Below are 57,671 nucleotides of genomic sequence, written 5' to 3'. Positions count from 1 at the left end.
GATTACCAATTTGTAAACAAACACAATAATAAAAAAATGACTTTTCTAGATTTAGAAAAGTCATTTTTATTTAGGGTAAATCTGCAAAGTACATATGTTAGCTTTTCTAAACTAATAGTTTTTATGATTTAAGAATCTTCAACAAGGATCTTATTAATTTCATCTAACAATTCAAATTCATCTAAAGGAAACATTTTCAATACAGTTTCTAAAATGAGAGAAACATTTATAGGAGTTTTGTTTGTTTCTGAAATTTTATGTTCCTCTTGATCCAATGTCAAAACGCACATTTTTAGCAGATTGGTAATGACGCAACCAAGTTCATAATAATGAGTTTGCGCTTTTTGAACTTCTGATTGATCGTCATCCGATTTTGCAGTATTGAAATACGGAGCAATTAATTTTCTGAGATTCTCTAATTTTTTAGTGTTGATTGTTTCCATCCTAGTGTATTTTTAGTTTGGTTGTTTTACATTTTTAATTTTCAAATTGGTATCAGAATTAATTACAATACTATTTCTAATCCATGATCTGTTTTTCATTTGTCAAATCTATTAAACTATAAAAAAAGATACTACGACATATATGTCATGTCTTAGATAATAGTGTGTTTTTATTTTTAAGTTACTGTTGGTTAATGGTTTATTTTTGTGAAAATGTCAAGATCGAGAAAAATTTTATGATAATATATTCTTACTTAAAGACATGTTTTTTAATTCATGCAATTACTGTTTTTTATTTATTATTTCTCACATACTATAGTATGTTAATGAAAGTTTTTTGTAAAAATCCGGTCAATAATTTATTTTTTGAAATTAAAAGAAGTCCCAGCGGGACGACATATTTATAGAAAATAATTATTTGCGCAATTGAACCCCATCGGGGTGAAATATTTATCGATTAAGAAATTCTATTTCGCTCCGCTGGAGCTTTATGTTAGGTCGTACTAAATGGCTATAAATATATTGCTCCGCTGGAGCATTCTAAATGTTGAGGAAAAAAAATATTTTTCTACCAAATATTTAATTTCTGCGAAATATTCCGCTAGGAATTCAATATTGGTAGATATCAAAATTACCCTGATAAAATATCCCATCGGGATTATACCACACAAAAAGCATCAATATTATCATTCCATCAATTTGTTCAAAATCTTTGTTTTATTTAGAATAAATCTGTAGATGGCTAAATTTCTGCGTTTTTCGTAATATAACCGTAAAATCCATTCATTTGTTTGAACTAATATTTCGGAAATACAAAATATTAGTTATTATGTTTAAAATGAATTAATTAAGTTTTAAAAAATCGATTTCGTTGTGCTGTGTATTCATTTTTTTCTAACTTTATAGATCTAAATTTTTTCAGATATGACTGTAAATCAAATACTAAACGCAAAAGGAAAAAATGTTTATTCAGTTCTTTCAACAACAACGGTTTATGAAGCCTTAAAAGTGATGGGAGAGAAAAACATAGGAGCTATTCTTGTCATTGACAATAATGATCTTAAAGGAATATTATCTGAAAGGGATTATGCCAGAAAAATTGTTTTAAAAGACAAATCTTCAAAAGAAACCCTTGTTCATGAAATTATGGAAAGCAATGTTTTTTCAGTAAACCTTTCAAATAATATCGAGGATTGTATGGAACTCATGAGTACCAAAAGAATCAGACATCTGCCGGTTCTGGAAGACGGAATTGTAGTAGGAATAATATCTATAAGCGATGTAGTAAAAGCGATTATAGAAATTCAGAAAGACACAATAAATCATTTAAACTCTTATATTTCTCAATAAAAGAAAATAATAAAAATATGCCTGATAAAATAGTCCAAATAATAAAGGACTATTTTTTTTGGAGGTAATAAATGTTATTTTGATAAAAGAAAATAATAAAAATACCCCAATTTAAGCCAAGACTTATATCTTTGTAAGCTAGAATAAAAGCTAAAATAAATGAACAAAGAGAGTAAAAGAAGAGAAGCGTTACTGTATCACTCAGAACCAACTCCAGGAAAAATTCAGGTAGTTCCAACAAAAAAATATGCAACCCAAAGAGACTTGTCTTTGGCTTATTCGCCGGGAGTTGCAGAACCATGTTTAGAAATTGCAGCAAACGTAGATGACGTTTACAAATATACAGCAAAAGGAAATTTAGTTGCCGTTATATCAAACGGTACAGCTGTTTTAGGGCTTGGGGATATTGGCCCGGAAGCTTCTAAACCAGTAATGGAAGGAAAAGGTTTATTGTTTAAAATATTCTCTGATATTGATGTTTTTGATATCGAAATTGGAACTAAGGATATTGAAGAATTTATTCAGACCGTAAAAAATATTGCTCCAACTTTTGGAGGAATTAATCTTGAAGACATCAAAGCACCTGAATCTTTCGAAATCGAAAGAAGACTGGTAGAAGAATTAGATATTCCGGTAATGCACGACGATCAGCACGGTACGGCAATTATCTCTTCGGCAGCTTTGATCAATGCACTTGAATTAGCAGGAAAAAAAGCAGAAGATGTAAAAGTAGTAGTTTCCGGTGCAGGATCTGCAGCAATCGCTTGTACAGATTTATATGTTTTGTTAGGCGTTAAAGTAGAAAATATTTTAATGTTTAATAGTAAAGGACTTTTAACAAAAGACAATCCTTCATTATCAGAATTGCAGTTGAAATATGCTGTAAACGGTCCAAAAATTGAATTGGCTGAAGCCGTAAAAGGGGCAGATGTTTTCATAGGATTATCATCAGGAGATATTCTTTCTGCAGAAATGTTATTAACAATGAAAGAGAATCCGATTGTTTTTGCAATGGCAAATCCAAATCCGGAAATCGATTATAACTTAGCTACAGAAACCCGTAAAGATGTCATTATGGCTACAGGGCGTTCAGATTTTCCTAATCAGGTAAACAACGTTCTTGGTTTTCCTTATATTTTTAGAGGAGCATTAGACGTTAGAGCGACAAAAATTAACGAAGCAATGAAAATGGCTGCCGTAAAAGCTTTGGCTATTTTGGCAAAAGAGCCAGTGCCGGAGCAGGTAAACGTTGCTTATGGAGCTATGAAGTTAGGTTTTGGTCAGGAATATATCATTCCTAAACCATTTGATCCAAGATTGATTACAGTTGTAGCGCCTGCAGTTGCAAAAGCAGCTATGGAATCCGGTGTTGCAAAAAATCCTATTACAGACTGGGCAGCTTATGAAGATGCACTTCGCGAACGTATGGGTAACGATAATAAAATGGTACGTTTGATCACGAATCGTGCTAAAATGGATCCAAAAAGAATCGTTTTTGCTGAAGCAGATCAGATAAATGTATTAAAAGCAGCACAAATTGTTCATGAAGACGGAATTGGTGTGCCAATTTTATTAGGAAATAAAGAAGTAATTTTAGAATTAAAAGCGGAATTAGGTTTTGATGCTGAACTACAAATCATTGATCCTAAAACGAATGAAGAAGAAGCAAGACGTAATAAATTTGCTACTTCATACTGGGAAACAAGAGAACGCAGAGGCGTATCATTACTTGATGCTCAGAAATACATGCGCGAAAGAAACTATTTCGCAGCCATGATGGTCAACGAAGGCGAAGCAGATGCTTTAGTTACAGGACATACAAGAAGTTATCCAACAGTTGTAAAACCAATGTTGCAATTGATCGAAAAAGCTCCGGGAGCTTCACTTGTTGCAACAGCAAACATGATGATGACTTCTCGTGGACCAATGTTCTTGTCAGATACGGCAATTAATATCAATCCATCAGCAGAAGATCTTATCAATATTGCAATCATGACTGCAAAAACAGCAAAAATGTTTGGTGTTGAGCCGGTTATTGCAATGGTTTCATTCTCGAATTTTGGTTCATCTACAAGTCAGAGTGCTTCAAAAGTAAGAGAAGCAGTGGCTTATTTGCATAAAAATCACCCGGAATTAATTGTTGACGGAGAAATCCAGGCAGATTTTGCTTTAAACCAGGAGATGCTCGCAGAGAAATTTCCTTTCTCTAAATTAGCCGGTAAAAAGGTAAATACCCTGATATTCCCTAATTTAGAATCAGCTAATATTACTTATAAACTATTAAAAGAGTTGTATAAAGTAAATTCTATTGGTCCAATTATGATGGGAATGGGTAAACCGGTTCACATTTTTCAATTAGGAGCAAGTGTTGAAGAAATGGTAAATATGGCAGCAATTGCAGTAATTGACGCTCAGGCGAAAGAAAATAAAAAAAATAAACTAGCGAAATAGTATAAAAGATAAGAGGCAAAGAATAATGTCGTATTTTTATTGCATTTTTGTTATATTTGGCCTTTATAAAAAATACTATGATAGCACAATTGCAAGGGAAATTAGTCGAAAAAAATCCTACTGACGTCATAATTGACTGTGGAGGTGTTGGGTATCAGGTAAATATATCTTTACATACCTTTTCGTTAATTCCCAATGCCGAAAATATAAAACTGTATACGCATCTTCTGATCAAGGAAGATGCGCATACTTTATTTGGTTTTGCTGAGAAATCAGAACGCGAAATATTCAGAATGTTATTATCTGTTTCGGGAATTGGAGCCAATATTGCCAGAACAATGTTATCTTCAATAGAACCCAGACAAATTATCAATGCGATTGCATCCGGAGATGTTGGTGTTATACAGTCGATTAAGGGTATTGGAAACAAAACCGCCCAAAGAGTTATACTAGATTTGAAGGAAAAAGTGTTAAAGTTGTACGATTTAGACGAAGTTTCAGTAGTTCAAAACAATACAAATCGAGATGAAGCGTTATCTGCTTTGGAAGTTTTAGGTTTTGTTAGAAAAACTTCAGAAAAAGTAGTGGAAAAAATAGTAAAAGAAGATCCCGAAGCTACTGTAGAAACAATCATTAAAAAAGCGTTAAAAAGCCTATAAACTCAATTTTATATCAAGAATTGTATGCGTAAAATTTGTATTTTTTTACTGTTTTTGTTTTGCGGTAATGTTTTGCGTGCGCAAGTAAATCCGGTAGTTAAAGATACAACCAAGACCGAATTCTCAGTTGGTAAAGTAGAGATCGACAATCCGCCAAGTATACTTTCTGCTTATCGATACGATCCCATTACAGATCGCTATATTTATACCAGCTCCGTTGATGGCTTTTCAATCAATTATCCTATTATATTAACCCCCAAAGAATACGAAGATTTAGTCTTGAAAGAATCCAGAAGAGATTACTTCAGGAAAAAATCAGACGCTATCGATGGTAAAAAAATAGGAAGCGATGCTGCAAAAAAAGATTTATTACCACGATACTATATTAATTCAAGTCTGTTTGAAAGTATTTTTGGGAGCAATACAATTGATGTAAAACCCACAGGATCAGTAGAGATGGACTTGGGTGTTCGATACACCAAACAAGATAATCCTTCTTTTTCTCCAAGAAACAGATCAAGCACAACTTTCGATTTTGATCAGCGAATCAGCATGAGTCTGATGGGAAAAGTAGGAACCAGATTAGAGGTAAATGCTAATTATGATACCCAGTCAACGTTTGCTTTTCAGAACTTGTTTAAACTGGCGTATACACCTTCTGAAGACGATATTATTCAGAAAGTAGAAGTGGGTAACGTGAGTATGCCATTAAACAGTACCCTTATTCGAGGTGCTCAAAGTTTATTTGGAGTCAAAACACAACTGCAATTTGGTAAGACCACAGTTACCGGAGTTTTCTCAGAACAGAAGTCACAAACAAAGAGTATAGTTGCAGAAGGTGGAGGAACGGTTCAGAACTTTGATTTGTATGCACTGGACTATGATAATGACAGGCACTTTTTCTTATCCCAATACTTTAGAAATAAATACGATGCTTCGTTAATTAAGTATCCATTTATCGACAGCCGTGTTCAGATCACAAGAATAGAAGTTTGGGTAACCAATAAACAAAATAGAGTAAGTACAAACAATAACAATTTACGTAATATTATTGCACTTCAGGATTTAGGTGAGGGGCAAGTTACAGGTATTCCCGATAATCAGGTTGTGGTTATTAGTTCTACAGCAGGTTTTTTTAATAACCCTATTGATTCGCCAACAGATAACAAAAACAATAAATACGATCCCGCTACAATTGGCCAGGCAGGAGCGTTCTTAAATTCGAATATTAGAGAAATTGTAACGGCAAAATCAGGATTTAATAATGCCAATACAAGCGAAGCCACGGATTATTCTGTTCTTGAAAATGCCAGAAAATTAACAACGAACGAATTTACTTTTAATGCACAATTAGGATACATCTCGTTGCAGCAGCGTTTGGCAAACGATGAGATTTTGGCAGTAGCCTTTGAATATACTGTAGGAGGTAAAGTGTATCAGGTTGGGGAATTTGGTAGTGATGGTGTTGATGGCACCGTAGTGACAGGGAATAATAATGCAAATCAGGCCATTATCACACAGAGTTTGGTTTTGAAAATGCTGAAAAGTAATTTGACAAATGTTCAGAATCCGGTTTGGAATCTGATGATGAAAAACGTTTATCAAATTCCTCAGGCGTATCAAATTAAACAAGATGACTTTAGATTAAACATACTTTATACAGACCCTTCGCCAATCAATTATATTAGTCCGGTTCAGGGAACTACATTTCCCACGAACCCAACACCTGACAATAAAGTCGATCAGACACCATTATTAAACGTGTTTAACTTAGACCGACTCAACTATAATAATGATCCGCAAACAGGCGGTGATGGTTTCTTCGATTATATTCCGGGTATAACAGTAGATGTTCAGAACGGGCGAATTATTTTTACGACCAAAGAACCTTTTGGAGAGCTTTTATTTAAAAAATTACAAAATGCAGGTTCAGGCGAAAACTACGATGATGCCAATTCATACAATGCCAATCAGCAGAAATATGTTTTTAGAAACATGTATAGAAACACACAATCCGGAGCTTTACAGGATAGTGACAAAAATAAATTCTTATTAAGAGGTAAGTATAAATCATCAGGAAGCAACGGTATTCCAATTGGGGCCTTCAATGTACCGCAGGGTTCTGTTGTGGTTATGGCTGCCGGAAGAAGATTGGTAGAAGGAATTGATTATAGTGTCGATTATCAATTAGGACGTGTTCAGATTTTAGATCCTTCGCTTCAGGCTTCGAATACACCAATTGAAGTTTCGTTAGAAAACAACTCCATTTTTGGTCAGCAAACCCGTAGGTTCATAGGTTTCAATATCGAGCATAAAATTTCGGATAATTTTGTTATTGGAGGTACTTATCTAAAAATGACAGAAAAACCATTTACTCAAAAATCGAGTTACGGGCAGGAATCTGTAAACAATACCATCTTTGGTTTCAATGGAAATTACTCTACAGAAGTGCCATTCTTTACCAGATTAGTAAATAAATTACCCAATATAGATACAGATGTTCCGTCGAACCTTTCGATCCGCGGAGAGGTGGCGTTTTTGAGACCGGATGCACCAAAAGCAAGTGATTTTGAAGGAGAAGCAACCATATATGTAGATGATTTCGAAGGTTCACAATCTACAATCGATATGCGCTCTGCCTATGCGTGGAGTTTAGCTTCGACACCATTTGTGAATTCTATCAATGACAATACTTTTAATGCCAATTCAAACACGTTAGAATACGGATATAAAAGAGCAAAATTATCCTGGTACACGATCGATCCAATATTTTATTCTTCAAAACCTTCTGGTATCTCCAATGATGATTTGTCATTAAATACGACAAGAAGAATTTACAGCAGAGAATTGTATCCTAACACAGATATTGCTCAGGGGCAGATTCAGGTAATCAATACATTGGATTTAACGTATTATCCATCTGACAGAGGACCATATAATAATAATCCAAATTTTAGCACGAACCCTGCAAATTCTAATTTTGGTGGAATCATGCGTGCTTTAAATTCAACTAATTTCGAGCAGGGAAATGTCGAATACATTCAGTTTTGGGTTTTAGATCCATACGTTGGTAATTCGCAGGCACCAACCGCTAATACAGGAAAAATATATTTTAACCTGGGTGAAATTTCCGAAGATGTATTAAAAGACGGAAGGAAACAATACGAAAACGGACTGGGACCAGGACAGATAATGGTAAATCCGCAACCGCTTTGGGGAGATGTTCCTGCATCGCAATCACTAATTTATGCGTTTGATACGAACGCCGAAAATCGTAGAAACCAAGATGTTGGTTTAGATGGTTTGCCAAGTTCAAAAGAAGGTACGATTTATACCAATTATGCCGGAGACAAAGATCCTGCGGCAGATGATTATACGTATTATTTAAATACGACCGGAGGAGTTCTGGATCGCTATAAAAATTATAACGGTACAGAAAATAACTCTGCGGTAAGTGTAGATGATCCTAATCGTGGTTCGACAACTTTGCCGGATGTAGAGGATATTAACCGTGACAATACAATGAGCACGATAAATGCTTATTATGAATACAGTATCGATGTAAAACCGGGAATGCAGGTAGGGCAAAATTTTATTACAGATATTCGTGAGGTGACTAATGTCGAATTGCCTAACGGATCGACTACAACAGCAAGATGGATTCAGTTTAAAATTCCGGTTTCACAGCCTCAAAATACAATTGGTAATATTACAGATTTCAGGTCTATCCGATTCATGCGTATGTTTATGACTGGTTTTAATGATCAAATGACAGTTCGTTTTGGAGCTTTAGATTTAGTAAGAGGAGAATGGAGAAGATACACAGGTTCATTAGACGCAAGTGATGTCAATCCGGATGACGATGGTACTGAATTTGATGTTTCAGCGGTTAATATTCAGGAAAACAGTACAAAATGTCCCGTAAATTATGTAATGCCGCCCGGAGTTCAAAGAGAGCAATTGTATAATAACAATACTATCATCAATCAGAATGAGCAGGCATTGGCAGTGCGTATTGGCGGGGCAGGTTTACAGTTTCAGGATTCAAGAGCTGTTTTCAAAAATGTAAGCGTTGACATGCGTCAGTACAAAAAATTAAAAATGTACCTGCACGCAGAATCTTTGCCTAATGAAAATAATTTGCAGGATGATGAAATGATTGGTTTTATTCGTTTTGGAAATGACTTTACACAAAACTTTTATCAGGTCGAAATTCCGTTAAAAGTAACCAGAACAGGAGGGTCTTGTGCGATAAGTGCAGATCAGGTCTGGATGGAAGATAATAATATTGATTTGGTTCTGGAATTACTGACCAGAATGAAAATTAAGGCCATGAGTATTGATATTAACTCTAATAAGCGAGACATCAACGGAATTTATTATCCGGATGATGATTTGAGTATAGGCGGAGGCGATGGCGATAGTAAGTTAAGATTAGGGATAAAAGGAAACCCTAACTTTGGTTTGGTTCGAAATTTAATGGTCGGTGTAAAAAGCAGGGCAGATCATAAAAGCATAAAAGGAGAGGTTTGGTTTAATGAGCTTCGTCTGGCAGACTTGGAAAATAAAGGAGGAATGGCAGCAATATTGAATGTTGATACCAATATGGCCGATTTTGCTACAGTTTCTGCTACAGGTAGAAAAAGTACGATAGGTTTTGGATCTTTAGAGCAAGGAGCCAACGAAAGAGACCGTGAAGATATTCAGCAGTATAACATTGTGACCAACCTTAATTTAGGTAAATTATTGCCTCCAAAGTGGGGTATCAACCTGCCTTTTAATTATGCAATTGGCGAAGAAGTAATTACACCTGAATACGATCCTTTTAATCAGGATATAAAACTGGATCAGTTATTAAGAGAAACTACAGATCCGGCAGAAAAAGAAAACATCAGAACACGTGCCGTTGATTATACAAAACGAAGAAGTATCAACTTTATCGGAGTAAGAAAAGACAGGGCGCCTGAGCAAAAACCACATGTTTACGATGTCGAAAACTTAACATTCTCACAATCGTATAATCAGGTAGAGCGACATGATTATGAAGTAGAAAGTTATCTGGACGAACAATCGAATACCGCTGTAAACTATGCGTATACTTTTCAGCCAAAAGAAGTAGTTCCTTTCAAACAAACCAAATTCATGAAAAAAAGTGATTATTGGAAATTGTTGAGTGATTTTAATTTTAATTACCTGCCGTCTAATATCTCTTTTAATACGAATATTTTAAGACAAAGTAACCGTCAGCAGTTTAGAGAAGTTGAAGTGCAGGGAATTGGTCTGGATCCTTTATACAGAAGAAATTTTGCTTTTAATTATCAATATGGTTTTGGTTATAATTTGACAAAATCATTAAAATTGAATTACACGGCAGCGTCAAATAATATTGTTCGAAACTTTTTGAATGATGATAATTCACCAAAAGAAGATTTTAATATCTGGGATGATTATTTAGATATCGGAACACCAAATCAGCACTTGCAGCAATTGGTGGTGAATTATGATATTCCAATTAATAAAATTCCGGTTTTTGGTTTTGTGAAAGCGTCTTATTCGTATACGGCTGATTATAGCTGGCAGCGTTCTTCGACCGCGTTCTCTGAATATGTAGATCCTAGCGGAAATCAGTTTGATTTAGGAAATACCATTCAGAATGCAAATTCGAATACGCTAACGACAACTTTTAGCATGAATACGCTGTATAAATATTTAGGACTGACACCTGGTGCAAAATCGGGAGCTAAACCTAAAGCAACAGCGCCACCTAAACCCGGAGAGAAAATTGTAAATACAGCAAAACCCGTTACAAGCAGTAGTCCGTTTTATGATGGCATGATCGGTATTCTGACCAGTATAAAAAACATTCAGGTAAATTATACTAAAAATAGCGGAACTGTTTTACCAGGTTATACACCAAGCGTTGGTTTCTTTGGAACATCAAGGCCAACATTAGGATTTATTTTTGGAAGTCAGGACGATGTACGTTACGAAGCTGCTAAAAGAGGATGGCTGACAGACTATCAGGATTTTAATCAAAGCTTTACTCAGGTGACCAACAAGCTTTTGAAAGTGACGGCGAACATTGATTTATTGCCTGATCTAAAGGTTGATTTGGCGATGGATCGTGCTTATTCTGAAAATTCATCAGAGCAGTTTAGTGTTGTCAATGGAGAATATATGCCTTTGTCTCCCTATACTTACGGAATGTTCTCGATTTCGACAGTTTTAATTAAAACGGCATTTTCTACCAGCAGTGCAACTGAGTCAGCAGCGTTTGATGATTTTAGAAACAATCGTTTGATTATTGCAGATCGTCTGGCTGCAGAGCATTATGGAGGAGCCGAGATTCCGAGATACGGAGATGTAAATAACCCGATTCCGGCAGAAACAGATCCTAATTATAAAATATATGTTGCGAATCAGGGATATCCAATAGGATTTACAAAAAGTAATCAGGCTGTTTTATTGCCTGCATTTTTGGCCGCTTATTCAGGAGGAAATGCATCAAGCAGTTCGACAGATATTTTTAAAAGCTTTCCTATTCCAAACTGGAGTGTAAAGTATAATGGTTTAATGCGCTATAAGTTTTTCAAAGATAAATTCAAGCGTTTTTCATTACAGCATAATTACAGGGCATCCTATACGATAAATCAATTCAGGTCTAATTTTGATTTTACTGAAAAACCGAACGGACAAGATGTAAATACCAATTTCTTTAATAAAACCATCATGTCGAATGTCAACCTGGTAGAGCAGTTCAGTCCGCTTATCAGAGTAGATTTTGAATTGAAAGGTTCTTTGAGGATCCTTACAGAGATCAAAAAAGACAGGGCCTTATCAATGAGTTTTGATAATAACCTGTTGACAGAAGTAAAAGGAATGGAGTATATAGTAGGAATGGGATATCGTTTCAAAGATGTTATTTTCTCGTCCAGATTAGCGGATAGTCCAACCGGAATTATAAAAAGTGATATCAATATCAAGGCTGATTTTTCGCTTAGAAAGAATGAAACCCTGGTGCGTTATTTAGATTATGATAACAATCAATTGGCAGCAGGGCAGAATATATGGGCGTTAAAGCTAACTGCGGATTATTCGTTTAGTAAAAATCTTACCGCAATATTTTATTACGATCATTCGTTCTCAAAAGCAGTAATTTCGACATCATTTCCGTTAACGAACATCAGGTCAGGATTTACACTTCGATATAATTTCGGAAATTAATTTTTTTAGTTTCTAAACGGGATTTCATTAGAAGATTGTTACATTTGTGGCTTAATTATTAAATTATCAATTTACAAATATAGTATTATGAGCATACCAGCAAATTTAAAGTACACAAAAGATCACGAATGGGTTAGCATCGAAGGAGATGTTGCAACTGTAGGAATTACTCATTTTGCACAAAAAGAGTTAGGAGATATCGTGTATGTTGAAGTAGAAACTTTAGATCAGACACTTGATAAAGATGAAGTTTTTGGAACAGTTGAAGCTGTAAAAACAGTATCTGATTTATTTTTGCCTTTAACAGGGGAAATTATTGCTTTTAATGAAAGCTTGGAAAGTGCACCTGAAACAGTAAATTCTGATCCTTACGGAGCTGGATGGATGATCAAAATAAAAATTGCAGATGCATCAGAAGTAGATGGTTTATTGTCTGATGAAGCTTACAAACAACTTATCGGTGCCTAAACAATTGTTATTACTCTGGGCTCTGATTTGTTCAGGAGTTATTACTTATTTTTGTCTAACAGATTCGAGTAATATCCCTACTGTAAGTTTTCCGAGCATAGATAAAATTGTACATTTTTGTTTCCATTTTGGATTTACAATTTCCTGGATTGTATTCTTTAAAAAAGAACTTAAAGGCAAAGCACCTGATGATTATAAAGCTTATTTGATTTCGTTTATATTTTCTGTTTTTTTTGGAATCACAATCGAAATTTTGCAAAGCGTTTTTACAATTTCAAGAGCTGCTGAAGTGACGGATATTTTAGCAAATGCACTGGGAGCTTTAGTTGGTGTTTTTACAGCAATAGCTTTTAAGAAGCAAATCGATAAAATATAAAAAAATAATTACCCACTTCGGTGGGTTTTTTATTGCTCTAAAATCAGGTTTTTGAAAGCCTGTTTTTTTTCTGAATTTAAAACGTATTTTTGTTACAATACTTAAAATTATGAATGTTAAGCAATATTTAGATTCCACCTACTTAAAAACTGCCTCGCAAGCCGGACTTTCGGAAGGAGAGAATAATACTGTAGTCAAAAATGCCATTGAAGAAGCGATCCGTGAAGGTTTTAAGCTAATTATGATCCGGCCTGAGTATGTAGCTTTAGCCAAAGAAATGATTGCTAAGGCAAAATCAACTTTGCTTATTGGTACCGTAATAGATTTTCCGGAAGGTAAGTCAAGTTTAGAAAGTAAAATCAAAGAAGCAAATCAAGCAATAGAAGATGGTGCAGACGATCTGGATTTTGTGTGCAATTATGAAGCTTTTAGAAATGGAGATATTGCTGTAGTAAAAGAGGAAATTTTAATTGGAACCCAAATTGGTCTGGCAAATAATAAAACTGTAAAATGGATTATTGAAGTAGCTGCTTTAGGTGATAAAGAAATTATTCAGCTTTCGGCATTGATAAAAAATGTTGTGATATCCAATTTTAAAGAAGAAGATTATGCTTCTGTTTTTGTAAAGTCATCGACCGGTTTTTATAAAACTGAAAACAATTTACCTAACGGAGCTACTTTATCAACTATAATAATGATGTTAGAAAATGCATCGCCTTTGCCGGTAAAAGCGGCCGGAGGAGTTCGCTCTTATGAAGATGCGGTAGAGATGATTCGTTTAGGTGTTAAACGCATCGGCACTTCTGCTGCCAAAGCCATTGCAAAAGGAGAAAATACCGCAAATGAATATTAAATAAAAACCTGTGTTTAGGTGATTAGGATTGTTGTTATAGATTTTGAAATTAATTTCTCACTGGATTAACGTAATTAAAATTTGTGGAAATTCGTGCAATTCGTGTTTATAATTGATTTGTAATATTTGTGTTTACACGTTAGCTTCCGGAAATGTTTTTTGAATAGTTGTTTTAATAAGATTTTTCGAAATAATTGTGTTAAAGATTTGCAAGACCTCATTTTATAAAGGTTTTATTGAAAAAAATCTAATTTTATAGGTCCGTATTCTACAATCTAATTTGTACATTTGCACCACTTAAAAAAAACATACAAACAAATACCGTATTGAACGCTACTAAAAATACATTTTCAATAAAATCAATTTTCAACGATTTCAAAGAGATTACAAAGGCTGGTTTAGCGATCAGTGTGTTGTTTTCTTCAATTGCGGGTTATTTGTTAGGTGTAAATGCTGAAAATCCTTTTAAATGGAGTGTTTTAGTGATTTTAATGATTGGTGGTTATTGTATGGTTGGTGCTTCGAATGCTTTTAATCAGGTAATCGAAAAAGATATCGATTTATTGATGGATCGTACCAAAAACCGTCCAGTTCCTTCCGGGCGTATGTCTCCAAAAGTTGCTTTGTTTGTAGCCAGTTTGCTTACGATTATCGGTATTGCATTGTTGTATACCATCAATGCAAAATCAGCAATGTTTGCAGCGATTTCAATATTTTTATATACAAGTATTTATACGCCTTTAAAAACAGTAACTTCGTTATCGGTTTTTGTAGGTGCTTTTCCGGGAGCAATTCCGTTTATGTTGGGCTGGGTTGCGGCAACCGGAGAATTTGGTATCGAGGCAGGAACGCTTTTTCTGATTCAGTTTTTCTGGCAGTTCCCGCATTTTTGGGCAATAGGCTGGTTTTTGTATGATGATTATGCAAAAGCAGGAATCTTTATGCTGCCAACAGGAAAAAAAGACAGAAAGACAGCTTTGCAGATTATTTTATATACGGTTTGGCTTATCATAGCTTCATTATTGCCTTCTTTAGGATTTACAGGGCAGTTGTTTATTACGCCAATTGCAGCTATTATAGTGTTTTTGTTAGGATTGTGGATGTTGTTTTATGCAGTACGTTTGTATCAGTTAAGAACAGCAAAAGCAGCGAGAACATTAATGCTGGTAAGCGTTTCGTATATTTCGTTACTGCAAATAGTATTTATAGTGGATAAATTTTTAAGATAGTTATGGAAATGACAATGACAATGACACAAGGAGAAGAGCAATTAAGGAAAGCAAAATCAGCTAAATTGATTTTGTTGTTTGCAATGGTAAGCATGACAATGATGTTTGCCGGACTTACAAGCGCATTTGTAGTAAGTAAATCCAGAGCCGACTGGTTGAAGAATTTTGAATTACCAACTGCTTTTTATTATAGTACAGCAGTAATTATAGGTTGCAGTGTGACTTTTTATCTGGCAAAAAAAGCCATTCAAAAAGACAATAGAGCGGCAACAACAGCGTTCCTTTTAGGAACGTTAGCTTTAGGTGTTTTATTTATAGTTTTACAGTTTGCAGGTTTTGGGCAAATCGTAAAAAGCGGTTATTATTTTACAGGAGAAGGTAGTTCAATTACTACAACTTTTCTTTACGTAGTTACCGTAACTCACTTATTACACTTGGCCGGAGGGTTAATTTCACTTTTAATTATAATTTATAATCATTTTAAACAAAAATACGATTCGACTCAAACTCTTGGTATAGAACTAGGTGCGATGTATTGGCACTTTTTGGATTTATTATGGGTATATTTATTTTTATTTTTATATTTCTTTAAATAAGAAAAAAACGTAAATTTGGGAACTTTTTAACGAATATCTTTTATGGAAGCGACAGTTACTACTGCAAACAACGAAAAAACTTGGGGAGGCGGACATGATGTCCAGCCATTAGGAGCAAGTTATGGTAAAATGATGATGTGGTTTTTTATCGTATCGGATGCCTTGACATTCTCTGGATTTTTAGCGGCATATGGTTTTTCAAGATTTAAATTTATTGAAACCTGGCCTTTGGCTGATGAAGTGTTTACTCACTTCCCATTTATGCACGGTGTTTCGGCTCCGATGTACTATGTAGCCTTAATGACTTTTATTTTGATTTTTTCATCTGTAACAATGGTTTTAGCTGTTGATGCCGGTCATCAATTAAAGAAAACAAAGGTGGCAATCTATATGTTCTTGACTATTATTGGAGGTATTATTTTCGTTGGTTCTCAAGCATGGGAATGGAAAAACTTCATTAAAGGAGAATATGGAGCAGTTGAGACAGTAGGAGGAAGCTTATTGCAGTTTGTTGATAAAGATGGTAAAAGAGTAGCTCTTGCAGATTTTGCTGTAAGATTGCCAAACCAACCGGAAGAACTTACAAGAGCAAAAGCAAAATGGTTTATGGAAAGTGCTGAAACAGTACCAACATATTCAGTTGCTGATATTCAGGCTGGTTTTAAAGCACATCCTGAATTATTAATAAGAACTGAGCACCTTACAGCTGAAAAGAAAAAAACAGTTTTATCTAGAGAAGAATCTGAAGCGCGTTTAAATACTGCAAAATATGTGGTAGAAGGAGCGAACTTAACAAGAAACGAATACGGAAGTAAATTGTTTGCTGATTTCTTTTTCTTTATTACAGGATTCCACGGTTTTCACGTAATTTCAGGAATTATCATTAACATCATTATTTTCTTTAATGTGTTATTAGGTACTTATGAGAAAAGAAGAAGCTACGAAATGGTAGAGAAAGTTGGTTTATACTGGCACTTTGTCGATTTAGTTTGGGTATTTGTATTTACAGTTTTCTACTTAGTTTAATTTTAGATTTTAATTATTATGTCACACGAACACGTATCAAATACAAAAAGAATCTGGTTTGTTTTTGGATTGCTATCAGCAGTAACTACAGTAGAAGTTATCCTTGGTATTATAAAACCAGCATCATTAGAATTTACTCATTTTATAGGTTTGAATTTGTTGAACTGGATATTTTATATCCTGACAATATTCAAAGCTTATTATATAGTATGGGCATTTATGCACATGGAAGGTGAAAAAAGCAGTCTTAGATGGTCAGTTGTTTCACCAGTTATTTTCCTAGTTTTATATTTATTGTTTATTCTGTTGACAGAAGGACATTATATTTATGGGGTTTTTAAAGATTCTACTATTAAATGGAATTTTTAACATGATATTAATTCGAAAAGAGGCTCCGTTTAACGGAGCTTTTTTTATTTTTGTACCTCAATAATTTCCGTTAATACAATGAAAAAAAATATAGTTCTCTTTGTACTTTTTGTTTTGCCAATTGTAGCTTATTTGTTTTTTGCTTCAGGTGTAAATAGTTTTACTAAACTTCCAACAATCACTCCTAAAATTGCCGACCTTGGCGATTGGAAATCCCTTAAAGGAGAAAAAGTAACTTTAAATAATAAAATTACAATTCTTGGTTTTTCAGGAAGTGAGATTTTAAAAAACAGAGGAAATTTTTTCAATCTAAACGAGAAAATCTATCAGCGTTATAATGGTTTTACAGATTTGCAATTTGTAGTAGTGTGCCCTTTAGGAACTGAAAAAGATGCAGAGAAAATTGTAGAATCATTGGGTGCTTTTACAGATGTTTCAGGCTGGCATTTTGTTTTTGCCTCTCCTGAAGAAATTAAGGTATTTTACGATCAATTGCATTTAAAAGGCAAGTTAGACCAGAACCTTGGCACTTCGAATGTTTACATCGTAGATAAAGAGCGAAATTTAAGAGGGAGAAAAGATAAGGACGAATACAAGGAAGGATATAATACTTTTCATCCGTCTGAGTTGAGCAACGAAATGCTGGATGATTTTAAGATCATTCTATACGAATATCGTGCAGCCCTGAAAAAGAATCACAACGCAACAAAAGAACTTTAATCTTCATATATTATGTTTAAAAATAAATCATATATCGGAATTTCGTTTATTATTTTAATCTTCGGAATTTATGCAGTGCCTAAAATTGTAGACAGAATAAAAAATGGTGAAGTTGTTAAAGGAAATCGTCTGGATAATGTAGGATTGAAAGATTCGAAAGCAGATGCAAAACTAATAACAATTGGTCCGGCTCCTAAATTTGATTTGACAAATCAGGATAATATCAAAGTTTCGAATGATACGTATAAAGGTAAAGTGTATGTTTTGGAGTTCTTCTTTACAACATGCCCGTCAATTTGCCCCAAGATGAATTTGAGCATGCTGGAGATTGAGAAAACTTTTTTCGGTAATCCAAATTTCGGAATTGTATCAATTACGATCGATCCTAAACATGATACTCCCCAGGTTTTAAAAGATCACGCTAAATTATTAGGCGTAAAATCGTCTAACTGGAATTTTCTAACAGGTGATAAAGCGACTATTATGGATTTATCAAACAAAGGTTTTAATCTTTATGCCGGCGAAAATGAAAAAGTAAGCGGTGGTTTTGAGCATTCAGGTTTGTTTGCTCTGATTGATAAAGATGGAAATATTCGTTGTAGAAAAGATGAATTCGGAAATCCGAACATCTACTATGACGGACTGGACAAAAAAGGAGTTAGAGATATTCAGGAAGATATTAAAATATTATTAGCAGAATAGAAATGGAAGATCATTCATTAGAAAAAAAATACAGCAAACTTATTGTTGCAGTTTCAATTATAATTCCGGTGGTTGTAGCAATCTTATTCGGAATTAAATTAAAAGATTTTGGGATTAATGTAGAGCCGCTTTCGTTCTTGCCGCCAATTTATGCTACAACAAATGGTATTACCGCTATAGTTTTAGTTGGGGCTGTAATTGCTGTTAAAAACGGGAAACTAAAGCTTCACGAGCGTTTAATGACTTTTGCTATTGCATTGTCAGTTGCGTTCTTAGTAATGTATGTGGCGTATCATATGACTGCAGATTCTACTAAATTTGGTGGAGAAGGCGTAATACGATATGTTTATTTCTTCATTTTAGTAACTCATATTTTATTGTCTATTGCTATTATCCCATTGGTACTAATAACATATGTAAGAGCACTTGCAAAACGTTTTGACAGACATAAAAAAATTGCTAAAATAACTTTTCCGCTTTGGTTGTATGTCGCGGTTACAGGTGTTGTAGTGTACTTAATGATTTCTCCTTATTATGTTTAAAATGGAAAATAGAATAAAGAATAAAGAAAATAGAAATGCAAATGGAAGTGGACTTGTGAATTTTTTCTCAACGAAATGCTTCTATGTTGTTTTCTCTATTTTCTTTTCTCTGAGTGCAAACGCTCAGTGTGCCATGTGTCGTGCGGCGCTTGGAGGAGATTCGAATGTAAAAAAAGCAGAAGCAGTAAATAATGGAATCGTTTATTTGATGGTAATTCCTTATTTGCTTGTTGCCGTGATAGGATATTTGATTTATAGAATGTATCAGTCAAAAAAGAAAAAAGCAGAATAATTTTATTCTGCTTTTTTTTTTTTGTTCTATTTCAATCCGTCAACAGAAACATTCACAGTTCCGTTTATTTTTATAAAGGCGATAATCGCCTGATTGGTCAATTGAATTTTATCAAACTGAATGTCTTCCATTTTTCCATTAACAAAAACACCGGGCATTGGAGAATAGTTTTTAAGATAAGCAGCCATACTTTTTTTGCCTTCCTCTAAATTGGCTTGTATTGAGTAACGACAGCTTTCTTCCATTTTTCTTAAGATGTAACCTTGGCCAAGCCAGCTTGCAGTTCTCATTAATTTGCTTTTTGTATCTAGAACATAATCCAGTTTTTCAAAATAAATTTCTTTCGTCTGAGGATTGTATTGCGGAAAACCGTTCAGATAAAGTGTTCCGTTGATAGATCCCAAAACGTCAAGTGCAATTACCATTTTGCCGTTTTTATGCCAGATCGATACGTTTTTTACTGTTACTTTTTTACTTCCTGATCCAAATTCCTGTCCGGCAAAATTTTTGGTCATAATTTTCGAAGCCTCCATATAAGTTGAGATTGCTGCAATATTAGCTGAAATCTGATTTGGAATTTTCGTGACAGGTTTCAATACAATTTTGCTGGCATTAAATTTAGATTCCGGTTGTTTGCCTATGATCGTTTCCATATTGCATTTCATCCCCATATCCAATAAAAACAAATCGTTTTTAAGCTTCGCATTTGTAGAATAAATTTCAACAGGTACAATTCTTAACCAGCTTTCATATGTATCACTCATCTGGAAAGGCGTACAGATTTTTTCTAAAGCGGATAAAACATTCGGTTTAAAATCCATAGATTTCTCGATCGCTTCATCTATTTTTTTTTCAATTTTAGATTTAAAAATAGAAATCGCCGGATTTACAAGATAAGTTATTGGTAGATTTTTTCCAAGAACAAGCATAGTTGGGCTTTCACTCCAGTCTAATGACTTAAAAGCGGTTTTAGTGTTTAATTTCCAGTTTGTTAGTGCTATTTCACTTGATAGCGTAATTACACCGTTCAGGTTAAACTCTCTTACATTATAAAGTTCAACACCCAATTGTTTGGTACCAATTCGATATTTGATTGTTGCTTTTAATGGTAAAATTGTTTTTATTTTTTTATCCGGACTGGCTGGGTCATTTTGAATTTTTATAGGCGCCTGTTTCCAGATTTTCATTTCGATGTCATCATCCTCAATGTTATTATCCTCATAAATCAAACCATTCAATAAAGAATTAGTCTGGTATTCGATATCGCTAAGTTTTACCGTTATGGGTAAGTTGATAAATGAAGGATTTGCTTCGTAGACTAATGGACTTGCATCGTCCGGTTCCGGTTTTAAGGTTTCTAATTTTTGTGATGTAGAACAACTGGTTACTGCTGTAAGTACCGTAAATAAAGAGATAATTGAAAAAAACTTCATTGTTAAGATTGTTTTAGTGCTGTAAAATTAAGAAAACAATTATATTATCTTAAAAAAGTGTAACATTTGATAAGGAAACGAGTCTTATTGTAATAACTAAACGAAATTATTAACGTTTTCTTATCATAATTTACTTAATAAAAATGTTATTATTGTTTTAAAATTTAACAATACCATGATCGAAATCAAAGATTTACATAAGTCCTATAAAATGGGGAATTCACAGTTACATGTGTTAAAAGGAATTAATTTTAATATCGAAGAAGGTGAATTAGTTGCGATTATGGGATCGTCAGGATCAGGGAAGTCAACGCTTTTGAATATTTTAGGAATTCTCGATGAAGCAGATTCCGGTAGTTATATTTTAGATAAAACACCAATTAAAAATCTAAACGAAACGATAGCTTCAAGATATCGCAATAAATTTTTGGGATTTGTATTTCAGTCTTTCAACTTAATAAATTATAAAACCGCTCTTGATAATGTTGCCATGCCTTTGTATTATCAGGGCATAAAACGAAAAGAACGTTATGATATTGCCATGAAATACTTAGAGAAAGTAGGTCTTGGAACGCATTCTCATCATTTACCTAATGAACTTTCCGGAGGGCAAAAACAGCGTGTTGCAATTGCAAGGGCTTTAGCTTCGAACCCAAAAGTTTTATTGGCAGATGAGCCAACAGGAGCTTTGGATACCAAAACTTCGTATGAGGTTATGGAACTTATTCAGGGAATAAACGATGAGGGCAAAACTATTCTAATTGTGACGCACGAACCGGATATCGCAGCAATGTGCAAAAGAAATGTGGTCCTGAAAGACGGATTGATTATCGATGATAAAATGGTAGAACAAGTTAGAGCTTCATCTTATGTTTAATATTGAGCGTTGGCAGGAAATATTTGAGGCAATCTCGAAAAACAGGTTAAGAACATTTCTTACCGGAGTTTCTGTAGCTTCGGGTATTTTTATTTTGGTGATTTTGCTTGGTGCCGGTCAGGGACTTCAAAACGGAATTCAAAAACAATTCGAGCAGGATGCTGTCGGAATTATTATAGTTTGGTCCGGTACTACAACAAAAGCATACAAAGGATTAAATCCGGGTAGACAAGTTCAGTTCAGGGATGGTGATTATAAAGAATCTGTACAGAAATTTGAAGATAAATTAGACTTGAGAGCTGCGAGCTATAACTTTTGGGGAGGCGCTTTTTCTTATGGTAAAGAATCAGGAAGTTATCAGTTCAAAGGAGTTGACCCTGATTTTGCAGGTGTAGAAAATATTACTATTGTTCAGGGGCGATTTGTAAATAGTAGTGATATTGCTAATAATGAGAAAGTAGCTGCTATTGGAATGAAAGTGAAAACAGATTTGTTTAAAGACGCTGATCCTTTAGGCAAGGAAATTTTAATTAATAATGTCAATTTCAAAGTAGTAGGCGTTTTTACAGATCCGGGAGGAGAAAGAGAAGAAGCCAGAGCTTATCTGCCCAAGACCACTGTGCAAAGAGCCTTTGGGGTAGGAGATAAAATTAGTAATTTGTTTTTTACCTTAAAAAAGACAGAGAACTATGATGAAGCATTAGCACGATCCCAAAAATTTACTCAGGATTTAAAGGACTTGTTGAAGAGTAGAAACACAGTGGCTCCCACTGATGATAGTGGAGTTGGTGTTTATAATTCTGTAGAAGAAGGAAAAAAGTTTTATGATCTGAATCTTTATATCAGATTGTTTTTCTGGTGGGTTGGTATTTGTACGATCATTGCCGGAGTTGTGGGAGTAAGTAATATCATGCTTATTATAGTAAAGGAAAGAACCAAAGAAATCGGGATCAGAAAAGCTTTGGGAGCATCCCCGATTTCTATTATTTCGATGATACTTCACGAATCTATTTTTATTACTACTATTGCTGGTTTTGTGGGATTGTTGGCGAGTTTATTATTATTAGAATTTGTAGGTCCAATGATTCAAAGTGAATATTTCCGAAATCCTTCAGTGGATTTCGGTGTCGCATTAACCACATTGGCATTGCTTGTCTTTGCAGGTGCATTGGCTGGATTTTTTCCGGCATACAGAGCGGCCAAAATAAAACCTATTGTAGCACTTAGAGACGAATAATTATGTTTAAGAAAGATAATTGGGACGAGATTTTAGAGGCTTTAACAGCCAATGTTTTCAGAACGGTCCTAACTGCATTTGGAGTGTTTTGGGGAATTTTTATTCTGGTAATATTACTTGCAGTAGGAAAGGGACTTGAAAATGGAGTAAAAAAAGATTTTGACGGAATAGCAACTAATACGATGTTTATGTGGAGTCAAACGACTTCAAAAGCATATAAAGGATTGCCTAAAACACGCCGTTTTGATTTTAGAAATAGTGATGTCGCCGCCTTAAAAGCTGCTTTTCCGGATTTGTTATACGTTTCGCCAAGAAATCAATTGGGAAATTCTAACAACGGGACAAATAACGTGGTACGTGGTACTAAAACATCTGCTTTTGCGGTTTACGGAGATTATCCTGAACTCATCAAGCAACAGCCAATGGATATCATAAAAGGACGTTTTGTAAATCAACAGGATATTCTGGAAAGACGAAAAGTCGCGGTGATTGGAAAAGGAGTTATTAGTGAACTTTACGGAAAAGAAGAAGAAGCTGTTGGTACCTATGTAAAAATCAACGGAATCAATTTTATGGTTGTGGGAATTTATAATTCTAAGCAAACCGGTGGGAATGCAGAGGAAGAGCAAAAGAATATATTTGTACCCTTTACAACCTTTCAGCAAGCTTTTAATTATGGCGATAAAGTAGGCTGGATGGCTCTTACAGCCAGAGATGAAGTTTCGATTACCGATCTGAAACCAAAAATTTTAGATCAGATGAAGGTGCTTCATTACATACATCCAAAGGACGATCGTGCTATTGGAAATTTCGATATGTATGAACAATTTGGAAAAGTGCAAAGTTTGTTTGATATCTTAAATTTCATTGCTTATTTTGTAGGATCTTTAGTGCTGATCTCCGGAGTAATCGGAATCTCCAATATTATGCTCATTGTAGTTAAGGAACGTACTAAAGAAATCGGAATCCGTAGGGCTTTAGGTGCTACACCGGGCGCGATTCGGGGTCAGATTTTATCTGAATCTATATTTTTGACTATTATCTCAGGAATGTTTGGTGTTGCTGTGGCAACCGGAGTTGTTGCCGTCCTGAATATGTTCTTAGATTCAATGCCAGCAGGAAACAATACTATGTTTGCTAACCCAAGCGTAGATTTAAGAGTAGTATTTGTTGCATTATTAATATTAATAGGATCGGGTTTGCTGGCAGGATTTATTCCGGCACAGACCGCAATTAGTGTAAAGCCCGTAGACGCTTTACGAACAGAATAAATTATCAATCAAAATATAATCGATTAAACCAAAAACAAAATGAAAAAAGGAGTAACCGTTACCATTTTAATCTTAATTGCTATAGTTTTCTTTGGCGCACTATATTATCTGTATGCTAAAAATCAACAATCTCCAATTGTTTTTCAAACTGAAAAAGCAGAGGTTAAAACGATTGTGAAAACGGCAATTGCCACCGGTAACATTCAGCCTGATGAAGAAGTTCTCATCAAACCAAATATCTCAGGTATTATCGAAGAAGTGTATATCAAAGCGGGAGAGAAAATCAAAGCTGGTGATATGATTGCCAAAATTAGAGTTGTAGCGAATGTGTCTAATGTAAGCAGTACCCAAAATCAGGTACAAACGGCAAAAATTGCCTTAGACAATCAGGAAAAAATCTACAAAAGACAAAAAACCTTGTTTGAGAAAGATGTAATTTCAGCAAATGATTTTGATGCAGCGCAATTATCATATACACAAGCAAAACAAAACTATCTGGCAGCGAAACAAAGTTTAGATATCGTAAAAACAGGTACAACGACTTCACTTGGAAGTTATGCCAATACCTTAATTCGTTCAACAGTAACAGGAATGGTTTTAGCAGTTCCGGTAAAAGTAGGAAATCAGGTTATTGAAAGTAATAATTTTAATGAAGGAACTACAATTGCTAGTGTTGCAGATGTTGGAAGAATGATTTTTATTGGAAAAATTGATGAATCTGAAGTAGGTAAAATCAAAGAAAAAATGCCTATTGAAATTACAGTTGGAGCAATCGAAAACAAAAAATTCGAAGCTGTTTTGACTGATATTGCTCCCAAAGGAGTGGTAGAAAATGGTGCTATTCAGTTTGAAATAAAAGCGAGATTAGAAAACAGGGATGCAACTTTTATCAGAGCAGGCCTTAGTGCAAACGCTTCAATCATTTTAGAGAAAGCGGATAAAGTTTTGGCTATAAAAGAATCATTAGTTCAATTTGACAAAAAAACTCAAAAACCGTATGTTGAAATTGAAACTGCTTCGCAAAAATTTCAAAGAAGAGATTTAGTTTTAGGAGTTAGCGACGGAATTTATGTTCAGGTTAAAAGCGGACTTGCAGCTTCGGATAAAATTAAAATCTGGAATCAGGGATTGATCAATGAAGGAGAGAAAAAATAATTTGAAAGGATAAAAGAGTTTTTGGGGTTTAAAATGTTAAATTTGCGTAGCATCTTCTGCTATGCTTTCATTCAAAATATATGAAAATAAATAAATATAATAGTCTTGTTTTAGCCCTGTTGCTGGGGCTTGGTTTATCGGCTCAGACACAATCAAAAAAATGGACATTAGAAGAATGCGTGCGTTATGCACTGGATAATAATATCACAATAAAATTATCAGAGCTGGATGTAAAAAATGCTGCAATTGATAAAAAAGGAGCATTAGGAAGTTTTCTTCCATCAGTAAGCGGAAGTGCTTCTCATTCCTGGAATATTGGTTTGAACGTTAACCCGGTGACCAATATTGCTACCACTCAAACGACACAGTATTCTTCATTAGGAGCTAGTGCGGGTGTTGATATCTACAAAGGTTTACAAAATCAGAATAGTTACAGAAGAGCGAAACTTTCGATTATAGCATCACAATATCAATTATTGAAAATGCAGGAAGATATTTCTCTGAATGTAGCGAATGCATTTTTGGAAATCCTTTTTAATAAAGAAAATTTAAAAGTAAAAAAAGAACAATTACTAATCGATCAGAAGCGTTTAGCGCGTTCTCAGGAAATGGTCAATGCAGGAACAATTCCACGTGGCGATTTGTATGATTTAAAAGCTACTGAAGCAACTGATCAACAAGCTATAATTATTGCTGAAAATAGTTTATTAATTTCTAAATTGAGTTTAGCACAGCTTTTACAATTAAAAGAATTTACTGATTTTGATGTTGTAGATGATACAAGTGTAAAGGATGAAAATAATATTCTGGCACAAACTCCAACGGATATTTATAATAAGGCAAAAGAAATAAGAACAGAATTGAAGCTGGCGCAAACAAATCTTGAAATTGCAGAGAAAAGTGTTGCCATAGCAAGAGGTGCTTTTCAGCCTACGCTTAGAGGTTTTTATCAGTTCAGTACGAGTGCAAGTTACAGTGACAGACTTATTGGAACAGATGGTAGCGGAAACCCGGTTTATGCAGGACCACATTCTGTTTTAGATCAGTTTAGTGATAACAAAGGACACAATTTTGGTTTTCAGTTGAATGTTCCTATTTTTAATGGTTTTTCAGTTAGAAATAATGTAGAAAGAAGTAAGGTAAGTTTAGATAAATCTAAAATAGATTTAGAGCAAAAAAGTTTAGATTTGCAACGTAACGTTTACACTGCTTTTACAGATGCAAAAGGTGCTTTGAATACGTATGAATCATCAACGGTAACTTTAGAGGCAAGACAGCAGGCTTACAATTATGCTAAAGAAAAGTACGATGTAGGTTTGATGAATTCATTTGACTTTACTCAGGCGCAAACATTGTTAACCAATGCACAGTCAGATGTTATCAGAACAAAATACGATTACATGTTTAAAATAAAAATACTTGAATTCTACTTTGGAATTCCAATTGTCCCAATTATCACAAAATAATTTATTATGTCAAAAAAAACAATTTATTTCTTACTTGGTGGTGCTTTAGTTCTTGTTATAGCATTGATAAGTCTTTCAAAAGCTGGTGTGATAGGAAATAAGGATGAAGGGAAAGAAGTAGAAGTTTCAAAAGTAGTAGCTTCAACTATTGTGGAGACGGTTTCTGCAACAGGAAAAATTCAGCCGGAAATAGAGGTGAAACTTTCATCAATGGTTTCAGGTGAAATTATTGCCCTGAATGTAAAAGAAGGACAAGTCGTTAAAAAAGGGGATCTATTGGTAAAAATAAACCCGGATTTGTATACTTCAGGTTTAGACCGGTCTCTGGCTAATTTATCCGGTACGAAAGCTGGTTTGACACAGTCTGAGGCCAGTTATAAAGAAGCAAAAGCAAGTTATGAGCGTAATAAAACATTATACGATAAAGGCGTAATCTCAAAATCAGATTGGGATAAAGCAATTTCTACTTATGAAGTAGCAAAAGCAACCAAACAAAATGCCTATTATAATGTTCAAAGTGCCTCTGCCTCTGTTACTGAAGCAAAAGATAATTTAGGACGTACCTTAATTTATGCGCCTGCTGACGGAACAATTTCAGTATTAAATGTTGAATTGGGAGAGCGCGTTTTGGGAACGCAACAAATGGCAGGAACAGAACTTTTGAGAGTAGCAAACCTGAACAATATGGAAGTTGAAGTTGATGTAAACGAAAATGATATTGTAAAAGTTAAGATTGGTGATGAAGCAAACGTTGAAGTGGATGCCTACTTAAAAAAGAAATTCAAAGGTACTGTAACGAGTATTTCGAATTCAGCAAGTACAACTTTGACATCAGATCAGGTAACCAATTTTAAAGTGAAAGTTCGTATTCTAAAAGACTCGTATCAGGATTTATTAGAAGGCAAACCCAATACATATTCGCCTTTTAGACCAGGAATGACAGCGACGGTTGATATTATTACAAAAACAAAAAATAATGTTCTGGCAGTGCCAATTAGCGCTGTCGTGGTAAAAGCAGATACGACAGCTGTAAAAAATATTAAAATTGAAGAGCCAGCTGACGATAAAAAAACAACACCAAAAAACGATAAAAAATTCGAATGTGTTTTTGTGAAAGAAGGTGATAAAGCTAAAATCAGAATCATTAAGACAGGTATTCAGGATGATACCAATATCGAAGTAATGTCAGGATTAAAACCTGGAGATGTTGTGATTACCGGACCTTATACTACCGTTTCTAAGGAACTGAATTCCGGTGATAAAGTCAAGCTTAAAAGTGCCGATTTGCCTAAGAAATAAACGAAATACATCTTTAAGATTGTCGAACTGAACGAAGTCGAAGGTTTGCGAAAAAAGAACTTTGACTTCGATCAGCCTGACAGTAATAATTAATTAAAAAATAAACATTTTGTCTTTTATTCTCAATATAGAAACTGCTACTAAAAATTGCTCCGTGTCCATTGCTAAAAATGGAGAAACAATTGTGTGTAAAGAAATTGCTGAAGAAGGATATTCTCATGCTGAAAAATTACATGTTTTTATTGAAGAAGTAATTGCAGAGGCAGGAATTACAGTTCAGGATCTAATTGCTGTTGCAGTAAGCCAGGGACCAGGTTCTTATACCGGTTTGCGTATTGGAGTATCTGCGGCAAAAGGATTGTGTTATGCGTTAAATATCCCTTTAATTGCTGTTGATACATTACAGACATTAGCTTCTCAGGCAAATGTTTCAGACGGTAAGATTATCCCGATGATCGATGCCAGAAGAATGGAAGTTTATAGTGAAATTTTTACTGCAGATTTAGAAATTGAAAGACCAATTGAAGCGGAGGTTATAACAGAAGATTCTTTTAAGGATTATACTGAAACACTCTATTTTGTTGGTGATTGTGCAGAGAAATGCAAAACTGTTTTAACAAAAGAAAACTTTGTGTTTTTAGAGGAAATCAAATATCCTTCTGCCGCTGCGATGAGTAAAATCAGTTATAATAAATACCAAAAAAGCGACACTGTTGATGTCGCTTATTTTGAACCTTATTATTTAAAAGATTTTATGATGGCACCTCCATCAAAAAAGGAATAATTTTATTTTTCAATCGTAAAGGGCTGAAATGAAATTCCGGCCTCGTCTAAAGCTATTTTGCAATCTTCTAAAGTATCTGAAAAAACAGATCCATAATCTGCTTTTTTTGCCCACGGACGTACTGCAAAATCAACAGAGTTTGCCGTTAGGTTTTTTACAAAAACTTCTGGTGCAGGAGTTTTAAGTACCTTAGGATTGTTGTTTAAAACACCCAAAAGAATTTCTTTTGCTTTTTTGATATCAGATTCGTACGAGACTGAAAATGTAAAATCTGCTCTTCGTTCTCCCTGCATAGAGTAGTTGATGATTGTTCCGTTTGATAAAGCGCCATTGGGCACAAATACGGTTTGATTGTTGCCCATAAGCATCTTGGTAACAAATATTTGAATCTCTACTACCGTACCGGCAATACCTTGTGCTTCGATCGTATCACCCACTTTAAAAGGTTTGAAAACGATAATTAACATTCCTCCGGCAAAATTAGAAAGAGAACCTTGCAATGATAAACCTACTGCAAGTCCCATTGCTCCTAAAATGGCAACAAACGAAGATGTTTCTATTCCAAGTTTTGAAATAAAAGTGACAAACAGCAAAATTCGGAGCGCCCATATTAAGATATCAGAAAGAAATTTGGTTAGTGTGGGATCCAGATTTCTTTGAACCATTACTTTCGTGATAATTCTATTTATCAGTCTGATAGCATAGATACCAACAAATAAAATAATAAAGGCCGAAATTAATTTAGGCGAATAGTCAACCAGTACGTCAATAAATTTAGTGAGGTAATTGCTGACCTGATCAGGATTCATGTTCATGTTTTTCGAATAAAAAAACCTTCTCAAAGGAGAAGGTATATTAGTACTGCAAATATAGAAATATTTATTTTTATAAGAAAAAAGAGTTTCTATTCCTTTGGAGGGATGGTGTCAATAATTTTATCCGCTGTAACTTCCGTTTTTGCGTTAATATCAGTTGCTGTTTCTAAAGCAACTGTTTTAGTATCAGTTGTTAATTCGCTTGCTTTTTCTTTTACAGAATCGATTACCTCGCCTAATGAATCTGAAGCCTTCTCAACATATTCGCTTACGATTTCTTTCGCCTGATGTGCGTATTCTGATGCACTGTCAAGGATTGGTTCAGAAGCTTCTTTTGCTTTTGCTATTGTTTCTTCTGCAAAAGTTTCCGCTTTCTCGATGTAAGGTGTCGCAGCTTCTTTAACCTGTTCAAATGTAGTTTCGGCCTGTGTTGCCAGATCAGAAGCAGAATCTTTGGCTGTGCCAAATAAATTCCTGAAAAATGAAGATAATCCCATAGTTGTATATTGATTAGTTTAAAATACAATATTAACTATTTTTATCCTATAATTAAGATAATAATTTATTGATAATTAAGTAGATATGTATATAATGAAAAAGCGCCCGCCAATGGCGGACGCTTTTCATATTTTACTGAAATAAATAGTTATGCATTTACAGCTTCCACTTTAATACCTTCATCGTTCAACATGCTTTTTAGCATATTTTCGATTCCGCTTTTTAAAGTAAAAGTGGAGGACGGACAACCGCTGCAGGCACCTTGTAAAATTACTTTTACTGTTTTGTCATCTTCATTATAAGAATCAAAAGCAATGTTTCCGCCATCAGCCGCAACCGCCGGTTTTACATATTCTTCTAGAATATTGATGATCTGTTGTGATGTAACATCTAGTTTGTCAAATGCTTCATCTTTGGTAATATCGTTTTTAGTGGCCACTTCGATTAAGCTTTCATCTAAAACAGTTCCTCCATTTTCTATAAATTGTTTAATAAAAGTTCTTACTTCCAGGGTAATTTCATCCCAGTCGTTGATATCATATTTAGTTACCGAAATGTAATTTTCGTCAATGAAAACTTCTTTTACATAGGGAAATTTGAACAATTCTTTTGCCAATGGCGAAGATGCAGTCTGATCTATGTTTTTATATTCAACAGCATTTTTAGTCAACATTCTGCTTACTACAAATTTTAGTGCAGCAGGATTAGGTGTTGTTTCCCCGTAAACTGTAATAGGTTGTTTTTTAGGCTGATTTTCATCAAGTTTTATAATAACACCGCCTTTGTCTACAAAAGCTGTAATTTGTTCAGCAACAGCATCTTTTACATCATCCCATTCTACAATACTGTATCTTTCGATAGCGATAAAATTTCCTGAGATATAAACTGTTTTTACAAACGGAAGATAAAATAATTGTTGTGCTAACGGTGATGCCTGGGCTTCATCAATATTTTTAAATTCGAAGTTTTGATTTTTTGTAATGAAATCTTCAAATTCGAACTTTAGTATAGTTGGATTTTGAGTTTCTTTTATGGTGATTTTTGTCATGATTTGTAATTTTTTACAAATTTAGTAAAGTTATTTTCTACTAATACCTATATTTGATTTTTTAATAAAATAATTAAGACTCTTTTCAAATAAATCGTATTAAATTAGTAGAGTCTAAAAAATATTTAAACAAAATTGCCTTTATGGAATTTAAAATCAGGGTTTTATTTATTTTTTTGATCACTACATTTTATTCGTATTCGCAAGAAGGAATTCCTGTTTACTCTGATTATTTATCAGATAATTATTACCTGATTCATCCCTCAATGGCAGGTGCTGCCAATTGTGCAAAAATAAGATTGACAGCCAGAAAACAATGGTTTGGTCAGGATGATGCACCGGCACTTCAAACTTTAACTTTCAATGGAAGGGTAGGAGAGCGTTCAGGAGCCGGGATTATTGTTTTTAATGATAAAAATGGCTACCATTCACAAAAAGGAGTAAAGCTTACCTACGCTCATCATATCATGTTTTCGAGAGACGAGATTGATTTGAATCAGCTTTCTTTTGGTATTAGCGGAGGTTTGATTCAGAGTCAGTTAGACGAAACCAAATTTGGAGGAACTTTTGATCCAATTGTTTTCGGTTCTATTCAGAAAGATTCCTATTTCAACGTTGATCTTGGAGCATCGTATAACTACCTTGATTTTTATGCCCATGCAACAGTGCAGGGATTACTGGAAACCAGAAGAGAATTGTATACAGATTATGAAAGTGATAATCTTAGAAAGTTTCTTTTAAGTGCCGGATATGTTTTTGGTAAAAGAGACAAGATTACCTGGGAACCGTCAGTTTTACTTCAGGTATTTGATAAAACCAAACAGAAATCAATTGACTTAAACCTGAAAGCCTACAAGAATATGGATTTTGGAAGTTTGTGGGCAGCATTGTCTTACCGAAGAAGTTTTGATGGTGCACAATACAGTACAGCAAGCGGGGTTTCGGGTCAGAAATTGCAATATATTACACCTATCATAGGTCTGAACTATAATAATTTTATGTTTGCATACACGTATTCTCAAGTTACAGGCAACGTAAAATTTGATACCGGAGGATACCATCAAATTACTTTGGGAATCAATTTATTTTGTAAAAAGGAACGTTACGATTGTAATTGTCCGGCCATTAATTAAATTTTTTATTATGCTGATTAAATCTGTAAACGGAAAAACGCCTTCTATTCCTGAGGATTGTTATGTTGCTGAAAATGCTACAATTGTTGGCGATGTTGTATTTGGAGATTCCTGCAGCGTGTGGTTCAATGCGGTTATTCGAGGTGATGTTAATTTTATTTCGATAGGCAATAAAGTGAATATTCAGGATGGGGCCGTCATTCATTGTACGTATCAAAAACATCCAACGATTATTGGTAATAATGTTTCGATAGGACATAATGCTATAGTGCACGGATGTACGATTCATGACAATGTGCTGATTGGAATGGGCGCTATCGTAATGGACAATTGTGTGGTCGAAAGTAATTCGATTATAGCCGCCGGTGCCGTTGTAACACAAAATACAGTTGTAGCTTCGGGGACTATTTATGCAGGTGTTCCGGCAAAGAAAGTAAAAGACATTGACCAATCTGATTTTGCTGGCGAAATAGAGCGTATTTCGAACAATTATGTCATGTATTCAGGCTGGTTTAAAAACGAAGAATAAAATTCTAAAATCCAAAAAAAAATCCAAATTCCAATAAAGGATCAGCCCGCTTTGGAATTTGGAATTTTATTTTTTGGAATTTAAAGACCTACAAATTGATTTTCTCAAAAAAAGTATTTTTATAACTTTCGCTTATCGGAATTCGTTTGTCGCTAATCAAAACTTTATTTTTTTGTATTGATTTTACATGTTTTATATTAATGATATACGACCTGTGAATTCTGGAGAATCCTTTGCTTGAAAGTAAATTTTCGAGTTTTATTAAACTGATTAAAGTCAGTGTAAATTTATTATCAGTAGTGTAAATTTTGACGTAGTCTTTTAGGCCTTCGATAAATAAAATATCCGCAAAATTCATTTTTACATTTTCGTATTCTGCCCTCACAAACATAAAATCCTGCTCTAATTCAGGTGCAGTTGTACTTTCAGAAATGGCCTGAATATTGGTTGACGGATTTAAAACCTGCTGTGCTCTTACAACTGATTTTAAGAAGCGGTGAAACGGAATTGGTTTTACCAAATAATCGACAGCTCCAAGATTAAAACCTTCAACGGCATAATCAGAATAAGCTGTGGTAAAAATAACCAAGGGCTTTTTCTCGATCGTATTTAAGAAATCAATTCCTGAAAAATGAGGCATCTGAATGTCAAGAAAAATCAAATCGATACTGTTTTGATTAATAAACGAAACGGCATCAATAGCATTATTAAATGTATTTATTAGCTCAAGTGAATCTACCTTTCGAACAAAATCTTCTAATAATTCAACCGCTAAAGGTTCATCGTCTATAATTACACATTTCATTTGCTGAGGTTTTAAATTTAAATTTTGCTTTGGCAGTCAAAAGTAGTTTTAAACCAGTAAATTAAGTTTTAAAATTATCATAAAATACTGACTGAACCTGAATTATGTATTTACAGTGATGGTTTTGCTTAATGTATAACCATCTGTAAGATTGCCTGTTAGTGTTGCCAATTCATCGGCTAAACTGTCTGAAAAAACATTGTCTTTTGTATTCGAAGTGTCGGCCTGACCGTGGCTCACATAGTTTTCGCTTGAATAAACGGTACTTGAAACGGTTTCAGGAAAAGCAATTTGTGTTACTAATAATGATGCGCCGTTAGTGCTTAAAACTTCTACATGTACATGAGGTGCCCTGCCTTGGTACCAGCCCGGGAAAATCGAAATAAACGAAACTTCTCCTTTTGAATTGGTGGTTTGTCTTCCTCTTAAAAAATGAACCGAAGAATAATCTTTTGGCTGCATTGAAGTTCCGCCATATTCGGAGTAATTTCCGTCTTTGTCACAATGCCAGACATCAACTAAAACTCCGGCGAGTGGCGAACAGTTGTTAGTTTTATTTTCGATCACTAAATTAATCAGTAAAGCGATGCCAACCCGGTCTGATTTTATATTTTCTAAAACCAGCTGACTAGGCGTTTTGATGGGGAAAGGCCCTTTTGTTTCTGATGGGGAAACAGTGCAGCTTCCGTCTTCCTGAGAACCGGAGCCACTATCATCATGATCATTTTTAGAACAGGATTCTAATAGTTTAGAAGCTGTTGCTAACGAAGCAATTCCTAAAAGACCATTTCGGATGAATTTCTTTCTGTCCATAATCGAATGTGTTAATTTATTGCAGTCTGAATTTTATCTAGTTTTAAATTCAGATGCACACGATAGTATTCATTGTCCTGCGTTATAGTAAGTTCGTGTGCGTTAGGATAAAGCAAATCAAGTCGGTTTTGAATGTTTACCAATCCAATTCCCGAGTTGTCAGGATCTTTTACATAATTTTCAATCGTGTTTTCGATCCAGAAATCTAGACTGTTTTCCAGAATAAAAATTTTGATTTTTACATGAGCGGCACCTTTGTAATCCGTTCCGTATTTAAAAGCATTTTCAACAAAAGAAATCAATAATAAAGGTTCGATAAACTTGTTTTTCGTATCACCGTGAACATTGATAAAAATATCTTCGATATTGTTAAGTCTCAGTTTTTGTAACTCGATATAATTCTGGATATAATTGACTTCTTTTTCTAAAGCCACCGTTTTATTGTCAGTTTCATACAGCATATAGCGCATTAATTCTGATAATGTTACGATGGCATCAGGGACCAAATCAGATTTTTTGTGTGCCAGTGAATAGATGCTGTTTAGCGAATTGAATAAAAAATGCGGATTGGTTTGTTTGCGTAAATAAATCAATTCGGTATTTGTTCGATGCGTTTCGGCAATTAACTTATTCTGCTGATTGTTATAAAATTCGGTAAGTGTTCTGATAATGGCACTTATGGTAATAATTAAAATATAGAAAAAAGAAGGACCAATTTTAAAGAACAATGGCTGTCTTGTGACCAACGACATTGGTTTGAATCTCCGGTCTTTAAACATGTATTTAAGATCTTCAGGCGGCGGCATTATTCGTGTCCTTGCAAATTTAAATTCAGGAATAAAATAATTAATTCTGATAATCATAAACAATAGAATGACAGCAAAAACAAAGGCAAAATAAAGCCAGTATTTTTTCTCTAAAAGCAAGACAGGCACCAAATAAAAATAGTTCAGATAAAATAAAACAATTCCCGTTGTCCACTGTACATAGAAATCATTGTTGATTGCAAACGGACTTTCATAAAATTCAATTAATGAAGTCAGGATAAAGAATATCCAGATGATGCTATGGAACAGAATTTTATTTGAGTTTGTATTTTTGATAATGTCTAGTGTCATTTATAATTTAATTTTTAATAAAATTAAATCATTTTTGGTTACAGTTGGTGATATGTTGTTGCTGAGTTTCTCTACGACCAAATTTGCGATTTTTAGCGCGTCGGCTTCTGTCGAGAAGCTTTTGTTATCGTTTATGACTGGAATAATAGCCTGCTTGATGATGATTTTGTTCTTTGTAGCAATCGAATAACCCCAACCTGACGTAGTTTTGAAGGCTTCGATTTTAAAAGTTTCATTTTTCGCACAGGCTAAAAATTGTAAAGCCACTAAAATCAACAATAAATTCTTCCGGCTTTTATACCAGAAGAATTGTTTTTGCATTTTAATTGTCATTGTCGTTTTGTTCTTCTAGAGGTTTAAATTCCCAGGTATCATCAAAGTAAGTAGAGCCCACTCTGCCCAACATATAAAAACCACGATTATTGATTGCAAACCCAACAGCATCCGTTCTTGTAGCACCTTCCATAGGAGTTCTTTCTACCCATAAATCCGTTGTTGGATTATATTCCCAGATTGTTTTTATACTTTCTCCACCTACAACATATCCCAGTCCGCTCATTGAAAAACTGGAAGCATTCGAACGTACGATTGCATAGTCGTCATTATAAGTGTAGTCGTCATCAGTATTTTTATTGATGTCGCGTTTTCTGGTCCATACTTCTGTAGCAGGATCAAATTCCCAAAAATCTTCCTGATAAACGGCGTTATTACTTCCCGTTACCAGATAAGCTTTATCTCCAATTACAAAAGCCGTAGCGTTACGTCTTTTATTACCGCCAAATCCATTTACCAGTGTCCACGAATTTGTCTGATCGTTGTATTGGTAGAAATCTTTCAGGTAATTTCCGTCATAACCAGTTCCAAAATAAGCCTTTCCTCCAGCCTGAAAACCTACAGCACCAAAGCGGCCTGTTCCTGCAAAATCAGTTTTTTGAATCCAGCTATTGCTCGCAGGATCATATTGATAAAAATCTTTTAATCTATTTGTTCCGTCATACCCAAGACCAACATAGCCTTTTCCGTTTAATGTAAAACTAGAAGCAGAACTTCTTCCCACTCCTGAAAAATCTGCCTTTTGTTCCCAATAGTCTCCTGTAGAATTATATGACCATAAATCTTTTAAATATTCATCTCCCGTATAGCCTGTTGCTACATAAGCATAATCTCCAATAACAAAACTGGTCGCACTAGATCTGGCAGGTCCGTCGAATGCTGATTTTTTTATCCAGTTTCCCATTAAATCATCATCGTTATTGTCGTTGCTGCAGCCTATAAAAATAAGGCCGGAAAACAATGCCGAGAATAATATTCCTTTTTTAAAATTATTCATAGTGTATTAAATTTATTTATTGTTTGTATTTGATACCAATTCCTAAAATGTAACCATTGCCTGTATTAAAATCATATACTTTATGATTGTCATTATCGATCAGATCGTATTTTTTGTTAAAATCATATCCGGCTTTAAAATTCAGAAACCAGTTTGTATCTACATTTCTTTCATATTCAAGTGCCGAGGTCATTTGTGACAGGCTAACTTTTGTGGCATTGGTATTTAGATTGTTTTGAGAATCTAAATGATAAAAAGTACCGTTGAAGCTATTGCTCAGGCTGAACATGTTTCGAATGTTATTTGCGTATGAAATCTTTGAGTCCGGAAACCCGATCATCAAAGAACCTGTATTGTTTATTTGATAGTGTAATGATACAACTGGCATGAATTTAGGAGCCCCAAAAACAGTTGTTCTCGCTACGCCAATGCTGATATTGGTAGTGGAACTTAATTGCTGTCTGATCTCAAAATTTCCTAAAACTGAAAATGCATCTGCGTCTAAATTACTTTGAAAATTGACGGTTGGCGTAATTGAAAAATTCAGCTTTGTTGCATTTGAAATTTCATGCGAAAATTCAAATTTGTTGCTGATCTGATTAAACCGATCGAGATTCTCATACGGATTATTGTAACTGTCTGTTTCATAATTCACTTTCAGATTCGAATATTCTAATGTGTTTGTTATGTTGTTTTTGGCGCTTATTTTTTTGTTAAACGATATGCCGATATTGGTTTCGTTAAAATCAATTTTGTCAGTTGGTTCTGTTTTTACATTCATGCTGACTGAAAAGTTTTCCTGAGCTTTCATGCTAAAAATGGAGAGTAAAAAAATCGACCAAATTAAAAACCTTGTTTTCATTACTTATTTATTGGTTCAAAAGTAGGAGGGTAATGGTTTTAAAAAAAAGAAGATATATGTATGGCACTTTTTGATAGACTAAACAGCCTTTTTTAAGGTTGAATGAATTATTAGCGGTCATTTATGTGTTGTAGATCATTTTTTGCTGTTTATAGGGCAAAAAGGCACGACTGTATATGTTATAGTGTAGTGCAGAAGAGTGCAATTTATATTTGTTGAAAAAATTGATTATGCACAAGTTTATATTGATGTTGTTTTTGGGTATGGCTGTAATTTCCTGTGGAACAGATGCCGATGCTGGCGAATTTGTTGTTGGATCAGATTACCTGGCTGTTGGCAATAAAGTTATTTTAATCGATACTGTGACAGTAGAAATGTCGACTATTAATTTTGATTCTCTTGTTACTTCCAATCAAAACCGAATTTTAGTGGGGAACTATGAAGATCCGATTTTTGGAAAGGTAAAATCGAACAGCTATTTTCAATTATCAGGAGAATCATATATATTAAAAACCAGTGGCTCTGATACAGAAACCACGAATTATGTTTTTGACTCCATTGCAATGATTTTAAAATATGACAACTATTATTATGGTGACACTACAAAAGTGCAGACGTTCGATATTCATCGATTGACCCAGAGAGTAAAACCCAATACTGATGATTATAGTTTTTATAATAATTCAACTTTGACTTATAGTGATGAAAGTATCGGAACCATTGCGTATAAACCAAGGCCAACAGAAAAAGATTCTATTAGTGTTAAAATGAGCGATGCGTTTGGTGCAGCTCTTTTTCAGAAATTAAAGAAAAAAGAAATTACAGACTTTGATACTTTTACAGAGTATCTGAAAGGTTTGGTTCTTGTACCGTCAACATCTAATTCGTCCAGTGTTACCGGTTTTCATGTCGCAACAAGTAAAATACGGATGTACTACTCAAAGTATCAGGCAGGAGCTGAAGAAGTCCCGTTTACAATAGAATTTTCGATTTTGGACGCCGGAAAACAATTCAATTCGATTTCATCAGATAAAACCGGGACTTTACTTGAAAATTTACCCGTCTCCAGTAGCAAGCTGTCAAGTACATTAACCAATAGGCAGGGGTTTATTCAGTCCGGTACTGGAGTAGCCTGCAGAATTGATTTCCCAAACATTAAACAGCTCAGACATATTGCAGCAAACGGAGCAATTGTAGATGCTCAGATATTTCTAAAAGCGGTTAATAATACGTATTCGCAAAAATATCCGCTGGCTGATTCTTTACAGGTTTATGTAGGTGATAATTTAAACAGAATTAGTGCCTCATTGGTAAATTCTGCAGGGAAAACGGTTTTTGGAACTCTGAATAAAAAAAGTGATGAATTTAATGAGAATGTTGGATACACGATACCTATAGGTAGTTTTTTACAGAAAGAAATGTTGAAACAATCTGATTCAAGATCTTCTCTTATTCTAACATTGCCTGGACTTTCTAAATCTGTAAACCGGGTTGTTTTAGGAGATCAAAAGCATGAGAACAATAAAATCCAAATTAAAATTTATTACATCTCCTATTAAATGAAAAGTAAAATAGCATATTTGAGCGGCTTCATTTTGATGTCACTCACTTCATTTTCTCAAAGTATTTCAAGTTCTCCCTATTCATTATACGGAGTTGGCAGCGTCTACGATGCTGATTTTGGAGTAATTCCGTCAATAGGTTCCTCAGGAATGGCTTTGCCGTCAGATACTTTTATAAATAATCTAAATCCGGCTTCCCTGGGATATTTGCCTCAGAATCACTTTATGTTTGATATTGGAGGAAAAGCCATTTCAACCACTTACGAAAGTGGTTCAAAAAGCGAAAGCCGTAATAACTTTCAATTCTCGCATATTGCCCTTGCATTTCCGGTTACTAAAAATTCCGGATTTAGTGTGTCGCTTCGACCGTATTCAAGTGCTGCATTTAAAATTTCTAATTTAAAATTACCAATAGAAAACAGTCAGGATTTTTATTACTTAACGGCTGTAGGTTCGGGCGGATTAAATAATTTTGATTTTTCATACGGGTATCGATTCGGGAAAAAACTAGCCGTGGGAGCATCAGCAGCAGTGTTGTTTGGGAATACCACTGACAACAGAAGTTTTTTGATCATGAATTCGATTACCAGTATTCAAAAAAAGACAACTTATAATGGTATACGAGCAAGTTTGGGTGCACAATATAAAATTGATTCTACATTTACTGTTGCTACAACATTTAAACTGCCAACCCAAATCAAAGCAACTAAAGTTCAAACGGTTCAGACTATTACTGATGAGGTTGTTACGACTGTAGAGTCTAATGTAGCTTCTGATGCGGATGATTATTATATGCCATTAGAAATGGGTATCGGAATTAGTAAACGCTTTAAAAATAATCTGAATATGACGTTAGATTATGAGAAGAGTTTGTGGAGTGACAGCAATCAGTCTGAATTGTACGGAAATTTTGTAAACCAGGACCGATTTGCACTTGGATTTACCTATAGCACTAAAAAGAATATCCGAAAATATTGGGATAGGGTGCAGTATGCCACAGGTGTAAATTTTGACACCGGCTATCTTGAGGTCGATGGGAAAAGAGTAAATAATGCAGCGATTTCGGTTGGACTTACCTTGCCAATAGATAATACATATTCGGCTTTGCATATTTCGTATTCATACGGACAAAAGGGAAGGGTCTCTGATAATCTGATTAAAGAAAATTACCATAAAATATCCCTTAATTTATCGCTGGACGGAATTTGGTTCATCAAACGAAAAATAGACTAGACTACCGTCTAAAAGTCTTTTTCGGTTACAGGATATTTATAGTCTAAAATCGATTTTAAAACTTCAGGATTTGAATTGACATAAAATACAGGATCGCTTTTTTCAAGGTCTGTAAAACCAACTTTTTCGCGCAGAATATTTTGAGTCTGTCTTGCTACAGCTTCTCCGGAATCAATAATATGAATGTGTTTCGGCAGTATTTTTTTTATCTGAGGTATTAGATAGGGGTAATGACTGCATCCTAAAACCAGATAATCAATATTAGCATCGATCATAGGTTGTAAATAAGATTCTAGTAATTGAGTCATTTCAGGCGAATTCAGATTTCCGTCTTCAATAAGCTGAACAAGTCCGTAGCCAACTTGTTCAATTATTTTGGTGTTTTGAAACATTTCTGCTGTCTTGTTAAACAGTTCACTATTTAATGTCCCTTTTGTGGCTAAAATACCAATCACTTGTGTTTTCGAATTATTAGCAGCCGGTTTTATTGCAGGTTCAATTCCTATAAACGGGATGTCATAATCAGCACGAAGTTCGAGAATGGCATTTGTTGTAGCAGTATTACACGCTACAACGATAAGTTTGCAATTCATTTCGAGTAAAAAATCAACATTCTTTTTGCTTAACGCGACGATTTCTTCTTTGGTTCTCTGACCGTAAGGAGCATTTTTGCTATCTGCCAGATAAATGGTTTTTTCGTTTGGTAGTAAATTGTGAATGGCCTTCCAGATGGAAGTTCCTCCAATACCGGAATCAAAAACGCCTATAGGATTGTTATTCGTCATAATACAAATTTAGTGTTTTTTGAAATAAATTGATATTCCAATTTACATGAAATGTGCGAATTTTTCAGTTTTTCAGCTTTAATTTAATGTAAAAAAAAACTGCTTAAAACTTTTGAAAGCTTAAGCAGTTTTTTTGTTTTAAGAATTTTGTTTCTTAGAATCCTAAATCTTTTTTTACATCAGCAGTAATGTTTGGACCATCAGCTAATAAAAGAGTAGAACCATCTAATACATATTGGAAACCTTTAGCTTTTCCAACTTTTTGGATAGAAGCTCTTACTTTTTCCATTAATGGTTTTACGATGTCAGTTTCTTTTTGTTGTAATTCTTTTTGAGCGTTGTCTCTGTAGTCAACGATTCTTTTTTGCATGTCCTGAACTTCTTTAGAACGGTCTCCGTTTACAGCATCAGTTACAGTTGCAGCTTCACCTTCATACTTTTTGATTTTTACTTGGTATTCGTCAACCATTTTTTTGTATTCAGCATCGTATGTACCACTTAATTTTTGTAGTTGATTTTGTGCATCCAGCATTGCAGGCATTTTCGACATGATCTCGCTAACATCAACATGAGCTACCTTAGCCTGTGCGTTCATTGTGTTACTTGCTCCTAAAAATAATAGTGCAGCAATTAGTAAAGTTTTGATTTGTTTCATCATTTTTAAAATATTAATTAATTATTGGTCGTATTTGCTTTTTGTGTTTCGGCTTCTTTTGCTTTTTTAGCCGCTTCACGTTCTTCTAAAATTTTCTTTCTTCTCTCTTCTAATTCTTTTTTACGCTGTTCGTAAAGTTTCTGTCTTTCCTCGGCTTTGTTTACTGCCGGCTCAGTCGTTGTTGTTTCAGTAGCTGTGGCAGCAGGTTTTGCTGTTGCGTCAGTTTTATTTGCATCTGTCTTGGCTGGTTCAGAAACCGTGCCATTTTTTCTGGCTTCTCTTTCTGCTGCAATTGCTTTTCTTCTGTCGTCGTATTCTTTTTTCTTAGCTTCCTGTTCTAATCTTCGGTCTTCGATTAATTTCTCTCTGGCTGTTCTTTTCTCTTCTAATGCTTTTTGTCTGTCCTGCAATGCCGGATTCTCGTCAATGGCATTTTCAAGACTTTCTTTAGCTTCCTGATCTTTTAATTGTTTTTTAGTCAGCTGTTCTCTTTTATCAGTTCGGTTTAAAACACGTATCACCTGATCGCTTATATCAAATCTTTTGTTGCTGAAAAGCATTGTCAGATCAGATGATTTATCAAAAATAAAATCATAATTCTTGGCTTCTGCAATATCCTGAACAGCAGTAAAAACCTGATCTTGTATTGGTTTTGCCAGAGAAGCTTTCTGGTGCATTAAATTTCCATTAGCTCCAAATTGCTTTTCCTGATAACTCAGCATTTCATCTTCAAGAAATTTGATTTCTGTTTCCCTTTCATCGATAAGCTCTTTAGTAAGTAAAGCTCTTTCAGCTTTAAGTCCTTCTTTAAGAGTTGTAATGTCTAGTTTTTTAGCTTCTATTTCCTGTTTCCACTTTTGCGCTTTTAGCTCTAATTGCGCTTTTGCCTCTTTATAATCAGACACATTTTCTAAAATATACTCCATGTCAATGTAACCAATCCTTGTCGTTCTAGTCTGAGCGTTACTTGTATTTACTACAATTAAGGCTAAAAACATAAATAGAAATTGTTTTCTCATAACATTAGTATATTTTAAATTTTTAAACAAATGTATTAAAAATTCTACTAAAATTGTTGTCCAATGATAAAGTGAATTTCTTTACCGTGTGCTTTTGTCTCTCCTGGTTGAGGATCGAAACCGTAACCCCAGTCAATACCTAATAATCCAAATGCAGGCATGAATACACGTAAACCAACACCCGCAGAACGATAAAGATCAAATGGGTTATAATCTTTAAAAGTTGGGTATGATGATCCAGCTTCTAAGAAAGCCAACGCATAAATAGATGCAGATGATTTTAATGTAATTGGGTAACGTAACTCCATAGAGAACTTGTTATAGATAGTTGCTCCAATTTGTTCGTTTCTTGAATTTACAGGAGTCAGGGAATTATTTTCATAACCTCTTAATCCAATAGTTTCTCTACCATCCATTGAGTACATCGCCATTCCGTCTCCTCCTAAGTAAAAACGCTCAAATGGGACATCACCTCTTGCCTGATCATAAGCACCTAAGAAACCAAATTCAGTTAATGTTCTTAAAACTAATTTACCATAAAGTTTAGTATACCAGTCTGCTTTAAATTTAATTTTATAGTACTCTAACCAGTTGTACTTCTTTTGATCGACTTTTCCCTGATCTGTATCTGCACTTGCATAATCAGATCCAACACTTACAATACCTGATTGACCGTTGATAGTTTCGGTCTTGACGTAGTCTCCAGTGTTAAGTGGTTTACCATCTACACCTGACATTGGTGCTCCTGTATATTGTGATTTGTATTCTTTTTGATTTTGTAGGTCGCCGTAATTAACTCCATTAAATAATGAATAAGGAGGTGTAAGTTTAGCAGAAACACTAAAATCAGAACCGTACGTCGGGAAGATTGGGTTAACCCCTTTATTACTTCTTGAAAGTCCAATTGTATACGCTAAGTTTCTTGACGCTCCGTTACCAAAGGTAAATAAACCTGTATTATAATTATTCAAATCATAATGTTGGTAACTTATAGATTGTGATAATACAAAATAATCATCCGGCACAGTAAGACGTTTTGCTAAACCAACTTGTAATGTCAGGATATTAAAACTCTTGCTTTTGTCTACCGTTCTTGTAGCGTAGTTATTTAAGAACTGCTTACTGTAAGAGATAGAAGAACTAAATTGTACTGGTTTTTTTCCTCCAAACCATGGTTCTGAGAATGACAAACTATAGGTTTGAAAGTAAGTACTTCCTTGTAAACGAAGTGCTACTTTTTGCCCATCTCCCATTGGTAACGGTTTATAAGATTCTTTGTTGAATATATTTCTGGCTGAGAAATTGTTGAATGATAATCCTAAGGTTCCAATGAAACCTCCACCACCGTAACCTCCTTGAAGCTCAACCTGGCTGGATCCTTTTTCTACAACGTGGTATTCGATATCAACAGTTCCTGCTGCTGCATCAACATTTTTGAATTTTGGATCGATAGCTTCAGGATCAAAGAATCCTAATTGTCCAATTTCACGAATAGTTCTGACCAATTGTTCTTTACTGTATTTTTCTCCCGGTTTGGTTCTAAGTTCACGGTAAATAACATGGTCATTTGTTTTGTCGTTTCCTACTACAGATATTTTGTTGAAGTACGCAATTGGTCCTTCTGTAACTCTAATTTCAAAATCGATAGTATCGTTTACTGTTTTTACCTCTACTGCATTGATGTTAGAGAACAAATAACCATTGTTTTGGTATAAGTTGGTAATATCTTCCGCGTCAGGTTTTGTTTTATCAGCAATACGTTTTTCAAGTAAAACACCATTATAGGTTTCCCCTTTTTTGATTCCTAAATAGCGATTCAAAAGCTGATCAGAATAAACAGTATTTCCTAAGAATTTAATATTACCAAAGTAGTATTTATTTCCTTCTTCCATTTTAATTTTGATGGCAAGCATATTTTTCTTCTTGTTATAACTAACAGAATCATAAATAATACGTGCATCACGATATCCTTTTTCCTTATAAGTAGCCACAACTTTCTCTAAGTCAGTTTTGTATTTTTCAGGAATAAATTTTGAAGATTTTAAAACGCGTAATACATTTTTTTGCTTTGTATCTTTCATGGCAGATCGTAACTGGTTGCCTGTAAGCTGCTTGTTGCCTATAAATTCGATACTGCTAATTTTTACTTTATCGCCTTTGTCTACCCGAACAAGCATGTTTACGTGATGCCCGTTTATGGTGTCAGGAGTATTGGTAATGGTGACTTTGGTGTTATAAAACCCGTCTTTTTTGTATTTGTTTTCGATGTAATTTTTGGTCGTAGTAATTAAGTTTTCGTTTACAATTTTGTTTTTGGTCAAATTGTTGTCCTTAATTAATCCCTCGACTTTGCTTTTCTTTATACCAACAAATTTTACTTCATTTAGTTTAGGAAGTTCAATAATGTTTAGGTCCAGATAGATACTGTCATTGTCTATTTTATTTACATAAAAAGCAATTTCATCAAATAGGCCAAGTTTACCTAACTTTTTGATAGCACCACTAATTTCTTCACCGGGTACAGTTATTTCCTGTCCTTTTTGAAGGCCGGAGAAAGTAACTACGGTTTGTTCATTGAAGCTTATTTTACCAACAACAGAAACTTTTGCAAGAATATATTTTTTTCCCTGATCAAAAGGAACTCTTTCTTGTGCTTTTATTTGTGAAAAACTACCCAGAAGAAGTAGGGTAAAGACTATTTGTATTCTTTTTTGTAACACTAAAATATTATTTAATTTGTTCACTGGTTTTTCCAAATCTACGTTCTCTTTTTTGATAACTAATAATAGCCTCATATAAATCTTGGTCTTTAAAGTCAGGCCACAAGACATTAGTAAAATATAATTCTGCATAGGCGATTTGCCACAGCAAAAAATTACTTATTCTATGTTCTCCACTTGTTCGTATTAATAAATCTACGTCAGGTAAATTTTGCGTGTAAAGATGCTCATTTATAATTGAATCGTCAATACCGTCTATTGAAATTATATTATTTTTAACTTTATCACTGATGATTCTCACGGCATTTACCAATTCTTCTCTTGATCCGTAACTTAAAGCAAGAGTTAGCGTAAGACGTGAGTTATTTTTTGTTTTATCAATCACGTCCAATAGCTCTTTTTGAGCTGATTTTGGTAATTTTTCAAGGTTTCCAATTGCATTAAGTTTGATATTGTTTTCCTGCAAAGTACCAAGCTCTTTTTTTAATGAATTGATTAAAATTCTCATTAATGCTTCTACTTCAAGTTTTGGACGATTCCAATTTTCTGTAGAAAAAGCATATAACGTTAAATACTCAATGCCAAGTTTGGCACAAGTTGTAATTGTTTTTTTGACAGATTTTGTTCCGTTTTCGTGACCAAATGCTCTTAAAAAACCTTGTTGTTTTGCCCAACGTCCATTTCCGTCCATAATAATGGCCAAATGTTTGGGTAAGTTTGTTTGATCTATAGAGTCTAGTAAATTCATTTTATTAATATGCGCAATAGCAAGGTTTTTGTCCAAAGGTATAGGTTAGAGTGATACCTGAGAACACATACCAGTCATTATTATTTAAATTTCCAAAATGCAAAGACTTATAATTGCCGTTGCTCGGATTGCTTCCGTCTATATCGTCTGTAAAGGTGTAACGAACACCAACTTCTGCACCTAAAACCCAATTAGGTGCTATGTTCGATTTGATTCCCAATATTATTGGTATGGCAAATGATCCTGAATTTTTATCTTTTTTTGTTTGTCCTCCCGTAACATATAATTCGTCGTACATAAAGTAGCTCAGACCTGAATATATATAAGGAGTAATTTTTGGCTGATAATCATGAAGATTAAAATCGAAGAAATTAAACTCTAAACCGGCAGAAAGCTCCTTTACGGTGTTTTTAAAGCTGTAGCCTCGTTGGTTTCTCCCTGATTCCTCTGAATCCCGATCGTTTCCTGTAATAGTGGATTGTGTATAGGAAAAACGGTACGCATGACGCGGACTTTTATTCCATTTATACAAAACACCAAAAGCCAGTTTTTCAGGAGCAATATATGCTGTGTTTCCTACGTCACCAACAAAGTTACTTCCGCCCAGAAATACACCAATCTCATTGATCTGAGCGTTTAGTGTAATAAAGGGAAAAAAACATAACAATAAATTAAAAATTTTCTTCATTTAATTCAAAATTGCGTGCAAATATAATAATTATCAATACGAATCAACGTTCCTTTAGTTAAATGTGCTTTTTTTTCAATTTGTAATATGATTTTGAGACATTTAATGATGATTCGATACATGCAGAACGGGAAAAAGTAGTATTATCGTATAGTTGTGAATCAGAAAAAGGCTTAATTTCTCTTGTCTTCTCCCCAAAGTAATTTATTTCGTAACGTTTTTAAGAAAGTTTCACCTGGGATTTCTATCATTTTTATTTTAAAATTTGTTTTTGTAATCGTCAACACAGATTCATTCCTTACCGAAGCAATTCTGGAATCCAGCGAAACTAGGTATTGATCCTCTCTTCCTGAAACACGCAGTTTTATCTCCGTATTATCCGGTATAACAAGAGGACGGGCATTTAAATTATGCGGTGCAATGGGCGTGATTACCAAACTTTCTACATTTGGGGTTAATATTGGTCCGCCACAGCTTAGGGAATATCCTGTAGATCCTGTTGGTGTCGAAATGATTAAGCCATCTGCCCAGTACGAATTTAAATATTCATTATTCAAATAAGTATCAACTGTAATCATCGACGTGGTGTCTTTTCTGCTCACGGTAACCTCATTCATGGCAAAATTGAGATCTTCTTCGATAGCGTCATTTTTAGGGTCGCACGTCAGGCTTAGTAATGTTCTTTCAGAAATAGTGTAATTTTTATCAATAACAAACTGTAAAAAATTATCGATACTTTCTTTAGGTACAGTAGCTAGGAAACCTAATCTTCCTGCATTGATGCCTAATATAGGTACACCGGAATTGCGAACTAAAGTAGCGGCTCTCAAAATAGTTCCGTCGCCGCCAATACTAATCAACATCTCAAAACTATTATCTAATGAAGTACTTGCTGAAAAGGTTTTGTATTCCTTTTTTATAAGTTCTTTTTCGTAAAGCATTTTTAAAAAATTCTCTTCAATAACCATTTCGACATTATTTGAATTGAAAAATATAAAAATATCTTTAATAATAGGTTCTGTACTATTTTGATAGTATTGTCCGTAAATGGCTACTTTCATTTTTTGTAATTAGATAATGAGTCAATGAGGTAATGTGTCAATTGGGCAATGTGTCAATTAGATAATTATTTAATGTAAGCCAAAGAAATTTTCTAATTGACACATTGTCTAATTTTCTCTTATATATTAAGGTATTTGTCTAAGTAATCTGAACGCTCTTTCAGGCTGTTGATGTATGCATCTTCCTGATGTTCTGAAATGATTTCGTAGCCATATCTTCTATAGGTCTGGATAATTTCGTTCATTGGTCCAACACCAATTTTTATTGTAATCTGAACATTTTCTAAATCGGCTTCAGATACGAAACAGCCTAAGATTTTGCCATTGTTGCTTTCTACAATCTGCGTTACCTGACCCATTGAGTAATCTAAAAGACCTTTTTGAACGATAATAATACCTCCTTGTTCTTTTAAGAATGGAGTTTCCTGAAAAAATTTCATGATAACCTCCATTTCATAATACCCAATATAGGCGTTATTTTCGTCAAGAACAGATACTACATTCGTATGGTTCTTTGCAAAAACTTCGAGAACATCAAGCCATAGCATTGATTTTCGGGCAAAAAAGCGTTCCAGAGTGTATTTGTAATCAATGACTTTTTTATCAGTGTCAAAAGTTTCAACATCATCAGCAGCGATACTTCCAATGAAAATTCCATCCTCTGTAACAGGAAAATGCGAAAAATTCAAATCGGCAAAAAAGTCCTGAACCGAGGCTATCGTCTCCTGACTATCTATCGCTCTGAAATCATTGGTGATATAGTTTGTAATTTCTGTCATAAATCTGTTAAGAATATTTCATGCAAAATAATCAAAAAATAGCAAAAACTGCTACGTTTTACTTTGTATTTTTGTCGTAACAAATATAGTGTTACTAGAATTAATTATCTATTTATATGACAAAGTTAAGTGTAAATATCAATAAAATAGCAACCCTTCGCAATGCCCGTGGAGGAAATGTTCCGGATTTGCTAAAAGTGGCCGCCGATATTCAGAAATTTGGAGGACAGGGAATCACAATTCATCCACGTCCGGATGAGCGTCATATTCGTTATCAGGACGCACGAGATCTGAAAGCAATCGTTTATACTGAATATAATATCGAAGGAAATCCGCAGCATAATTTTATCGATTTAGTTTTAGAATGCAAACCAACCCAGGTTACATTGGTTCCGGATGCAATTGGAGCCATCACATCTTCTGCAGGTTGGGATACGATAAAAAATCAAGCATATCTGACTGAAGTGATTCAGGAATTTCAGCGTAACGGAATCAGAACTTCGATTTTTGTTGATCCGGTCCTTGAAATTATCGAAGGAGCAAAAAAAACAGGAACAGAACGTATCGAACTTTACACAGAAGCTTTTGCGCATCAATATGATTTAGGAAACAAAAACGGAATCGATCCTTATGTAAAAGCTGCAGAATTAGCCAACGAATTAGGTTTGGGAATTAATGCGGGACACGATTTAAGTTTAGATAATATTCAGTTTTTTAAACAAAATATTCCCGGTTTATTAGAGGTTTCTATTGGTCATGCTTTGATTTCAGAGGCGCTTTATCTTGGTTTGGATAATGTGGTGAATATGTATTTGAACAAATTGAAGTAATATTTGTAAAAATTTGTTTATCAGTTTAAAAAAAGGACGAAGAGATTGCTAAGGAAAATTTTGTGCTTCTTTGCGTAAAAGCTTTGTGGGTCTCTGTGCAATAAATTTTTCAATAAAAAAATAATATAAATGTTATACTCAAAAATAGAAGGTGAAGGAAAACCTTTCATCATCATGCACGGATTTCTTGGGATGTCTGATAACTGGAAAACTCTTGCCGGACAATATGTAGATGCCGGATTTCAGGTTCATATTTTAGATTTACGAAATCACGGACGCAGTTTTCATTCAGAGGAATGGACATATGAAGCCATGGTAAAAGATGTGTTTGAATATTGTCAGGTAAATCAATTGTCACGAATAGATATTTTAGGACATTCGATGGGGGGGAAAGTAGCGATGCTTTTTGCCACCACACATCCTGAAATCGTAGATAAACTAATTGTGGCTGACATTGGACCAAGATTTTACAAACAACACCATCAGGATATTTTGGCAGGATTAAATGCAGTTGATTTTTCGGTGAAACCAAGCCGTAATGATGTCGAAGAAATTTTGTCACAATATGTTCCTGATTTTGGAACGCGACAATTTTTATTGAAAAATCTATATTGGCAGGAACCGGGACAATTGGCTTTTAGATTCAATCTTGCCGCTTTCAATAATAATCTGGATGCGATTGGGAAAGCTTTAGATGAGAATTTGATTTTCGATAAACCAACCTTATTTATTCGCGGAGGAAATTCAGGATATATCCAGGATTCAGATTTTGATGCCATACGCGAGCAATTTCCAAATGCTGTTTTTGAGACAATTCCAGATGCAGGACATTGGCTTCATGCCGAAAATCCTAAATTATTTTTTGAATTAACGACTGAGTTTCTGAAGCAATAAATAAATTCAGTTTTTTATAGCCACAGATTATAGGATTTTCACTGATTTGAAAATTAGAAATTTAAAAATCCTTTCTAATCTTTTAATCTGTGGCAAAAAAAACAGTTTAAAATTCACTACTTTTAATCTAAACTTTAAAATCAAAAAATATGAAAATATTACTTAGACTCCTTGTTACTGCGGCCTTGGTGTTGTTAATTGCGAATTTTTTAACCGGGGTACATGTTGCGAGTTTTGGCACGGCAGTAATTGTGGCGATTGTTTTAGGATTATTAAATCTTTTTATAAAACCAATACTGGTTATCCTGACATTACCCGTAACATTTATTACTTTAGGTTTGTTTTTACTGGTGATTAATGCCATCATTATTTTGTTGTGTACCAACATTGTCGGAGGTTTTGCAGTTGACTCATTCTGGACAGCATTGTTGTTTAGTGTCATATTGTCTATCCTTCAGTCGATTACTTATAAAATACTTGGAGACGATAAATAAAATTAATATCGAAAGCGTATTTAAAAGGTCTTTAAATACAATAGATTAAAAACTTGGTTGGGTTGCAAAAATTTTATAATTTTGCAACCCAATTTTATTATGTAAATTAAAGAAGAAGATGGATATTAAAAGAGTAGCAATAAACGCTGTGAATGAAACAATTGTAATGACAGTTGTTCACATGGATTATAAAGGTCAAGTAGCAAAAAGAATAAACGAAAAAATGCCTTTGGCTACCGTTAAAGGTTTTAGAAAAGGGCAAGTACCTAAAGACCTTGTTGAAAAACAATACGGAAAAGCAATTAAGCAAGAAGAAGTTCAAAAAGTTGTTGATTTGGCTTTAGAGCGTTTTGTTCAATCTGAAAGATTAAATCTTTTAGGAACTCCTCTTGCAAAAGAAAACGAAAACTTTGATTGGGATGCTGAAGAACTAACTTTCGAATACGAAATTGGTTTGGTTCCTAACTTCGAAATTGACTTAGAAGCGAAAAACAATATCGTAAAATATATCGTTACTGCTGATGATAAATTAATCGACGGACAAGTAGAGCGTATCCAAAAACAATTCGGAAAAGCAATTCCACAAGATAAAGTAGAAGCTGATTCAGATTTAACCGGAACTTTCTCAAACGAAGAAAAAGGTATCAACAATACAACTACAATTGCTGTATCTACTTTCAACAAAGCTGCTGCTGATAAATTCATCGGTAAAAAAGTTGGAGATGTTGTTACAGTAAGTACAAAAGGTTTATTTGCTGACGATCACCAATTAATGGATTACTTAAAAGTAGGACATGATGACGTTCACGGTTTAGATATCGAAGTAAACTTTACTATCGAAGCAATCAACGGAGCTGAATTAGCTGAATTAAACCAAGAGTTATTTGATAAACTTTTTGGAGAAGGAAAAGTAGCTTCTCTTGAAGATTTGAAAGCTAAAATTAAAGAAGATGCTGAAGCTCAATTCGCGCAACAGGCAGATCAAAAATTATTATTAGACGTTCAGGATTTCCTTATCGAAAATACTAAATTTGATTTACCTGCTGAATTCCTTAAAAAATGGTTGCAAACTGTTGGAGAGAAAAAACTTTCTGCAGAAGAAGCTGAAGTTGAATACGCAAGATCTGAAAAAGGATTGCGTTTTCAATTAATCGAAGGAAAAGCAATGGCACAAAGTAATATCCAGATTACATTTGAAGACTTGAAAGCTTTTACAACAAACGCTATCAAACAACAAATGGCTCAATTTGGGCAAACAAATCCAACTGACGAAGAAGTACAAGGAATCGTGGCTAGAGTTTTATCTAACCAGGAAGAAGTAAAAAGACTTTCTGAGCAAGTTGTAGCTGAAAAATTGTTAGAGGTGTTTAAAGAAAAAGCAAATCCGGCAACTAAAGAAGTAACTTACGAAGAATTTATTGCTGCGTCTTACGGAGAATAATTTCTAAAAAAATAAGTATATTTGAGCGTCAGAGAAGTTATTCTTTGGCGCTCTTTTGTTTTAATTTATTTTTGATTACTTTTCAGAAGCTAATCCAGCTATTCGTTACAAGTTTTTTCTTCCGTTTAAGTTTTTTAAATTCTTGCAAGAGCTTCTTTCAGTCGCTTTCCAAGAATAAAAAAACTAAAAAACGGAATTCAAAAAGCTTTTCACTGCTATCTGGGCTATTTAAGAAGCAAGTTCAAAAACTTCAAACCTGAAACAAATTAAACCTGAAACAAAAAATAAGACAAATTGACATTCTTTAGAAAGAGGTACAACCTTTGATGAAGAATAGATACAGATATAACGTAAAACTTAGAACACTTAAAATATGAACTACGGTAAAGAATTCAAAAAATTTGCTACAAAGCACCAGGGAGTAAACGCAATGTACTACGACAAAATCGTAGCGGCGATGAATCCAACTAATATGACTCCATATATTATTGAAGAGCGTCAGTTGAATATTTCTCAATTAGATGTGTTTTCAAGATTAATGATGGACAGGATTATCTTTTTAGGAACAGGTATAGACGACCAGATCGCCAATATCGTTCAGGCTCAGTTATTATTTTTAGAAAGTGCTGATGCATCAAAAGACATTCAAATTTATCTAAATTCTCCTGGAGGAAGCGTTTACGCAGGATTAGGGATTTATGATACCATGCAATACATCAAACCAGACGTAGCGACAATTTGTACAGGTATGGCGGCCTCTATGGGAGCTGTATTATTATGTGCAGGAGCAGCAGGAAAACGTTCGGCATTGCCACATTCAAGAGTTATGATTCACCAGCCATCAGGAGGAGCACAAGGTGTTGCAACAGATATGGAAATCAACTTGCGTGAAATGTTGAAACTTAAGGATGAGTTGTACAATATTATCTCTCAACATTCAGGACAAACTTTTGACAAAGTGCACAAAGACAGTGAGCGTGATTACTGGATGAAAGCTGACGAAGCAAAAGAATACGGAATGATTGATGAAGTATTAAGAAGAAGCTAAAAAAGTTTATATGTTTCAGGTTGCTATTGTGAACCTCAAACCTGAAACCATTTTTTTAAACTTGAAACAAAAATAAAAAGTTAATAGGTTGCTAAGTTTTTGAGGATTTATTGGTAAATATCAGAAACTTAGTAACTTTGCGACTTATGTAACTAAAAAAGAATGGCTAAAGTAGTATTAGAATGTTCGTTTTGTGGAAGAAAGAAGCCAGAAACCAATTTATTGATTGCAGGTATTAATGCACATATCTGTGATAAGTGTATTGAACAAGCACACGGAATTGTATTAGAAGAATTAAAATCAAGTGGAAGTGCAAAACTTGTTGGGGATTTAATTTTAAAGAAACCAAAAGAAATCAGAGCTTTCTTAGATCAATACGTTATTGGTCAGGATCAGACTAAAAAAGTAATGTCAGTGGCAGTTTACAATCACTACAAACGTTTGATGCAACAGCAATTAGACGATGAAGTAGAGATTGAAAAAAGTAACATTATTATGGTAGGACAAACCGGAACCGGAAAAACATTGGTAGCAAAAACTATCGCAAAAATGTTAGACGTTCCTTTGGCTATCGTTGATGCAACTGTGCTTACAGAAGCCGGTTATGTGGGAGAAGATGTCGAAAGTATTTTGACACGTTTACTGCAGGCTGCAGATTATGATGTAACCAAAGCCGAAAGAGGTATCGTATTTATTGATGAGATTGATAAAATTGCCCGTAAGAGTGATAATCCATCGATAACACGTGATGTTTCTGGTGAAGGTGTGCAGCAGGCATTATTGAAATTGTTAGAAGGAACAATTGTAAACGTACCGCCAAAAGGAGGACGTAAACATCCGGACCAGAAATTTGTTGAGGTAAATACTCAAAACATCCTGTTTATTGCAGGTGGGGCTTTTGATGGTGTAGAACGTATCATTTCTAAACGTTTGAACCGTCAGGCAGTTGGATATTCAACTTCTAAAAATGTTGATAATATCGATAAAGACAATTTATTACAATATATCATTCCAAAAGATATTAAAGACTTTGGATTGATTCCTGAGATTATTGGTCGTTTACCGGTGTTAACGCATATGGATCCTCTTGACAGAGAGACTTTACGCGCAATTTTGACACAACCTAAAAATGCCTTGATCAAACAATATCAAAAATTATTCTTAATGGATGATGTTGAGTTTAATATTACAGATGAAGCATTAGATTTTATTGTTGATAAAGCTTTAGAATACAAATTAGGAGCTCGTGGATTACGCTCTTTATGCGAGGCCATCTTAACAGATGCAATGTACGAATTACCAAGTTCAGATGATAAAGTTTTGACAATCGATCAGGACTATGCAAAACATACATTGGATAAAAATTTATTGAAGCGTATGGAAATTGCTTCATAAATCTTGATATACCTTGTCAAAGTTTTTAAATTTTGACAAAGTTTACCTAAAAACCTGCTCATTTCTTTGAGCAGGTTTTTTTATGCTTTTTCCATTCTTCTGTTTTAGAATTGATTCTCTATTTTTATGTAAATTGTCAGCATGAAAAAAATATTCATCATCATAAGTTTTATAATGATGTTATCCTGTAGGGATAACAAAGAACTTCGGGTAGCAAGTGTTTTTAAGCCGGAAAAAACAGTAGAAATTATTCCTGAAGAAAAACCTCGAAGTGAAATCAAAGACATTGATTATAGTGTTTATTACAAAGAAGCACAGCAATATTGTAAACGCAATAACCTTAATCAGAACATATTTATTCTGATCGATTTAGGAATGCATTCCGGATTAAAGAGGTTTTTTGTGTGTGATTTTAAAGAGAATAAAATAGTAAAATCATATGTGGTAAGTCACGGCTGCGGTGATAATAACTGGGGGGCAACGATGTCTAAAGAGAATGCGCCAATAAGCAATGAGTTTGATTCGCATTGTTCCTCGATAGGTAAATTTATTATTCTGGATCGGGGCGTAAGTCAGTGGGGGATAAAAGTGAATTATGTTTTGCAGGGAAAAGAAAAAACAAATTCGCATGCCAGAAGCCGCGCTATAGTGTTGCATTCCTGGGAAGCCATTTCAAGCGAAGAAGTCTATCCTAAAGGAACTCCGGAAGGTTGGGGATGTCCGGCAGTTTCTAATGAAAGCATGAAAGAAATTGATAAACTTCTGAAGGAAAATAAAAAAGTCCTGATGTGGATTATTAAGTCTTGAGATAGTTTTAACTTCCCAACCTGATTATCTTCTAAAAATAAAAAGTTCTCGTATAGCCCTGATCGAAACGGCATCCTTTTGCTGTGGGGTTCACAGCAAAAGATATAATGGAGAGCAGGACAAAATGTCTTTCAGGACGAAACTTCTGCTCCTAAAAAAAATTACTGTACTCTAAATTTCTCCCGATATTCTATTGGTTTCATTCCAACCATTTTAAAAAATACTTTTCTGAATGCTTTTGGATCATTATAACCCGTTTTTTCGATAATTTCAGAAATCGAAAGTTGGGTTTGTTCCAGGTACTTTTTAGAACTTTCGACCCTTATATTTTGCAAATATTCAATTGGCGGAATTCCCGTAACTTGTTTGAATCGTCGTGTCATGTTGCGGGCACTTGTGGGGATATCTTTGGTGATTTCTTCTAATTTTTCGATCGTACTATATTGATTCTCTATTTTTTGCTGTAACATGGCGACCAAAGTGTCATTGTGCAAATGATTTGGTCTAAAAGTACTGAAATAGCTCTGTTTGTAGCGATTTAGATCGATAGAGAAAATTTTGGCAATCTGAACGGCAATCTCGTTTCCGCAATATTTTTGAATTAAAAGAATCAATAAGTGAAATGTTGAGGTCGAACCGCCGCTGGTATATAAACTGCCATCTGCCGTTAAGGTTTCTTCGGCTTTAAGTTTTACTAATGGGAATGCTTTTGTAAAAGCACTGCAGGCATCGACATGAGTTGTAGCCAGTTTTTCGTTTAATAATCCTGATGCTGCAAACAAAAAAGCACCGGTGCAAAAACTGGCCAATTCGGCTCCGGACTGATGTTGTTTTTGCAGCCAGGGAATAAAATTCTTGTTCTTTGCAATCATCTCAGTCATATTATCAGTCGTAAAAGCAGGAATCAGAATTATGTCAAGTACTTCATCGGAAATTTCAATAGAATTCACTTCATATCCAAACAACCTCTTTTCATTGATTTGTTCTGAAGATTGAAAAACCATGATTTCAAAAGATTTATCTCCTTTGGAAAGTTTATTGGCTGTTTCAAATACTTCTAAAATGGCAGCAATACTTAATAATTTATAGTCGTGTGGTACAATTAAACCTACTTTCTTACTCATGATTTTGTGGTTTTTGTAAAGTTAACTTCTACACAAAAGTAATTATTTTGTCTTAAATGACCCTAAAGTTGACTTTTAATGTATGTTAAAGCTTTCTGTAATGTTTTAAATTTGCTTAATAAATTTGTAAGTTTATATATAAAATGAGTATAAATTTAAGAAAAACACAATGATAACAGTACAAAATACGATTGACGCAACAATAGATAAAGTTTGGGAATTCTGGACACAACCGGAACACATTAAAAACTGGAGTTTTGCTTCGGCAGAATGGCATACGCCTTATGCTGAAAATGATTTAAGAGAAGGCGGAAAATTCAAATCGACTATGGCGGCAAAAGATGGCAGCATGAGTTTTGATTTTGGAGGAGAATATACTTTGGTCGAAAAAAATAAAGCGATTGAATATGTAATGGAAGATGGCAGAAAAGTTGAAATTACTTTTACAGAAACCCCGGACGGAGTAGAAATTATCCAAAGCTTTGATCCCGAAACGGAAAATTCAGATGAAATGCAAAAAGGAGGCTGGAATTCAATCCTGGATAATTTTAAAAGTTATGTAGAGCAAAATTGATTTTTTAAGGTTCAAAGGTTCAAAGTGGCAAAGGTTCAAAG

Annotated in this window: 55 protein-coding genes (1 of these 55 running past the window's edge); 35 read left to right on the top strand and 20 right to left on the bottom strand. The window is 34.3% G+C overall.

Going from position 1 to position 57,671, the window contains the following annotated elements; translation table 11 throughout:
- Positions 1-16, top strand: the final stretch of a protein-coding gene (locus B0A67_RS22120) for an OmpA family protein (protein WP_072961439.1). 1,925 nt of this gene lie to the left of the window's left edge; 16 of the gene's 1,941 nt are visible here — the last part of the coding sequence; the start codon falls outside the window, past its left edge; its stop codon occupies positions 14-16.
- A gap of 112 nt (positions 17-128) precedes the next feature.
- Here B0A67_RS22120 and B0A67_RS22115 read toward each other — a convergent pair whose 3' ends face one another.
- A complete protein-coding gene (locus B0A67_RS22115; protein WP_072961436.1) occupies positions 129-443 on the bottom strand; it encodes a hypothetical protein in 315 nt (104 codons plus the stop codon).
- Positions 444-1,367: 924 nt separating this feature from the next.
- Between B0A67_RS22115 and B0A67_RS22110 the strand changes: the two genes are divergently transcribed.
- The 15 genes from B0A67_RS22110 (at position 1,368) to B0A67_RS22040 (ending at position 19,300) form a co-directional block, all read left to right on the top strand.
- Complete coding sequence (locus B0A67_RS22110; protein WP_072961432.1) at positions 1,368-1,793, top strand: CBS domain-containing protein; 426 nt, start codon at positions 1,368-1,370, stop codon at positions 1,791-1,793.
- Positions 1,794-1,952: 159 nt separating this feature from the next.
- The gene (locus tag B0A67_RS22105; protein ID WP_072961429.1) at positions 1,953-4,244 is read left to right on the top strand and encodes an NADP-dependent malic enzyme; all 2,292 of its coding nucleotides are present in this window, start codon (positions 1,953-1,955) and stop codon (positions 4,242-4,244) included.
- Positions 4,245-4,321: 77 nt separating this feature from the next.
- Positions 4,322-4,903 carry a Holliday junction branch migration protein RuvA gene (gene ruvA, locus B0A67_RS22100; RefSeq protein ID WP_072961426.1) on the top strand — a complete coding sequence of 194 codons (582 nt, stop codon included), beginning with the start codon at positions 4,322-4,324 and terminating at the stop codon, positions 4,901-4,903.
- A gap of 24 nt (positions 4,904-4,927) precedes the next feature.
- Positions 4,928-12,127, top strand: coding sequence for a T9SS outer membrane translocon Sov/SprA (gene sov, locus B0A67_RS22095; protein ID WP_072961422.1), 7,200 nt, complete (start codon positions 4,928-4,930; stop codon positions 12,125-12,127).
- Positions 12,128-12,214: 87 nt separating this feature from the next.
- Complete coding sequence (gene gcvH / locus B0A67_RS22090; RefSeq protein ID WP_072961417.1) at positions 12,215-12,595, top strand: glycine cleavage system protein GcvH; 381 nt, start codon at positions 12,215-12,217, stop codon at positions 12,593-12,595.
- Positions 12,596-12,599: 4 nt separating this feature from the next.
- The gene (locus B0A67_RS22085) at positions 12,600-12,971 is read left to right on the top strand and encodes a VanZ family protein (RefSeq protein WP_242671005.1); all 372 of its coding nucleotides are present in this window, start codon (positions 12,600-12,602) and stop codon (positions 12,969-12,971) included.
- 109 nt (positions 12,972-13,080) lie between these two features.
- The gene (deoC, locus tag B0A67_RS22080) at positions 13,081-13,824 is read left to right on the top strand and encodes a deoxyribose-phosphate aldolase (RefSeq protein ID WP_084074571.1); all 744 of its coding nucleotides are present in this window, start codon (positions 13,081-13,083) and stop codon (positions 13,822-13,824) included.
- Positions 13,825-14,150: 326 nt separating this feature from the next.
- The gene (gene cyoE / locus B0A67_RS22075) at positions 14,151-15,053 is read left to right on the top strand and encodes a heme o synthase (RefSeq protein WP_072961412.1); all 903 of its coding nucleotides are present in this window, start codon (positions 14,151-14,153) and stop codon (positions 15,051-15,053) included.
- Positions 15,054-15,061: 8 nt separating this feature from the next.
- A complete protein-coding gene (locus B0A67_RS22070) occupies positions 15,062-15,649 on the top strand; it encodes a cytochrome c oxidase subunit 3 (RefSeq protein WP_072961475.1) in 588 nt (195 codons plus the stop codon).
- Between the two features lie 42 nt (positions 15,650-15,691).
- A complete protein-coding gene (locus B0A67_RS22065) occupies positions 15,692-16,675 on the top strand; it encodes a cytochrome c oxidase subunit 3 (protein WP_072961408.1) in 984 nt (327 codons plus the stop codon).
- An 18-nt stretch (positions 16,676-16,693) separates the two neighbouring features.
- On the top strand, positions 16,694-17,044 hold the full coding sequence (locus tag B0A67_RS22060; RefSeq protein ID WP_072961405.1) for a cytochrome C oxidase subunit IV family protein: 351 nt from the start codon (positions 16,694-16,696) through the stop codon (positions 17,042-17,044).
- A gap of 78 nt (positions 17,045-17,122) precedes the next feature.
- Positions 17,123-17,764 carry a hypothetical protein gene (locus B0A67_RS22055; RefSeq protein WP_072961401.1) on the top strand — a complete coding sequence of 214 codons (642 nt, stop codon included), beginning with the start codon at positions 17,123-17,125 and terminating at the stop codon, positions 17,762-17,764.
- Positions 17,765-17,776: 12 nt separating this feature from the next.
- Positions 17,777-18,466: an SCO family protein gene (locus B0A67_RS22050; protein ID WP_072961398.1), complete on the top strand. Its 690-nt coding sequence runs from the start codon at positions 17,777-17,779 to the stop codon at positions 18,464-18,466.
- Between the two features lie 2 nt (positions 18,467-18,468).
- Entirely contained in the window at positions 18,469-19,008 is a 540-nt protein-coding gene (locus B0A67_RS22045) for a DUF420 domain-containing protein (RefSeq protein WP_072961395.1), read from the top strand.
- Positions 19,001-19,300 carry a hypothetical protein gene (locus B0A67_RS22040; RefSeq protein WP_072961392.1) on the top strand — a complete coding sequence of 100 codons (300 nt, stop codon included), beginning with the start codon at positions 19,001-19,003 and terminating at the stop codon, positions 19,298-19,300. Before B0A67_RS22045 ends, B0A67_RS22040 begins: the two co-directional genes overlap by 8 nt.
- A 26-nt stretch (positions 19,301-19,326) precedes the next feature.
- Here B0A67_RS22040 and B0A67_RS22035 read toward each other — a convergent pair whose 3' ends face one another.
- The gene (locus B0A67_RS22035) at positions 19,327-20,733 is read right to left on the bottom strand and encodes a DUF4403 family protein (RefSeq protein ID WP_072961389.1); all 1,407 of its coding nucleotides are present in this window, start codon (positions 20,731-20,733) and stop codon (positions 19,327-19,329) included.
- 175 nt (positions 20,734-20,908) lie between these two features.
- Here B0A67_RS22035 and B0A67_RS22030 point away from each other — a divergent pair, with 175 nt between their 5' ends.
- The 7 genes from B0A67_RS22030 (at position 20,909) to tsaB (ending at position 28,822) form a co-directional block, all read left to right on the top strand.
- Positions 20,909-21,610 (top strand): ABC transporter ATP-binding protein, encoded by a 702-nt coding sequence (locus B0A67_RS22030; RefSeq protein WP_072961385.1) that lies wholly within the window; start codon positions 20,909-20,911, stop codon positions 21,608-21,610.
- Positions 21,603-22,847 carry an ABC transporter permease gene (locus B0A67_RS22025; protein ID WP_072961382.1) on the top strand — a complete coding sequence of 415 codons (1,245 nt, stop codon included), beginning with the start codon at positions 21,603-21,605 and terminating at the stop codon, positions 22,845-22,847. The genes B0A67_RS22030 and B0A67_RS22025 overlap by 8 nt, the downstream gene beginning before the upstream one ends.
- A gap of 2 nt (positions 22,848-22,849) precedes the next feature.
- Positions 22,850-24,118: an ABC transporter permease gene (locus tag B0A67_RS22020; protein ID WP_072961379.1), complete on the top strand. Its 1,269-nt coding sequence runs from the start codon at positions 22,850-22,852 to the stop codon at positions 24,116-24,118.
- Positions 24,119-24,157: 39 nt separating this feature from the next.
- Positions 24,158-25,273, top strand: a complete 1,116-nt coding sequence (locus tag B0A67_RS22015) for an efflux RND transporter periplasmic adaptor subunit (protein ID WP_072961375.1) — start codon at positions 24,158-24,160, stop codon at positions 25,271-25,273.
- An 80-nt stretch (positions 25,274-25,353) separates the two neighbouring features.
- Complete coding sequence (locus tag B0A67_RS22010) at positions 25,354-26,739, top strand: TolC family protein (RefSeq protein ID WP_072961371.1); 1,386 nt, start codon at positions 25,354-25,356, stop codon at positions 26,737-26,739.
- 6 nt (positions 26,740-26,745) lie between these two features.
- Positions 26,746-28,038, top strand: coding sequence for an efflux RND transporter periplasmic adaptor subunit (locus B0A67_RS22005; RefSeq protein WP_072961368.1), 1,293 nt, complete (start codon positions 26,746-26,748; stop codon positions 28,036-28,038).
- Positions 28,039-28,147: 109 nt separating this feature from the next.
- A complete protein-coding gene (tsaB, locus tag B0A67_RS22000) occupies positions 28,148-28,822 on the top strand; it encodes a tRNA (adenosine(37)-N6)-threonylcarbamoyltransferase complex dimerization subunit type 1 TsaB (RefSeq protein WP_072961365.1) in 675 nt (224 codons plus the stop codon).
- 2 nt (positions 28,823-28,824) lie between these two features.
- On the opposite strand, the gene B0A67_RS21995 is transcribed toward tsaB, so the two are convergent.
- From B0A67_RS21995 to B0A67_RS21985, 3 genes are all read right to left on the bottom strand, one after another.
- Positions 28,825-29,637 (bottom strand): mechanosensitive ion channel family protein, encoded by an 813-nt coding sequence (locus B0A67_RS21995; RefSeq protein WP_072961362.1) that lies wholly within the window; start codon positions 29,635-29,637, stop codon positions 28,825-28,827.
- Positions 29,638-29,726: 89 nt separating this feature from the next.
- On the bottom strand, positions 29,727-30,134 hold the full coding sequence (locus B0A67_RS21990) for a hypothetical protein (RefSeq protein WP_072961358.1): 408 nt from the start codon (positions 30,132-30,134) through the stop codon (positions 29,727-29,729).
- Between the two features lie 149 nt (positions 30,135-30,283).
- Positions 30,284-31,183 carry a NifU family protein gene (locus B0A67_RS21985; protein ID WP_072961354.1) on the bottom strand — a complete coding sequence of 300 codons (900 nt, stop codon included), beginning with the start codon at positions 31,181-31,183 and terminating at the stop codon, positions 30,284-30,286.
- Between the two features lie 143 nt (positions 31,184-31,326).
- Between B0A67_RS21985 and B0A67_RS21980 the strand changes: the two genes are divergently transcribed.
- Together B0A67_RS21980 and B0A67_RS21975 are read left to right on the top strand one after the other, a co-directional pair.
- Complete coding sequence (locus tag B0A67_RS21980) at positions 31,327-32,316, top strand: PorP/SprF family type IX secretion system membrane protein (RefSeq protein WP_072961351.1); 990 nt, start codon at positions 31,327-31,329, stop codon at positions 32,314-32,316.
- 10 nt (positions 32,317-32,326) lie between these two features.
- On the top strand, positions 32,327-32,845 hold the full coding sequence (locus B0A67_RS21975) for a gamma carbonic anhydrase family protein (RefSeq protein WP_072961348.1): 519 nt from the start codon (positions 32,327-32,329) through the stop codon (positions 32,843-32,845).
- A gap of 88 nt (positions 32,846-32,933) precedes the next feature.
- On the opposite strand, the gene B0A67_RS21970 is transcribed toward B0A67_RS21975, so the two are convergent.
- From B0A67_RS21970 to B0A67_RS21945, 6 genes are all read right to left on the bottom strand, one after another.
- A complete protein-coding gene (locus B0A67_RS21970) occupies positions 32,934-33,650 on the bottom strand; it encodes a LytR/AlgR family response regulator transcription factor (protein WP_072961345.1) in 717 nt (238 codons plus the stop codon).
- A 102-nt stretch (positions 33,651-33,752) separates the two neighbouring features.
- A complete protein-coding gene (locus B0A67_RS21965; protein WP_072961342.1) occupies positions 33,753-34,463 on the bottom strand; it encodes a dioxygenase family protein in 711 nt (236 codons plus the stop codon).
- A gap of 11 nt (positions 34,464-34,474) precedes the next feature.
- A complete protein-coding gene (locus tag B0A67_RS21960) occupies positions 34,475-35,581 on the bottom strand; it encodes a sensor histidine kinase (RefSeq protein ID WP_072961338.1) in 1,107 nt (368 codons plus the stop codon).
- A complete protein-coding gene (locus B0A67_RS21955; RefSeq protein WP_242671004.1) occupies positions 35,582-35,902 on the bottom strand; it encodes a DUF4907 domain-containing protein in 321 nt (106 codons plus the stop codon).
- A 1-nt stretch (position 35,903) separates the two neighbouring features.
- On the bottom strand, positions 35,904-36,911 hold the full coding sequence (locus tag B0A67_RS21950; RefSeq protein WP_072961332.1) for a Kelch repeat-containing protein: 1,008 nt from the start codon (positions 36,909-36,911) through the stop codon (positions 35,904-35,906).
- A gap of 16 nt (positions 36,912-36,927) precedes the next feature.
- Complete coding sequence (locus tag B0A67_RS21945) at positions 36,928-37,773, bottom strand: DUF6268 family outer membrane beta-barrel protein (protein WP_072961329.1); 846 nt, start codon at positions 37,771-37,773, stop codon at positions 36,928-36,930.
- Positions 37,774-38,003: 230 nt separating this feature from the next.
- Here B0A67_RS21945 and B0A67_RS21940 point away from each other — a divergent pair, with 230 nt between their 5' ends.
- Positions 38,004-39,332, top strand: coding sequence for a DUF4270 family protein (locus B0A67_RS21940; RefSeq protein ID WP_072961325.1), 1,329 nt, complete (start codon positions 38,004-38,006; stop codon positions 39,330-39,332).
- Positions 39,333-40,568: an aromatic hydrocarbon degradation protein gene (locus B0A67_RS21935; RefSeq protein WP_072961322.1), complete on the top strand. Its 1,236-nt coding sequence runs from the start codon at positions 39,333-39,335 to the stop codon at positions 40,566-40,568.
- An 8-nt stretch (positions 40,569-40,576) separates the two neighbouring features.
- Here B0A67_RS21935 and murI read toward each other — a convergent pair whose 3' ends face one another.
- The 8 genes from murI to B0A67_RS21895 form a co-directional block, all read right to left on the bottom strand.
- Positions 40,577-41,353, bottom strand: a complete 777-nt coding sequence (gene murI, locus B0A67_RS21930) for a glutamate racemase (protein ID WP_072961319.1) — start codon at positions 41,351-41,353, stop codon at positions 40,577-40,579.
- Positions 41,354-41,507: 154 nt separating this feature from the next.
- Positions 41,508-42,011 carry an OmpH family outer membrane protein gene (locus B0A67_RS21925; protein ID WP_393049771.1) on the bottom strand — a complete coding sequence of 168 codons (504 nt, stop codon included), beginning with the start codon at positions 42,009-42,011 and terminating at the stop codon, positions 41,508-41,510.
- A 14-nt stretch (positions 42,012-42,025) separates the two neighbouring features.
- Positions 42,026-43,027: an OmpH family outer membrane protein gene (locus B0A67_RS21920; RefSeq protein WP_072961317.1), complete on the bottom strand. Its 1,002-nt coding sequence runs from the start codon at positions 43,025-43,027 to the stop codon at positions 42,026-42,028.
- Positions 43,028-43,074: 47 nt separating this feature from the next.
- The gene (locus B0A67_RS21915; protein ID WP_072961313.1) at positions 43,075-45,822 is read right to left on the bottom strand and encodes a BamA/OMP85 family outer membrane protein; all 2,748 of its coding nucleotides are present in this window, start codon (positions 45,820-45,822) and stop codon (positions 43,075-43,077) included.
- Positions 45,755-46,495, bottom strand: a complete 741-nt coding sequence (locus B0A67_RS21910; RefSeq protein ID WP_072961310.1) for an isoprenyl transferase — start codon at positions 46,493-46,495, stop codon at positions 45,755-45,757. The genes B0A67_RS21915 and B0A67_RS21910 overlap by 68 nt, the downstream gene beginning before the upstream one ends.
- 4 nt (positions 46,496-46,499) lie before the next feature.
- Positions 46,500-47,183 carry a type IX secretion system protein PorG gene (gene porG, locus B0A67_RS21905; protein WP_072961306.1) on the bottom strand — a complete coding sequence of 228 codons (684 nt, stop codon included), beginning with the start codon at positions 47,181-47,183 and terminating at the stop codon, positions 46,500-46,502.
- Between the two features lie 173 nt (positions 47,184-47,356).
- Entirely contained in the window at positions 47,357-48,244 is an 888-nt protein-coding gene (locus tag B0A67_RS21900) for an NAD kinase (RefSeq protein ID WP_072961303.1), read from the bottom strand.
- A gap of 119 nt (positions 48,245-48,363) precedes the next feature.
- Positions 48,364-49,023, bottom strand: coding sequence for a CBS domain-containing protein (locus B0A67_RS21895; RefSeq protein WP_072961300.1), 660 nt, complete (start codon positions 49,021-49,023; stop codon positions 48,364-48,366).
- 116 nt (positions 49,024-49,139) lie between these two features.
- Here B0A67_RS21895 and B0A67_RS21890 point away from each other — a divergent pair, with 116 nt between their 5' ends.
- The 7 genes from B0A67_RS21890 (at position 49,140) to B0A67_RS21860 (ending at position 55,932) form a co-directional block, all read left to right on the top strand.
- The gene (locus tag B0A67_RS21890) at positions 49,140-49,853 is read left to right on the top strand and encodes a pyridoxine 5'-phosphate synthase (protein WP_072961296.1); all 714 of its coding nucleotides are present in this window, start codon (positions 49,140-49,142) and stop codon (positions 49,851-49,853) included.
- 129 nt (positions 49,854-49,982) lie between these two features.
- Positions 49,983-50,747, top strand: coding sequence for an alpha/beta fold hydrolase (locus B0A67_RS21885; protein WP_072961294.1), 765 nt, complete (start codon positions 49,983-49,985; stop codon positions 50,745-50,747).
- A 149-nt stretch (positions 50,748-50,896) separates the two neighbouring features.
- Positions 50,897-51,241 carry a phage holin family protein gene (locus B0A67_RS21880; RefSeq protein ID WP_072961291.1) on the top strand — a complete coding sequence of 115 codons (345 nt, stop codon included), beginning with the start codon at positions 50,897-50,899 and terminating at the stop codon, positions 51,239-51,241.
- Positions 51,242-51,359: 118 nt separating this feature from the next.
- A complete protein-coding gene (locus tag B0A67_RS21875; protein ID WP_072961288.1) occupies positions 51,360-52,682 on the top strand; it encodes a trigger factor in 1,323 nt (440 codons plus the stop codon).
- Between the two features lie 373 nt (positions 52,683-53,055).
- Entirely contained in the window at positions 53,056-53,730 is a 675-nt protein-coding gene (gene clpP, locus B0A67_RS21870) for an ATP-dependent Clp endopeptidase proteolytic subunit ClpP (protein ID WP_072961284.1), read from the top strand.
- Between the two features lie 162 nt (positions 53,731-53,892).
- Positions 53,893-55,125 carry an ATP-dependent Clp protease ATP-binding subunit ClpX gene (gene clpX, locus B0A67_RS21865; RefSeq protein ID WP_072961281.1) on the top strand — a complete coding sequence of 411 codons (1,233 nt, stop codon included), beginning with the start codon at positions 53,893-53,895 and terminating at the stop codon, positions 55,123-55,125.
- A gap of 141 nt (positions 55,126-55,266) precedes the next feature.
- A complete protein-coding gene (locus tag B0A67_RS21860; protein ID WP_072961278.1) occupies positions 55,267-55,932 on the top strand; it encodes a murein L,D-transpeptidase catalytic domain-containing protein in 666 nt (221 codons plus the stop codon).
- A gap of 161 nt (positions 55,933-56,093) precedes the next feature.
- On the opposite strand, the gene B0A67_RS21855 is transcribed toward B0A67_RS21860, so the two are convergent.
- A complete protein-coding gene (locus B0A67_RS21855; RefSeq protein WP_072961275.1) occupies positions 56,094-57,056 on the bottom strand; it encodes a GlxA family transcriptional regulator in 963 nt (320 codons plus the stop codon).
- A 169-nt stretch (positions 57,057-57,225) separates the two neighbouring features.
- Here B0A67_RS21855 and B0A67_RS21850 point away from each other — a divergent pair, with 169 nt between their 5' ends.
- Positions 57,226-57,630, top strand: coding sequence for an SRPBCC family protein (locus tag B0A67_RS21850; protein ID WP_072961271.1), 405 nt, complete (start codon positions 57,226-57,228; stop codon positions 57,628-57,630).
- The last annotated feature ends 41 nt before the right edge of the window (positions 57,631-57,671 follow it).

The sequence above is a fragment of the Flavobacterium aquidurense genome (genome assembly GCF_002217195.1).
Lineage (GTDB): Bacteria > Bacteroidota > Bacteroidia > Flavobacteriales > Flavobacteriaceae > Flavobacterium > Flavobacterium frigidimaris.
This window is presented reverse-complemented; position numbering and strand designations above follow the sequence as displayed.

Coding starts and splice junctions, on each gene's coding strand:
- B0A67_RS22115 (WP_072961436.1), bottom strand. CDS start 443: ATGGAAACAATCAACACTAAAAAATTAGAGAATCTCAGAAAATTAATT.
- B0A67_RS22110 (WP_072961432.1), top strand. CDS start 1,368: ATGACTGTAAATCAAATACTAAACGCAAAAGGAAAAAATGTTTATTCA.
- B0A67_RS22105 (WP_072961429.1), top strand. CDS start 1,953: ATGAACAAAGAGAGTAAAAGAAGAGAAGCGTTACTGTATCACTCAGAA.
- ruvA (WP_072961426.1), top strand. CDS start 4,322: ATGATAGCACAATTGCAAGGGAAATTAGTCGAAAAAAATCCTACTGAC.
- sov (WP_072961422.1), top strand. CDS start 4,928: ATGCGTAAAATTTGTATTTTTTTACTGTTTTTGTTTTGCGGTAATGTT.
- gcvH (WP_072961417.1), top strand. CDS start 12,215: ATGAGCATACCAGCAAATTTAAAGTACACAAAAGATCACGAATGGGTT.
- deoC (WP_084074571.1), top strand. CDS start 13,081: ATGAATGTTAAGCAATATTTAGATTCCACCTACTTAAAAACTGCCTCG.
- B0A67_RS22070 (WP_072961475.1), top strand. CDS start 15,062: ATGACAATGACAATGACACAAGGAGAAGAGCAATTAAGGAAAGCAAAA.
- B0A67_RS22065 (WP_072961408.1), top strand. CDS start 15,692: ATGGAAGCGACAGTTACTACTGCAAACAACGAAAAAACTTGGGGAGGC.
- B0A67_RS22060 (WP_072961405.1), top strand. CDS start 16,694: ATGTCACACGAACACGTATCAAATACAAAAAGAATCTGGTTTGTTTTT.
- B0A67_RS22055 (WP_072961401.1), top strand. CDS start 17,123: ATGAAAAAAAATATAGTTCTCTTTGTACTTTTTGTTTTGCCAATTGTA.
- B0A67_RS22050 (WP_072961398.1), top strand. CDS start 17,777: ATGTTTAAAAATAAATCATATATCGGAATTTCGTTTATTATTTTAATC.
- B0A67_RS22045 (WP_072961395.1), top strand. CDS start 18,469: ATGGAAGATCATTCATTAGAAAAAAAATACAGCAAACTTATTGTTGCA.
- B0A67_RS22040 (WP_072961392.1), top strand. CDS start 19,001: ATGTTTAAAATGGAAAATAGAATAAAGAATAAAGAAAATAGAAATGCA.
- B0A67_RS22035 (WP_072961389.1), bottom strand. CDS start 20,733: ATGAAGTTTTTTTCAATTATCTCTTTATTTACGGTACTTACAGCAGTA.
- B0A67_RS22030 (WP_072961385.1), top strand. CDS start 20,909: ATGATCGAAATCAAAGATTTACATAAGTCCTATAAAATGGGGAATTCA.
- B0A67_RS22025 (WP_072961382.1), top strand. CDS start 21,603: ATGTTTAATATTGAGCGTTGGCAGGAAATATTTGAGGCAATCTCGAAA.
- B0A67_RS22020 (WP_072961379.1), top strand. CDS start 22,850: ATGTTTAAGAAAGATAATTGGGACGAGATTTTAGAGGCTTTAACAGCC.
- B0A67_RS22015 (WP_072961375.1), top strand. CDS start 24,158: ATGAAAAAAGGAGTAACCGTTACCATTTTAATCTTAATTGCTATAGTT.
- B0A67_RS22010 (WP_072961371.1), top strand. CDS start 25,354: ATGAAAATAAATAAATATAATAGTCTTGTTTTAGCCCTGTTGCTGGGG.
- B0A67_RS22005 (WP_072961368.1), top strand. CDS start 26,746: ATGTCAAAAAAAACAATTTATTTCTTACTTGGTGGTGCTTTAGTTCTT.
- B0A67_RS21995 (WP_072961362.1), bottom strand. CDS start 29,637: ATGAACATGAATCCTGATCAGGTCAGCAATTACCTCACTAAATTTATT.
- B0A67_RS21990 (WP_072961358.1), bottom strand. CDS start 30,134: ATGGGATTATCTTCATTTTTCAGGAATTTATTTGGCACAGCCAAAGAT.
- B0A67_RS21985 (WP_072961354.1), bottom strand. CDS start 31,183: ATGACAAAAATCACCATAAAAGAAACTCAAAATCCAACTATACTAAAG.
- B0A67_RS21980 (WP_072961351.1), top strand. CDS start 31,327: ATGGAATTTAAAATCAGGGTTTTATTTATTTTTTTGATCACTACATTT.
- B0A67_RS21975 (WP_072961348.1), top strand. CDS start 32,327: ATGCTGATTAAATCTGTAAACGGAAAAACGCCTTCTATTCCTGAGGAT.
- B0A67_RS21970 (WP_072961345.1), bottom strand. CDS start 33,650: ATGAAATGTGTAATTATAGACGATGAACCTTTAGCGGTTGAATTATTA.
- B0A67_RS21965 (WP_072961342.1), bottom strand. CDS start 34,463: ATGGACAGAAAGAAATTCATCCGAAATGGTCTTTTAGGAATTGCTTCG.
- B0A67_RS21960 (WP_072961338.1), bottom strand. CDS start 35,581: ATGACACTAGACATTATCAAAAATACAAACTCAAATAAAATTCTGTTC.
- B0A67_RS21955 (WP_242671004.1), bottom strand. CDS start 35,902: ATGCAAAAACAATTCTTCTGGTATAAAAGCCGGAAGAATTTATTGTTG.
- B0A67_RS21950 (WP_072961332.1), bottom strand. CDS start 36,911: ATGAATAATTTTAAAAAAGGAATATTATTCTCGGCATTGTTTTCCGGC.
- B0A67_RS21945 (WP_072961329.1), bottom strand. CDS start 37,773: ATGAAAACAAGGTTTTTAATTTGGTCGATTTTTTTACTCTCCATTTTT.
- B0A67_RS21940 (WP_072961325.1), top strand. CDS start 38,004: ATGCACAAGTTTATATTGATGTTGTTTTTGGGTATGGCTGTAATTTCC.
- B0A67_RS21935 (WP_072961322.1), top strand. CDS start 39,333: ATGAAAAGTAAAATAGCATATTTGAGCGGCTTCATTTTGATGTCACTC.
- murI (WP_072961319.1), bottom strand. CDS start 41,353: ATGACGAATAACAATCCTATAGGCGTTTTTGATTCCGGTATTGGAGGA.
- B0A67_RS21925 (WP_393049771.1), bottom strand. CDS start 42,011: ATGATGAAACAAATCAAAACTTTACTAATTGCTGCACTATTATTTTTA.
- B0A67_RS21920 (WP_072961317.1), bottom strand. CDS start 43,027: ATGAGAAAACAATTTCTATTTATGTTTTTAGCCTTAATTGTAGTAAAT.
- B0A67_RS21915 (WP_072961313.1), bottom strand. CDS start 45,822: ATGAGGCTATTATTAGTTATCAAAAAAGAGAACGTAGATTTGGAAAAA.
- B0A67_RS21910 (WP_072961310.1), bottom strand. CDS start 46,495: ATGAATTTACTAGACTCTATAGATCAAACAAACTTACCCAAACATTTG.
- porG (WP_072961306.1), bottom strand. CDS start 47,183: ATGAAGAAAATTTTTAATTTATTGTTATGTTTTTTTCCCTTTATTACA.
- B0A67_RS21900 (WP_072961303.1), bottom strand. CDS start 48,244: ATGAAAGTAGCCATTTACGGACAATACTATCAAAATAGTACAGAACCT.
- B0A67_RS21895 (WP_072961300.1), bottom strand. CDS start 49,023: ATGACAGAAATTACAAACTATATCACCAATGATTTCAGAGCGATAGAT.
- B0A67_RS21890 (WP_072961296.1), top strand. CDS start 49,140: ATGACAAAGTTAAGTGTAAATATCAATAAAATAGCAACCCTTCGCAAT.
- B0A67_RS21885 (WP_072961294.1), top strand. CDS start 49,983: ATGTTATACTCAAAAATAGAAGGTGAAGGAAAACCTTTCATCATCATG.
- B0A67_RS21880 (WP_072961291.1), top strand. CDS start 50,897: ATGAAAATATTACTTAGACTCCTTGTTACTGCGGCCTTGGTGTTGTTA.
- B0A67_RS21875 (WP_072961288.1), top strand. CDS start 51,360: ATGGATATTAAAAGAGTAGCAATAAACGCTGTGAATGAAACAATTGTA.
- clpP (WP_072961284.1), top strand. CDS start 53,056: ATGAACTACGGTAAAGAATTCAAAAAATTTGCTACAAAGCACCAGGGA.
- clpX (WP_072961281.1), top strand. CDS start 53,893: ATGGCTAAAGTAGTATTAGAATGTTCGTTTTGTGGAAGAAAGAAGCCA.
- B0A67_RS21860 (WP_072961278.1), top strand. CDS start 55,267: ATGAAAAAAATATTCATCATCATAAGTTTTATAATGATGTTATCCTGT.
- B0A67_RS21855 (WP_072961275.1), bottom strand. CDS start 57,056: ATGAGTAAGAAAGTAGGTTTAATTGTACCACACGACTATAAATTATTA.
- B0A67_RS21850 (WP_072961271.1), top strand. CDS start 57,226: ATGATAACAGTACAAAATACGATTGACGCAACAATAGATAAAGTTTGG.